The following is a 56,153-nucleotide window of genomic DNA, read 5'->3' as shown; positions in this document are numbered from 1 at the left end:
GACAAGTATTCGCGCGGGGTGCTGGGCGTGCTCACCGGTTCCGACGACTTCCCAGGGGCGGCGGTGCTCGGCGTGGAGGCCGCGCTGCGCACCGGGGTGGGAATGGTGCGTTACCTCGGTCCGGCGCGGGTGACCAGGCTGGTGCTGCAGCGTCGGCCCGAGGTGGTGCCGGGCGGAGGACGCGTGCAGGCCTGGCTGATCGGCTCCGGGATATCGGCGCAGCACCGGGGGCCGGTGACGACGGCGCGGGCCATCGACGCGCTCGCCGAGGGCGTGCCCGCGGTGGTGGATTCTGGCGGTCTTGACCTGATCGACTCCGCCACCGGACCGGTCGTGATCACCCCGCACTATCGGGAGCTGGCACGGATGCTGGCGGTCGATTCCGACGACATCGCCGGCGACCCGGAAGGCTGGGCGGTTCGGGCCGCCGACCGGCTCGGCGTGACGGTGCTGCTCAAGGGTCACAACACCTTCATCGCGGCTCCGGATGGCACCAGGTTGATGGTCGCGGGCGCGTCGGCGTGGTTGGCGACTGCGGGCACCGGCGACGCCTTGGCCGGCATCCTCGGTGCCCTCGTGGCGACCCACTCCGGGCAGATCGGTTCGGACGCCGCGGTGCTGCCGCGGCTGGCCGCCAGCGCCGCCGCGCTGCACGCCGTCGCCGCGCAGGCGGCCGGACGGGGTGGTCCGTTCACGGTCCTGGATCTGGCCGGTGCCGTCTCGCCAGTGATCGCCGGATGGTTGGCCCCGTGAGGACTCGTGACGCGCTGCGTCAGGTGCTGCTGAATCCCTTCGCCGCGTGGTGCGGGTTCATCATCGCGCATCTGTGGTTGGGGCTGCTGAACCTGTATGCGGACGGGTATCCGCTCGGTGACGTGACAATGGTCTACAAGTTCTGGGCCGACCAGGTCATCGTGGGACATTACCTCGTGGGGGTCGACGGCGGCTGGGTGTACCCGATCGTCGCGATCCTGCCGATGCTCGCCGCCTCGGCGTTCGGGCCGGCGCTGTACGCGAGCACCTGGCTGGGGCTGGTGATGCTGCTGGATGCGGCCGCGTTCGCGGTGATCCTCGGCGTCCGAGGCGGCGAGCAGAAACGCCGCCGTGTCGTCATCGGCTGGTGGTGGACAGGCTTTCTGATCCTGCTCGGCCCGATCGCCATGGGCAGGATCGACTCGATCACGATCCCGCTCGCCATCGCCGGTGTGCTCATCGTGGCGGCCCGGCCGCAGACGGCAGCGGTCCTGCTGGCCCTCGCCACCTGGATCAAGGTGTGGCCGGCGGCTCTGCTGGCCGCGTTGGTGGTGGCCTCCCGGCAACGCTGGCGCATCCTCGCCGCCGTGGCGGGAACGAGCGCGGCGGTCATGGCGATCGCGCTGCTGCTCGGCGGCGGAGCCAACGTGTTCAGTTTCGTCGGCGAACAGGCCGCGCGCGGTCTTCAGGTGGAGGCGCCGATCAGCACCTTCTGGTTGTGGCAGGCGTTCGCCGGCGTGACCGGCACGTTCGTCTATTACGACCGGGCCATGCTGACCTGGCAGGTGGCCGGCGCGGGTGTGGATGTCGCCAGCACCATGATGACCGTGCTCATGGTGCTGTGCGTGCTGGTGATCGTGCTGATCGCGATGCTGGTGCTCCAGCGCGGCGCGAGCGCCGCCGAAGTGCTTCCGGTTCTCGCGCTGGCCCTGGTCAGCGGGCTCATCGCCTTCAACAAGGTGGGCTCACCACAGTTCATGACCTGGCTGGCCGTGCCCGTGATCCTGGGACTGGCCACCCACGCGGCAGGCCGTGGGCGCTCGTTTCGCACTCCGGCCACCATCGTGGCTGCCCTGGCGGTGCTCACGCAGGCGTTCTACCCGTACCTGTACGGCTGGTTGATCGGGTTGCACCCGTTGATGCTGCTGGTGATCAGCGCGCGGAACGGGCTCGTCTTCGTGCTGCTCGGTTGGGCCATCGCCGCGCTCTGGCGCCTGGAACCGGGCGCCGGCGGGCCCGCATCCCCCGGCGCCGCCTGGATTCTGGGTACCCGGCGTGACACAGTTGAAGAGGTCGATCCGGATCGGAGTTATCAGAACCGGCGTCAGCCGAACCTACGAGGAGGAAGATCATGCTGGTCGCATTTTCGGTAGCACCCAGCGGGGGAGCAGAAGGCGACTCCGTGCACGACGCCGTCGCCGCGGCCGTGCGGGTCGTGCGCGAATCCGGACTGCCGAACCGCACCGACTCGATGTTCACCACCATCGAGGGCGACTGGGACGAGGTGTTCGACGTCGTCCGCCGCGCGACGGATGCGGCCGGCCATTACGGGTCACGGGTGTCGCTGGTGCTGAAGGCGGACATCCGGCCCGGATACACCGGCGAGATCACCGGGAAGCTGGAGCGTCTGGAACAGGTGCTCGACTCCTAGCCGCTGCGGTCAGAATCCGCCGGGCATGTCCTGCTGCAGCAGGATGCCGTCCTGGATCGCACGCTTGCGCAGGGCTACCTTGGTGCCCACGTCGATGCCGGCCACCCGGTACTTCTCCCGGATCCGCTTGAGATAGCTCTTCGCCGTCTCCTCGGAGATACCCAACTGGTAGGCCACCGCCTTGACCGGTTCGCCTCCGCCGTACAACGCCATCACCCGGCGCTCCTGCGCGCTGAGCTTGGGGGCACCGCCGATGTCGCTGGCGCCGAGAGCGAGGTCGAGTTCCGCCGAGACGAACGATTCACCCTTCGTCGCAGCCCGGATCGCCTCGACGATCATGTAGGCGTCTTCGCTCTTGACCAGATAGCCCAGCGCCCCCGCGGCCAGCGCTTCACGCACCACGTTCGGCTCGGAATAGGTGCTCATCAGCACCGTCTTCACGCCGGTGGTCTTCAGGGTCGAGATTTTCAGTGAGATCGGGATGTTGTCTTTGAGGTCGAGGTCCAGCAGCACCACATCAACCGGAAACTCCGGATGCGTGAGCAACTCTGGCCAGGTGGACACCGCGGCGACCATGTCGATGTCGGATGCGGCGTTCCGAATCCACTCGGTCAGCGCGCCCAGGAGCATCTTGTGGTCGTCGACCAACGCGAGCCGAATGGGGCTATTTACTGTGGACACTGATTGCTTCCCTACTTCTGGACCGTTTGTTCAGGATGATATTGGTCTGACGGGTTGGCCACGACGCAGGCGATCTCGACACGCAGGCTCGAGTTCTCGGTGGAGTCGATGAACCTGCCGACTCGGCCGATGGCACCCCAGGTTGCGGGGTCGACCCGGTTGCGGGCGACTCCGGTCGTGGTGATCACGATCGGGATGGTGATGGTGTGTTCCGGCGTGGGGACGGTCGGCAGTGCCATCGGCCCGAGGGTGAGCTGCAGGGTCGGAGTCGAGGCTGGCTTGTCGCTGACCAGCAGCCAGACCGCGGCGAGCAGGCCGTCCCGCTGCTGTGGGTTGAGCAGGCCGGCGAGGCTTCCCGGATCGGTCAGCGTGACCGATTTGCCGAGCTGTTCTGACTCGGTGATGGCGTGGTACAGCCAGGTTTCGCGTCGGCCCTCGATGAGGTGCAGCCGCAGTTCGGTGGCGAGGGAGGCCGCGATCGACGCTGTCTTCGGCTTCAGCGGCAGGGTGGTGCGTCCGGTGGCCACCGAGTCCAGCAGGTCTTCCGCGGCCAGGTCCAGGCGCGCGAGTTCTTCCGAGGCAAGCATTCCCACCGCGAAGCGCGGCGCCGAGATGGTGCTTTGTACGAGCACCCGGTCCAATTCCAGCTGCACCATTCTGCGGAACCGGTGCACGATGTAGACGCCGGCCAGTGGCGGCAGCACCGCCAACGCCACCATGACGATCTGCGCGGGCAACGTCTGCGTCGTGAGCGGCGTCGTCATGATGATCGACGCGATCAGCGCGGCGGCGGCCAGCCCGGTGCACACGAAGATCTCCAGCGCCCGGCGCAGCGTCACCGCCAGCAGCAGCCCGAAGCCGACCGAGGCCGATGCCGTGGCGTAGGCGCCGACATTGTGCAGTGGCCAGATCGCGACGAGATCGAGGGTAATCACCAGGCCTAGCAGCACCACGAAGGTGGCGAACAGCCAGTTCGGCATCCGCGCGCCCGCGATGGTGATCATCAGCACCACACCGAGTAGACAGACCACATAGATCAGCCAGCCCAGGGCGATGGGAAGCACGTTCGGGTAGACATCGAAGTGCAGGAAGAAGAGCGTGACGCCGCAGGCCGCCTGAATGCCGGCGAGCACCCCGGCGCCCACCCCCAGGTATCCGGTGCCCAGGCTCGCCCCGTGCGCGTTGGCCTGCCGGATCGCGAGCGCGGCGACGGATGCCTCGGGCACACCGCGGCGTTGACGCCTGCCGACGATGATGCCGAGGGTGTTTTCCTCCGGCCTCGAATAGCTGGTCACTTGGGCACCTCAAGCACCACCGTAGTGCCAGCCCCGGCCGATGAGAACAATCTGGCGCGCCCGCCGACCTCGTTGAGCCGGCCCATCACCGACTCCTTCAACCCCATTCTGGCCGCGTCGACATCGCTGAGGTTGAAGCCGACGCCGGCGTCGGTGACCATGGCCCGCACCGTCGTCTCGTCGTCGGTGATCGTCACGTGCGCGTCGGTGACCCCGGAGTGCCTGCGCACGTTTTCCAGGCATTCCGCCAGGGCGAGCAGGAAGGCGTCGAGAACCTCACTGGGCAGCAGCACCTGCCCGGTGCCGTGCCAGCTGACCTCCAGTCCCATCCGACCGAACCGCTGCTTCACCGACTCCAGCGTGGTGCCGAGAGCGATCTCCTCACCCGTCTCCAGCGTGTAACTGCCGGAGGACTGGGGCTTCGGGGTCGCGCCGAGCCTCAATTGCCGCAGCAGCCGGGCGTCGTCCTTGGCCTGCTGCTGCATCGCGGAGGTTGCCACCCCGACTCCGGAGTGTGCGAGCAGGGTGAGCGTGGCCAGCACCGTGTCGTGCAGCAGCCGTGCGGACTGGCGCCGCTGCGCCTCGGTCTCGCTGGCTTGCCGTTCGGCCCGGTGGGCGCGGCCGATGCTGAAGATACGGCGGGCTGCGCGGGGCACGCTCGAGCTGAGCCAGTAGCCCAGCACGGTGCACAGCAGCCACGCGAAGACGACGGCGATGGCCTCGGCGGACACCGAGTTTGCATCCGCCGTGGCCAGTTCGGTCAGCGCCGCCGCCGTGACGACGCTTACGGAGAGGATGGCGATTCGCAGTGGCCCGTTGGTGAGCACGACGGCGAAGGCGGCGAGCGCCAGGCCGGCAACGGGCACGAGGGCCGTGCCCACGGCATCCGTGGGACGCTCGGCCAACGGCAGCTGCGCGACGACGAGAACCCCCACCCCGGCGACGAGGCCGAGCAGCACCCATACCAGGGACCGGCTCCGCCCGACCTGGAACTGGCTGAACGCCATCACCACGAGGAGTGGCAGGACCGTGACCAGCACGTCCACGCCGAGCACTCCTGGGATGCTGAGACTGGCCACAGCGATCGCCGTCCCACCCAGGCCAAGGGCACGTGCCGTGCGCTGGAGGAGGCGATCGCGTGCCTTTGCGATTGGTTCCACGCTAGCAATCGTCACATAAAGTGACCATAAATGGGGGTCCGACACCACCGTGAATCCGAATCGGCCGAAGCGCGGGGGTCGCCATCACTCGTCTTCCAACCATCCTTCGCGCACCGCGTGGCAGCGCAGCAAAAATCTGGTGCCCACGTCGATTCCGGCCCTGCGGTATTTGCTGCGCGCCCGCTTCACATACGACTTCACGGTCTCGGCCGTCGTGTCCATCCGCTGCGCGACCGCCGCGATCGGCAGTCCGGATGCGTACAGCACGATCGCCCGACGCTCCCGTTCACCCAATTGCGGCCCCGGGCGTTCCGAGTCCGAGGGCGGCACGGCACCCCCGTGGCGGCGGCCGTCGGCTGCGGCGTGGATCGCCGCGACCAGCTCCAGCGAACTGGAATTCTTCGACACGAAGCCGAGCGCGCCGGAGAGCATCGCACGGTGCACCGATCCAGGGTCGGAGTGGCGGCTCATGATCACCACTTGGCTGCCCGCCGCCGTGAGCGCGTGCACCTTCGCATCGATGGGAATTCCGTCACCGAGTCTGAGGTCGAGCACGGTGACGTCGGCGGGAAACTCCGCTCCGCCCATCAGCGACGCCCAACTCGACTCGGTCTGCACCACTCGGATGCCGAAGCGCTGGTCGGACAGGCCAGCCGCGAGCGAGTCCACTACCAACTGCAGATCGTCGACGATCGCCACGCGGATGTCCCGGTTCGCCGTTCGCGCCGGGGCCGTCATGGTCTAGCTGTCCAACAACCGGGCAAGATGCGGACCGACCAGTTCACTCTCGATGAGAAACCCATCATGCCCATACTCCGAGTGAATCACGGTCGCATCCCCGCCGTCTATCGTCGTGGGGAGATGATCGGCGATGAAAAGCTGATCCGGCACGGGGAACAGCCGGTCGCTGTCGATTCCGAGAACCAGGCTGCGCGCGGTGACCCGCCCGAGTGCCTCGGCCGCACCGCCCCGGCCGTGGCCGATGTCGTGGGAGCTCATCGCCTGCACCAGGCAGATGTAACTGTTCGCGTCGAAGCGTCTGCTGAACTTGTTGCCGTGGAAGTCCAGGTAGCTTTCCACCGCGAACTTGCCCGTGCCGCCGATCGGGCTGATGCCGCTTTGCCAACTCCGCCGGAAGCGCTCGTTCAGCTCAACGGGGGAGCGGTAGTTCAGCAGCGCCATCCGTCTGGCCAGCGCCAGCCCGCGGTGCGGGCCGCTGCCGTCGGCCGCCTCGTAATAGTCGCCGCCGGAAAAGCCGGGATCCATGTGGATGGCCTCGAGTTGCACCGAGTTCAGCGCGATCTGGTCGGCGCTTCCGGTGGCCGGTGCGGCCAGCACCCCGGCGCGCTCCACCCGGTGCGGATGGCCCACGGCCCATTCCAGTGCGTGCATGCCGCCCATGGAACCGCCGATCACGGCGGCCCAGCGGTCGATGCCGAGCACGTCGGACAGGGTCACTTGGGCGGCAACCTGGTCGCGGATGGTCAGGTAGGGGAATCGGGAGCCCCACTCGCGGCCGTCGGGGGCGAGGGAGGCCGGTCCGGTGCTGCCCTGACAGCCGCCGAGCAGGTTCGGCGCAACGACATACCAGCGGTCGGTGTCGATGTATTTTCCAGGGCCGACGATGCCCGACCACCAGCCGGCGGTCGGATGGCCGCGGGCCGGGCCACCGGCAACGTGGCTGTCGCCGGTGAGCGCGTGCAGCACGAGCACCGCATTGCTTGCGCTGTCGTCCAGTTCGCCCCAGGTCTCGTACGCCATCCGCACCGCGGGCAGGTAGCCGCCGGTTTCGGTGTGGAATTCGCCCAGGGCGGCGAATCGGCGGTGCCCGACCGGGTCACCCTCACGCCATGCGCCGCTGGCCGGCGGCTTTCCCAACACCGACCGCGCGTTGGCTTCGGTGATGAAGCCGGAGGGGACGGAGTCTTCGGAAGTTTGCCAATCCATGGTCTAGTCAGTATCGCGACAAAGACTGGGCGCCGGGCGTTTATGACACGGGTGCGCCGCCGTTCGTTGCGCTACGCCGAGGTCGCCGCCGATGACACCGCCCGCGCCGCCGCGAGCCCCGCCGCGAGGTCTGCCTTGATGTCGTCGATGTTCTCCAACCCGACCGACAGCCGCACCAGCCCCGGGGTCACACCGGCGGACAGCCGCTGCTCCGGGCTCAGCTGCGAGTGCGTCGTGGACGCGGGGTGGATGATCAGGCTGCGCACGTCGCCGATGTTCGCCAGGTGGCTGAACAGCTTCACGTTGTCCACCAGCGCGCGGCCGGCATCCACACCGCCCTTGAGGTCGAAGGAGAGCACGGCGCCGACGCCGCCGGGCGTGTACTTGTTGGCCAACTGGAACCACGGGCTGGACGGAAGGCCGGCGTAGTACACCGTGTCGACATCGTCCAAGCCGTCGAGCCACTCGGCGATCGCCTGCGTGTTGGACACGTGCCGCTCCATCCGCAGGCTCAGCGTCTCGATGCCCTGGATGAGCTGCCAGGCGCTCACCGGCGAGATCGCGGTGCCCAGGTCGCGCAACAGCTGCACGCGGGCCTTGATGATGTAGGCCAGTCCGTCGCCGACCGCGGCCGTGTAGCTGGCGCCGTGGTAGGACTCGTCCGGCTCGGTGAGACCGGGGAACTTCTCCACGTTCTTCGACCATTCGAAGGTGCCGCCGTCGACGATGATGCCGGCGATCACGGTACCGTGCCCGCCGAGGAACTTCGTGGCGGCATGCACCACAATGTCGGCGCCATGCTCGAACGGCCGCAGCAGGTACGGGGTGGCGATGGTGTTGTCGGCGATCAGCGGCACACCGTTCTCGTGCGCGATGTCGGCGACGGCGCGGATGTCGAGCACGTTGATCCTGGGGTTACCGATCGTCTCGGCGAAGAACAGCTTGGTGTTCGGGCGCACCGCGCGGCGCCATTCGCCCTCGTCATCCTGGTTCTCCACGAACGTGGTCTGGATGCCGAGCTTCGCCAGGGTGTACTTGAACAGGTTGTACGTGCCGCCGTAGATCGACGAGGAGGAGACGATGTGATCGCCTGCTCCTGCGATGTTGAGCACCGCGAGAGTCGTCGCCGACATCCCGGAGGCCAGCAGCAACGCGCCGGTGCCGCCTTCGAGGGCGGCGAGCCGCTCCTCGACGACCGCCTGGGTGGGGTTCTGGATGCGGGTGTAGATGTTGCCGAACTCGGCCAGGGAGAACAGCTTCTCGGCGTGCTCTGCGCTGTTGAACACGTAAGAGGTGGTCTGGTAGATCGGTGTGGCGCGGGCGTTCGTGGTGGGATCCGGATGCGCTCCGGAGTGAATCTGCTTCGTCTCGAACTTCCAGTTGGCAGACAGGTCGGGCGTTGCGGTGTCGCTCATGGGGGTCTCCTCGATTCGCGGGCTTCACAGAAGCATAAGAACCGCATGCCATGCGGTCAAAGGCGGCAGGACATACTGGGTAACGTGATCGGCCGTGACGAAAGGGATGCTGTGGCTGCGAGACGAGTAGTGGTGACCGGCGCGAGTTCGGGGATCGGCGATGCGACGGTGCGGTTGTTCCGCCGCCACGGCTGGGACGTCGTCGGCGTCGCCCGCCGCGAGGAGCGCCTGCGGGCGCTCGCCGCGGACACCGGAGCCGACGTCTTCGTCGCCGACCTTACCGATCAGACCCAGGTGGATGCCCTCCGCGACCATGTGGCAGGGCTCGGACCGGTACACGCGCTGGTGAACGTCGCAGGCGGCGCGTTCGGCACCGCGTCGGTGGAGGAGAGCGACCCGGCGGACTGGCAGCGCATGTTCGACCTCAACGTGATCGCCACCAAGCGGATGGTCACCGCGATGCTGCCGCTGCTGCGCGCCGCCGTGTCGGCGGAAACGGTGGGTTCCGGCGACGTCCCGCACGCGGACATCCTGACGGTCACCTCCACAGCCGGCCACGTCGGTTACGAGGGTGGGGGCGGCTACAACGCGGCCAAATTCGCCGAGCACGCCCTGGTGGAGGTGCTGCGGCTCGAACTCGCCGGCGAGCCGATCCGGGTGCTTGAGGTGGCCCCCGGCTTGGTGAAGACCGATGAGTTCTCCGTGGTGCGTTACGGCGGTGACCGCGAGAAGGCGGAGGCCGTGTACGCCGGGGTGGAGCATCCGCTGAGCGCCGCCGATGTCGCGCAGACGATCGTGGCGACCCTGGAACTGCCCGGGCACGTGAACCTCGACCTCGTCACGATGCGGCCGGTCGCCCAAGCGGCCGCGCACAAGCTGGTCCGGCAACCGCTGCGGCCCCGCACGTGACCCCTCATCCGCTGCACGAGTTGGTCGACCCTGGCTGGGCGCAGGCGCTCGCACCGGTTGCCCCGCGGATCTCGGGACTCGGCGACTTCCTGCGCGCCGAAACGGCGGCGGGTCGTGGTTACCTACCCGCCGGGCGGAATGTGCTGCGCGCGTTCACCTACCCGATGGCGGATGTCCGGGTGCTCATCGTCGGCCAAGACCCGTATCCGACACCGGGGCATCCCATCGGTCTGGCCTTCGCGGTCGAGCGGGCGCTGCGTCCGGTTCCGCGCAGCCTGGCCAACATCTACCGGGAACTGCATGACGATTTGGGGTTGCCGGTGCCGCAGCACGGCGACCTGAGCAACTGGGCCGCACAGGGCGTCATGCTGCTCAACCGAGTGCTCACCGTACAGCCGGGCTCGGCCGGCGCCCATCGCGGCAAGGGCTGGGAGGCGGTGACCGAACTGGCGATCCGGGCGCTGGTAGCGCGCGGTGCGCCGCTGGTCGCGATCCTGTGGGGGCGGGATGCCGCTTCCCTGCGCCCACTACTGGGCGCGACCCCGGTCATCCAGTCCGCCCATCCGAGTCCGTTGTCCGCATCCCGCGGATTCTTCGGTTCGAAACCGTTCAGCCGCGCGAACGAATTGTTGGCCGAGCAGGGCGCGCCTCCGGTGGACTGGTCGTTGAGTTCTGATTGACTGACCGCATGCCCCATGGTGTGCCGATCGTCGTCGACGGGCTCTCGAAGTCGTTCGGAGCCGTCGCCGCGGTCGACTCGCTGAGTTTCCGGGTGGAGCCGGGACAGGTCACCGGGTTCCTCGGACCCAACGGCGCCGGCAAGACCACGACGCTGCGCATCCTGCTCGGACTGGTCACGCCGACGTCCGGCACCGCCACCATCGGCGGCGCCGCCTACCGAGATCTCGAGCAGCCGCTCGCCACCGTCGGAGCAGCGCTGGAAGCCGCCAGCTTCCATCCCGGGCGATCGGCTCGCGACCACCTGGCCATCTACGCGCTCGCCGCGGGCATCGACCCGGCCAGGGTGGCCACCGTCTTGACCCAGGTCGGCCTGGCCGACTACGCCGGACGGAGGGTCGGCGGCTACTCCCTGGGGATGCGTCAGCGTCTGGGACTGGCCCTGGCCCTGCTTGGCGATCCCGGCGTTCTCGTGCTCGACGAGCCGGTCAACGGGCTGGACCCGGAGGGCATTCGCTGGATCCGGTCCTTCCTGAGGCAGCTGGCGAGCGAGGGACGCACGGTTCTCGTCTCGTCTCACTTGCTCAGCGAGGTACAGCAGAGTGTGGACACGGTGGTGATCATCTCGCGCGGCAGCCTCGTCTATCAGGGCGGACTGCTCGAACTGGATGGCGGATCGCGCGTGCTCGTGGATGCTCCCGACCGTGCGGCGCTCAGCGCGGCGCTGCGCGCCGAGGGGCTCGACGTGCAGCGCGGTCACGGCGGCCTCGTCGTGGCAGGACGCACCGCTGCCCAGGTGGGCGCGATCGCCCAGCACGCCGGCGTCCCGCTCAGCCTGCTCAGTGTCGAGCAGGGCGCTCTGGAGAACGCGTTTCTCGAACTCGTGTCAGAGCCGGGGACGGCATGAGCTTCGTCACGGCGCTGCGCGCCGAGGTGCGCAAACTCAGCACCACGCGTTTGTGGTGGGTATTGCTTCTGGTTCTGGTGGGCTACGTCGCGTTCGTGTCCGGCGTGCTGGGCGCCGTCTTCGGAGGTCTGGGTGAGAAACTCGCGGCGGCCGGCGGCAACGTGCCGAAAATCCCGGAGTCCAGCCTGCACCTGGTCGTGTACAGCATCGCGTCCTCGATCGGCTATGTCTTTCCCGTGCTGCTCGGCGCGCTGGCGACGACCGCCGAGTTCCGGTACCAGACGCTGACCCCCACGTTCCTGGCAACTCCGCGGCGCGGCATCGTGCTCGGCGCCAAACTCGTCGTGCTCGGCGTGTTCGGCGCGGGGTACGGCATCGCGGCGCTCGTCGCCTCGGTCGGCCTCGGTGGTGGCATCCTTGCCGCGATGGGCAAGAACGCCGACTTCAGTTCGGAAGACACCTGGCTGCTCATCTCCCGCGTCATCCTGGCCATGGCGCTGTGGGCCGTGATCGGCGTGGGCCTTGGCGTGCTGGTGCCCAGCCAGGTTGCCGCGATCGTCATCGTGCTGGCATTCACCCAGTTCATTGAACCGATCCTGCGCCTGGTCTCCTCGTTCTGGGACTGGACCTCGGGGATCGGGCAGTTCCTGCCGGGTGCAGCCAGCGACGCCCTGGTCGGGTCGAGCATCTTCACCGTGATGGGAACCGGTTCGGGTCCGGTCGCCGTGCTCGACTGGTGGCAGGGTGGACTGGTGCTGCTCGGCTTCGCCATCCTCGCCGCGGCCATCGGATACCTCACCAGCTGGCGTCAGGACGTCACCTAGCGCCGCGCTACAGTCGATGCATGCCAGAAGCACCCCGGCTGCGGCCCGCGCAGCACACCGTGCTGGCTACCCTCCACGGGCACGTCATGGCCAGGCCGGCCGCGGTGTTCGAGGCACTCGCTGAGCAACTGCAACCGGCGGCCGCCGACGCCCACTTCACCGCCGATCCGGTAGCCAGCCTCATCATCGTGCAGGGCGACTGGTGGTACCGCGCCGAATTGCGGGTGGTGCCCGACGATACCGGATCGAGGGTGGAGGAGACGATCGTCAATGTCGCCCAGCGCGCCCATTGGGCCGCTCGGATCGCCGGCAGGCGCACGCTGGCCGACGCGGATGCGGCGTTCGAGAAACTGCTTCTGCGCCTGCGGCAGCAGCTGGAGTGACGCCGGCGATGCTGCGGCCCTAGGCTCGGAGCATGTTCGAACTGCATCATTTGAGCGCCCAGGAACAGTGGGAGTGGCTGCAGCGCGGGGAGATCACCGCGCTCGAACTGAGCGAACACTATCTGGGCCGGATCCAGCGGCTGGACCCTGGGCTGGGCGGGTTCGTCACGGTGACGGCGGAGGCGGCGCGCGAGCGCGCCCGCGGCCTGTCCGCGGTACCGAAGACGGCGCCGCTGTGGGGTCTGCCGTTCGCCGACAAGGATCTGGTTCAGCGCGCCGGCGTGCCGGCCAAGTTCGGATCCCGGCTGATGGCCGACTTCGTGCCCGACGAGTCCGACGACATCGTGCGGGTACTGGACGACGCCGGCGGCATCAGCCTCGGCAAAACGAACACCCCGGAATTCGGGCTTCCCGCCTACACCGAGTCGCTCGTGGCACCACCGGCACGGAACCCCTATGACACCGCTTTAGGTGCCGGCGGCTCCAGCGGTGGTGCCGCGGTGGCCGTCGCCGCCGGGCTGTTGCCGTTCGCGCCCGGTTCGGACGGCGGCGGCTCGGTACGCATTCCGGCGGCGGCCTGCGGCCTCGTCGGCCTGAAGCCGTCCCGCGGGCTGATCCCGTGCGGCTCCGGCGTGGACAAGCTGGCCGGACTTTCGGTGCCCGGGCCTCTGGCCCGATCGGTGACCGACGCCGCGATGCTTCTGGACGCGCTGGTCGCCTCCGGCAGTTACCCCTTCACGCTGCGCGCCCCGCGCTGGGACGGCGGAGCGTTCATGAACGCCGCCGTCCGCGGCGAGGGACGGTTCCAACTCGCGGTGATGACGACGTCGCCATGGGACGACACCTACGACATCCGGATCGCGCCGGAGGCATCCGCTGCCCTCACGCTCGCGGTGACCGAACTGGATGCCCTCGGCCACGGTATCGAGCAACTCGCCTTGGAACCCGACGATCGTTACGCGCCCGCCTTCCGCACGGTGTGGCAGGCGGGTGCCGCCGGGATACCGGCGGAGGGTGAGCAACTGGCGCTTCTCGAACCGTTGACCCGGTGGCTGGTGGGGAAGGGGCGTGAACTGACGGCTCGACAGCTGGCGCAGGCCCTGGCGACCCTGTCGGAGTACGAGCGGTCGGTGATTCGCCAGTTCGCGCAGGTGGACGCGGTGCTCACGCCCGCTCTGGCGCTGACGCCCCGGCCGGTCGGCTGGTACGACGCGGAGGACGGCGAACGCAACTTCGCCCAGCAGGTGCAATACACGCCGTTCACGTCGTTCGTGAACGTCAGCGGCTTGCCCGCGATCACACTGCCGGTGCACGTGAGCGACGCCGGGCTGCCGATGGGCGTGCAGCTGATCGGCCGGCCGGGTGGCGAAGCGACACTGCTGTCCCTGGGCGCCCAGCTCGAGCGGCGATTTCGCTGGCAGCGCCGGCATCCGCCGCAATGGTGAACCACCCGCCGCACCGGATCGCCATGGTTGCCATGCACAGTTCGCCGGCGCAGCCCGCCGGGACCGGCGATTCTGGCGGGATGACCACCGTGCTCCTGGCCTTGTCGCAGGAATTGGCGAGGAAGGGGATCGCCGTCGACCTGATCAGCCGGGCCTCCGGCAGCGCATCGGTGACGACGCTCGGGCCCTCGATCACGCTGCGGGAGCTGCCGGCCGGGCCGGCCGAAGTGTGGCCCAAGAACCGGCTCCCGGAGGTGATGGACGACTTCGGTGAGGCCCTCGGAGTCCTCGCCCGACGCGAGGCGTACGACCTGATCCATGCGCACTACTGGCTGAGCGGCGTCGCCGCCCTGCCCGTGGCCCTGGAGCTCGGGCTGCCGCTTGTGCAGAGCTTCCACACGCTCGCCGCAATGAAGGAATCCACGGCAGCCGGCGGCCAGCCCCTCGAGCCGGAACGCCGCCTGGTCTCCGAACGCTACCTGGCCACACAAGCAGACGCCATCATCGCCGGCTCGGCCGCCGAGGCGGCCACCCTCGTCGGCGCCGTGGGGGCTCCAGCGGAACGCACCTGGGTGATCCCGCCCGGGGTGGATGTCGATCTGTTCCGACCGGATCGGATCAGCGCGGATGCCGCCGTGCGGCGCGAACTGCACATTGCCGACGGTCCGCCCATCCTGGCGGTCGTCGGGCGGCTGCAGACGCTGAAGAACCAGGAGCTGGCGGTGCGCGCCCTGGCCGAACTGGACCGGCTCGGCGGTACTCCGGGGGTTCTGGTGATCGCCGGCGAACCCACACCGGGCGACGACGGCTATCTGCGGATGCTGCACGGGCTGGCGGTCGAACTCGGCGTTGAGGATCGAGTGCGGTTCGTCGGCGCGCTGCGGCGCAACGCCCTTGCGGACCTCTTCGCGGTCGCATCGGTGACCCTGGTTCCGTCGCGTTCTGAGACGTTCGGCCTGGTGGCCCTGGAGTCGGCAGCCAGTGGAACACCGGTGGTGGGATTCCGCGGCACCGGACTGGTCGAATCCGTCGCCGACGGCAGGTCAGGGCTGCTGACGGACTCCTGGGACCCGCATCAGTGGGCGCGGGCCATCGCCGAACTTCTCGAGGATGCGCAGCGCGAGCGGTACTCGAAGTCCGCACGGTTGCACGCGCTCGGCTTCACCTGGCCGGCATCCGCGGCGGCGCTGATTGCCGTCTACTCGAGCCTGCTGGCCTGATCCGTCTCGATCACCCGGGGTCGTCCGTACTGCTCCAGCAGCCGCAGCCAGATCTCGCTCATGGTGGGGTAGGCGGGTACCGCGTGCCAGAGCCGGTCGATCGGCACCTCACCGACGATCGCCACGGTCGCCGCGTGGATCAGTTCCGAAACATCCTGCCCCACGAACGTCACGCCGAGGATGACGTGCCTGGCCTCATCCACGACCATCCGCGCCTTGCCGCGGTAATGGTCGGCCTGCAGCGACGCCCCAGCCACATCGCCCAGTTCGTAGTCGACCACCCGGATGTCGTAGCCGGCGTCCTCGGCCGCCTGTGCGGTGAGCCCGGCCGAGGCGACTTCGGGGTCGCTGAAGATCACCTGCGGTACCGCTTGGTGATCGGCGGTCGCTACGTGGGCGCCCCAGGCGGCATCCTGGGTGACCGAACCGGACGCCACGGCGGCGATGCGGTCGCCGGCCGCTCTGGCCTGATACTTGCCCTGATGGGTGAGCAGCACACGGTGGTTCACGTCACCCGTGGCGTAGAGCCAGTCCAGCCCGTTCACCCGCAGCGTGTCGTCGACGGTCAACCAGTCTCCGCCGTTCAGACCCAGGCTGCCCAGGCCCAGGTCGCCGGTGCGCGGCACGCGGCCGGTCGCGACCAGCAACTCCTGGGCCCGCAGCGTGCTGCCGTCGTCCAGCTCGAGGACGACGCCCCGGTCGTCCCGGTGGACCGCCCTGGCCGAGACGTCGCGGCGCACCTCGGCACCCAACTCCTGCAACGATGCCGTGACCGCCTCGCCGGCAAACGGTTCGCTGTGGGACAGGAGGCCGTTCCGGGACAGCACAGTGACGTGGGTGCCGAAGCCGGCGTAGGCGGTGGCCATTTCGACGGCGACCACTCCGCCGCCGATGATCGCGAGGCTTTCCGGCACCTCCTGGGCGCTCGTGGCGTCGCGGCTGGTCCACGGCCGCGCCTCTTTCAGGCCGGGAATGTCCGGCAGCAGCGGGGCCGATCCGGTGCTGATCACCACGGCGTGCCGGGCGGTGAGCGAGGTGACGGAGCCGTCCGGGGCGGTCACCTGCACCGCCTTGGGGCCGGTGATCTGCGCGTGGCCGCGAATGAGCTCAATGCCGGCGCCCTGGAGCCATTCCACCTGACTGGAGTCGTTCCAGTGGTGGGTGAAACTGTTACGCCTGGCCAGGACCGCCGGCACATTCAAGGCTCCGGTCACCGCTTCCCTGGCACCACGGACGTTCTGCGCCGCGCGCAGGGCGATGCCGCTGCGCAGCAGCGCCTTCGACGGCATACACGCCCAGTACGAGCAGGTGCCGCCCACCAATTCCGCTTCCACAATCACGGTACGCAATCCGCCCTGCGCGGTGCGGTCTGCGACGTTCTCGCCGACCGCTCCTGCCCCGATGACGATGACGTCGTATTCGCTCATGGGTCGAGAGTACGCGCGCACCCCGCCAAAACGCGTTACCGACCGATGAAGGTGGCCTCGCTGCGCGTGAGGAACGATTGTATGCCGATCGCGGCATCCTCGGTCTGGCTGAGCCTCACCAATTCCGGTTGGAGCATGCGCTCGGCTGCGGGGTCGCCGTCACGGACGGCGAGCCTGGCATTGGCCAGGGTGGCCTGCACGGCGAGCGGTGCCTGTGCCGCCACGCGCCGGGCCAGAGCCAGGGCGCGATCGAACTGTTCGCCATCCGGAACCACCTCTTGCACCAGGCCGATGTGGTGGGCTTCCGCGGCGTCGAAGGTGTCGCCGGTGAGGATCCAGCGCATGGCGTTGCCCCAGCCCGCGGCCCGCGGGAACCGGATGGTGGCGCCGCCGAACGGAAGGATGCCGCGGCCCACCTCGATCTGCCCGAACCGGGTCGATTCAGCGGCCACCGCCATGTCGCTGGCGAGGATCAGCTCGATCCCCAGCGTGAGGCAGGTGCCCTGCACTGCCATGACGACAGGCTTGCTCAGTTGGCGGCCGTCCACCTGCCAGGGGTTGATCCCGCCGTCGGGGACCATGTCGATGCCGTCCGGTCCGATGTGGCCGGCGACGTCGGCGAGGTCCAGTCCCGCAGTGAAATGCTCGCCGTGTGCGAAGACCAGCCCGACGCGCAGCTGCGGGTCCCGCTCCAACTCGCCATAGGCCAGGCACAACTCCTGCAGCAGGCCCCAGTCCGCTGCGTTGCGCTTGTGTGGCCGGTTGAGCCCGATCAGCAGCACATGCCCGTCGCGTTCGACCGTGACCCTCACGTCACCAGCATCCATGGCTCGATGCTACTTCCTGCCCCGTTTCAAGGAGAATCTGTCCTGGCACAGCCGGGCTATTGGGATCCGAGGGGGTGCCGGACCAAATCTCCGTGAGACGGGTTCAGGCGGCGGGTGACACAGCGGGGCGAACGGCGGGGATGCCGCAGCGCAGGTTAGGAGTTGAGGGCCCCGAGGATGCGCAGAATCGTCGGCAGGTCGTCGGCGGCCTGCTCGGGCGAGGCCGGCGCAAACTCGGTGACGGCCGCTCCGGCCAGCGGGAAGCGTTCCTTGACCGCGCGGATCAACTCCAGCAACCCGGCCACGGACACCCCGAACGGCTCGGGATAGCTGATCCCGGCGAACTCGCCCGGATCGAGCACGTCGAGGTCGATGTGCACGTAGACGCTCCGTGCGCCGGTGGCGGTCAGAGCGTCGAGCAGGGACTCCACGGTGAGTGCGTCTGGGGCGAGCACCCGGATGCCGGCGGACTCCACAAACGCCGCCTCCGGTTCGTCCAGCGCCCGAGTGCCCGCGAGCACCAGGTCCTTCGTCTGAAGCGGGCGGTCCGGCAGCAACGCCAGCAGGCCCTCGCCGAGCAAGGTACGCAACACCATGCCGTGGAACGCTCCGGAGGGGGAGGACTGCACCGTATTGAGATCGGGATGGGCATCCAGCCACAGCACCGCCATGCTGCCCTGTGTCTTCCGCAGCGCATGCGGAATCGCCGCCAATTCGACCCCGCAGTCACCACCGATCACGAGGGCGTTCTCGCCGAGGGACTCCAAGGCCGCCGTGGTCTGCTTGGCGATTAGCTGCAGCGCGGTGAGGCCGTGCACGCCGCTGCCCTGTCTGTCTCCAACGCCGAGCGGAACATCCACCAGCAGTGTCTTGGCCGCCGGCAGATCGCCGCGGATGATGTCGGCCCCGTCACGAAGCCGCATCGCCCGTGCGGAGCCCGATCCTTGCCACTGCGGCACCACGACGAAGTAAGTCATGGCGACAGCTTCTCACGCCGCGCTCGCGAGGCGGTAGGAAACGCGTGCCCGCCCATGCAGCGGCACGGGGCGAAAGCGCGCGGCACCTCACGGAACCGACGCGGTGTTCCTCTTCCGCCGTTGCTATTCCGCGGCGGTGACCGAGCGCTGCGTCGGACTACCTGCCTTGAGTGCCGCCAAGCGCGCATCGAGCTCGACCTGCTCGTCGGAGGCCTCGAGCTGCTCGAACTGGGCGTCCAGGCTGGATGCCGCGAGCTCCTGCGATCCGCGCACCCGCGCCTCCTCGCGGCGGATCTTCTGCTCGAACCGGTTCACTTCGCTGGTCGGATCGAGCAGGTCGATGCTCTTGATCGCATCCTGCACCTGCGACTGCGCCTGCACTGTCTTGGCGCGCGCGTTCAACTCGTCACGCTTGGCCGACAGCTCGCTGAGCTTGCCGCGCATGGCATTCAACCCGTTCTTCAGCTGCTCGACCACCTTGGTCTGCGTCTGGATGGTCGGCTCCGCGGTGCGCGCCTCCTTCTCGGCCGACAGTTGCCGGCCGAGCGCCACCTTGGCCAGCGCATCGAACTTGTCCGCGTCGGCGGTGTTGCCCCCGGCACGCAATTCGTCGCCCTTGCGGCTGGCCGCGAGCGCCTTGCGGCCCCAGTCCTCCGCGTTGGTGATGTCCTCGGCATGGTCTTGCTCGAGCAGCCGCAGATTTCCGATCGTCTGGGCGATGGCGCTCTCCGCTTCCGCGATGCTGTTGGTGTAATCGCGCACCATTTGATCGAGCATGACTCCCGGGTCCTCCGCCGAGTCGATCAGTGCGTTGATATTGGCTTTGGCCAGTTGGGCGATCCGCCCGAAGATCGATTGCTTGCTCATGAGAGGGTCCTTTCGACGCTTGTGGCTTCGGATGCTCGTTTCGTGCTGTGCTGGATTCTAGCCGCACCACATTGCCGCGCGGTGTGGCATTCTGCCTCAGCGCAGGTCGATCGGGACCGACGGGCCACCGACCAGACCCGCCGCACCGCCACGACTGACTCCGAGCAGCGCACCGACCTGGTACCGGCCGGCGGCCAGCGGCGGCAGGTTGTCGGGGAAACCCTCCGGCTTGTCATCGCCCGCCTCGCAGCGCAGCGGACTGAAGAAGGCCGGCAAGTCCATCGACTGGCCAGGCGCCAGGTCGATCAGCCTCGCCAGCATGATCGTCGGCCCGTTGCTGTGCCACAGCACGATCCCGCCGTCAGACACCGTGATCACGGCACTGGCCGCGGTGCTGCCCGTGACGGTCGTGGTCCCGGTGTTGGTCAACGTCACCGTTCCGTCGACCGGCTCGCCGTTCGCTGGAACGCTCGACGGGAAGTGTGGGGTGAGCACCAGGCCGGAACGGTCCGGCGGAACGGATGCCACCGGGCTGCCACACAGGTTCAACCCCTGTGCCGGCATTGGGGCCTGTGCTGGAGTTCCCGTCCCGAGGTCTCGCGCGGGGGCCAGCTCCGATCCACCCCTGTCGAGGCTCTGCGAGGCGCCGGAGGTGGTCGCCGTGCCCTGAAGGACCGGCTTCAGGCCCGTGAAGCCGCCGACGGCGATGCCGGCGACGGCCAGTGTCGTCGCCCCTCCCACACCGATCTGCCGGGGCAGGCGGCGGCGTTTGCTGCGACGGATGATGCGCCCGGCATCCAGCTCGCGGTGCGCGGGAAGTGTGGCTCCCTGGTCGTGCAACCACTGGCGCAGTTCCGATTCAGTAGGCATGGGGTGCTCCCTGTGCGTTCGTGATGGCGCCGGTGACGGCGTTCGTGGATGCGCCGGCCGGCTGGTCGTCCGCGGCCAGCGCGACGGCCATCTTCCCCAGCGCGTCGCTGAGGTAGCGTTTGACCGCCCCGGAGCTGATTCCGAGCCACTGGGCGATGTCGTCCACCTTGAGGTCTTCGTAATACCTCAGCACCACACAGGATCGTTCGCGCGGCGCGAGTTTGAGCAGTTGCTCCCGCAGGTCCAGCCGGGCGCCCGAGGCACCAGCCGGCGACTCCTCGGCCTCCGGGGTGGCCGCCAGGTGCACGATCTTGCGGAACCGGGTGCGTCTGCGTCCACCGTCGAGGTACCCGTTCAGGATCGCGCGGCGCACGTAGGCTTCCGCGCTGGAGACCGAGAACCCGTTGCGGAGCCGGCCGAACGTCTTCACCAGGGCGTCCTGCACCAGGTCGGCGGCGTCATCCGCGCTGCCGCAGAGCAGGAACGCGTAGCGGGTCAGCGCCTCGCCGCGCTGCGCGACGAGGTTCGTGACGACGCCTTCCCAGCCGTCAGCGGCGCTCGGCGGCACATCCGCCGTTGTCGTGCCCCGAGCGCCCACGTCCCCTCCCTCGCTCCATCATGGCGTACGTACTCTAAGACGCACGAGGGGGTTGGAACGTTGTGCCGATTCTCCTAGTCGGCTCCGACATCCGTGGTGGTCAGTCGCGATCGGATGCTCGCCAGTTGCCTGGTGAGCTGCACCGGCAGCCGGTCGCCGAACAACCCGAAGAACTCCTCCGTGGAGTCGAGCTCCGACAACCACAGATCGCGGTCGATGGCGAACATCTCCTCCCAGGCGCCGTCTGCCAGTTCGAGGCCGTCGAGCTGGATGCCCTCCGGACGCGGAGTCAGTCCGATCGGAGTGTCGACCGCGCCGACCTCGCCGTCGACCCGCTCCAGAATCCACTTCAGCACCCGCATGTTCTCGGCGAAGCCGGGCCAGAGGTAGCTGCCATCGGCGCCCTTGCGGAACCAGTTCACCTGGAAGATCCGCGGCACGATCGCCGTCTCACGCAGACGCTTGCCCACCTCGAGCCAGTGCGACCAGTGGTCCGCCATGTTGTATCCGCAGAACGGCATCATGGCGAACGGATCGCGGCGCAGTTCGCCGACGGTGCCCTCCGCTGCGGCGGTGCGTTCGGACGACACCGTGGCGCCGAGGAACACGCCGTGCTCCCACTCGCGGGCTTCCACGACGAGGGGCACATTGGTGGCGCGCCGACCGCCGAAGATGATCGCGTCGATGACGACCCCCTTGGGGTCATCCCAGGTGTCGGCGATCGTCGGGCACTGGCTGGCGGCGACGGTGAACCGGGAGTTCGGATGCGCCGCGGGGGTCCCGGACAGGGGGGTCCAGTCGTTGCCCTGCCAGTCGATCAGGTGCTCCGGCGCCTTCGGGGTGAGTCCTTCCCACCACACATCCCCGTCGTCGCGCAGCGCGACGTTGGTGAAGATGGTGTTGCCCCACAGGGTGTCGATGGCGGTCGCGTTGGTGGTCGGGCTCGTGCCGGGGGCGACGCCGAAGAATCCGGCCTCCGGGTTGATTGCGCGCAGGCGGCCGTCGGCGCCGGGCCGCAGCCAGGCGATGTCGTCGCCGATGGTCTCGACCTTCCAACCGGGGATGGTCGGCCGCAGCATGGCGAGGTTGGTCTTCCCGCAGGCCGACGGGAACGCGGCGGCCAGGTGGAACACGCGGCCGCGCGGGGAGGTCACCTTGAGGATGAGCATGTGCTCCGCGAGCCAGCCCTCGTCGCGGGCGAGCACGGAGGCGATGCGCAGCGCGAACGCCTTCTTGGCCAGCAGCGCGTTGCCGCCGTATTGGGAGCCGAACGACCAGATTTCGCGAGTCTGCGGGAAGTGCGTGATGTACTTCGTGTCATTGCACGGCCAGGGCACGTCGGTGTCGCCCTCCAGCAGCGGCGCACCGACGCTGTGTACGGCGGGCACCCAATCCGTCTTGTCGTTGATCAGCTTGAGCGCCGGGGCGCCCATCCGCGTCATGAGGTTCATGCTCACCACGACGTACGGGGAGTCGGTGAGTTGCACGCCGAGCTTGCCGAGCGGGCTGCCGAGCGGCCCAAGGGCGAACGGCACCACGTACATGGTGCGACCGCGCATGCATCCGTCGAAGAGCTCGGTGAGGGTCGCCTTCATCTCGACCGGGTCGCGCCAGTTGTTCGTCGGCCCGGCATCCTCCGGGTCGAGCGAGCAGATGAACGTGCGCGCCTCGACGCGCGCCACATCTTTCGGGTCGCTGCGAGCCAGGAAGCTGTACGGCCGGTGCTCAGGGTTCAGGCGGATCAGGGTGCCACTGGTGACCATTTGCCTGGTGAGGGTGTCGTATTCGCGCGGAGAGCCATCACACCAGACGATGTCGTCGGGGCGGGTGAGACGGGCGATGCGTTCGACCCACTCGACCAGGCTCTTGTCGGCGTCGACCGGAGGGCGGTGGGCGAGGCCACTGGGGGCAGTGTCCGGTTCCGTGCGTCTCGCGGAGGTCATGGTCATGGGGTCCGTCCTCACTCGTCATCAACTGTCGCTGAAAATATCGCGTCCTGTAGCCCGGTCTCGTTGGGGTGAGCCCGCGCAAAAAACGCTGGTGATCCCAGTGTGCGACCTTTTCAGCCAGTTTTCATCGAAACCGAGTGGTAAGAATGGCTGAATTTTCGCTATTGTAAAAATCATGACCGATCTTGCCACCTTGGGCCAACGCATCCGCTACTTCCGTACGGAGCGCGGGTTGACGCTGGATCAGCTTGGCTCCGCGACCGGGATCGCCGGCAGCCAGCTGTCACTGATGGAAAACGGGCGACGCGAACCCCGGCTGTCCTTGCTGCAGTCCATCGCGACGACCCTGAGCGTGCAGGTGGCGGACCTGCTGGACTCGGCTCCGCCCAGCCCCCGGGCGGCGCTGGAAATCGAACTGGACAGGATGCAGCGCAGCGCCGTCTACACCGGGCTCGGCTTGCCGGCCATCCGTCCGTCCCGCACGATGTCCGATGAGATGCTGCGTGCACTGGTCGGGCTGCATCACGAACTGGCCCGGCGATCCCGGGAGGCGATCGCGACGCCGGAGGAGGCCCGCCGCGCCAACACCGAACTGCGCCAGTACATGCGCACCCAAGACAATTACATGCCCGAGATAGAGAAGCTGGCCGAGGATGCGCTCAAGGGCGTCGGGCACGCCACCGGCGCGCTCACCCACCGGTCGGTGAACCTGCTGGCCAAGCGTCTGGGCTTCGACCTGATCTACGTCAACGACCTGCCGCATTCGACCCGCTCGGTGACCGACCTGGAGAACGGCCGCATCTACCTGCCTCCGGCGTCGATCCCCGGCGGCCACGGACTGCGGTCGATGGCGCTGCAGGCTCTGGCGCACCGCATCCTCGACCACCACGAACCGGCCAGTTACGCCGAATTCCTGCGGCAACGCCTGGAGATCAACTACTTCGCCGCAGCGTGTCTGATGCCGCAGAAGCAGTCGGTGGACTTCCTCAGCGCGGCGAAGGCGAACCGCAACCTCGCGATCGAGGACTTCCGCGACGCCTTCGGCGTCACCCACGAGGCGGCGGCGCTGCGGTTCTCCAATCTCGGCACCGTGCACCTGGGCATGACGGTGCACTTCCTGCGGGTGAACAAGGATGGCTCGCTGCAGAAGGGCTACGAGAACGACGGCCTGTTGCTGCCCACGGATGTGACCGGCGCGACCGAAGGCCAGATCGTCTGTCGGCACTGGGGCGCTCGCGGCGCCTTCGACCACACCAACCGCACCACGGAGTTCTACCAGTACACCGACACCCCCACCGGCACCTACTGGTGCTCCACCCAGATCGGAACCGCATCCTCCGAAGAGTTCTCGATCACGTTCGGGGTGCCGTTCGCGGACGCGAAGTGGTTCAGGGGTCGGGAGGCCACCAACCGCGCGACCTCCCGCTGCCCGGACGGAACCTGTTGCCGGTTGCCGGACGCCGAAGTGTCGCAGCGGTGGTCCCACAAGGCCTGGCCGAGCGCGAGGCTGCACGCGCACATCCTGTCTCCGCTTCCGTCCGGAACCTTTCCGGGGGTCGACGACACCGAGCTGTACGCCTTCCTGGACGCACACTCGGGCAAGTAGGTGGGGCCCGGTCAGCTGAAGTGACGGGCCGCGGCGGCCCCGGCCTCGCGCAACAGCGGCTCTGGATGCGCGATGGCGTTCTCGACCGAGTCGGCGAGGTCGACCAGGGCTGCCGTCCAGACGCCTGCGGGAGCGGCCGAGACCTGCCCGGCGATGATCCCGGCATCGACGTCGTGGCGGCCGGCCAGTCGCAGCAACTCGCCGACGACCTTGCCGGTGCCTGAGGTCGCGTCGAAGCGGCCCTCCCCGGTGAGCACGACATCCGAGCCGGCGATCGCCTCCGCGAGCCCGCTGAGCCGGGCGATGTACGCGGCACCGGGTTCCACCTCCGCGCCCCAGGCGGCGGCGAAGCCGTAACCGCAACCGCCTGCCGCTCCCATCCCCGGAACATTCGGGTCTCCGCCGAGCAGCGTCGCGAAGTGCGCGAGAGCCGCATCCAGCGCCGCGACCTGCGCCTCGGTGGCGCCCTTCTGCGGACCGAACACCGCGGCGGCGCCCTCCGGACCGGTGAGCGGGGCACCGACGTCGGTGAGCAGGGTGACTCCACCCGTCGGCGGCGCCAGCAGACCGCGCCGATCGAGTTCGGCCACCCGGCCGAGGCCGCCGCCGCCCGCTGGGACCGGCGCTCCGTCGGCGCCCCGCAGCACCAGTCCGAGGGCACGCAGCGCACCGGAACCGCCGTCGGTGGAGGCCGAGCCGCCCAGGCCGATCACGAGAGAGCGTGCGCCGCCGGCGAGGGCGTCACGGATCACCTCGCCGAGGCCGTCCGTGGTCGCGCCGAGCGGATCGGGCGCGGACATCAGCGGCAGTCCGCTCATCTGGGCCAGTTCCACCACCGCGATCTTGCCGGGCAGCTCCAGCCACTGTCCCGGGTTCGGCCGCCCGTCCGGGCCGGTGACGGGCCCGGTGTGGTGCCGCCGCGCACCGGAGACGGCCGCCTCGATCGCATCCAGGGTGCCTTCGCCGCCGTCGGCTTGCGGGAGCACCCGCACCGTGTCCTCGAGCCGCACCTGACGCCATCCGGCCGCGATCGCATCGGCAACTGCTCGGGCGTCGAGTGACCCTTTGAAGGAGTCTGGGGCAATCACAACGTTGAGGCTCACGCCTCTCACGCTAACCGACCCGGCCCGGTCCTGCCCCGACCCGTTTCACGGAGTTTCTGTCTTCGAGGTGCCTTACTTCCGGCCTGTGGGCACCCTGTCGACAGAAACTCCGTGAAACGGGTTCTGGCCGGTGGGGGTGGGGGTGGGAGCGGGGGTGTACTCGAGAGCGGCGGTGGCGGCTGCCAGAGCGGCCGGAGAGGCATCGACGGCTTCCAGGGTGAGCAGTGCCGCGCCGAGGATCGGCCGGGACCTCACCAGCTGGGCGGATGCCTCGGGCGCGCGAGACGCGAGCCCCGCCTCGATGCCGCGCAGCAGTCGCGGATTGCCGCTGGCCAGCACCCCGCCGCCGAGCACAACCGGCACCGGCTGTTCCAGCAGGTCCAGACGCTTCAGCGCCGCCACCGCCAGGGCGACGATCTCGTCGGCTTGTCGGTCCAGGATGCCGCCGGCCACCTCGTCACCGGCGTCGGCGGCCGCCATGACCAGTGGGGCCATCGTGGCGAACCGGTCGGTGGACAACCGCCCGAAGTGGAATGCTTCGATGACGGCCTGCACGTCGGGCAGGCCGAGGTGCGCGGGAACACTTTTGGTGAGCAGAGTCGGGTCACCGCGGCCGTCCATTGCCCTGGCGGCGTGCCACAGTGCTTGCTCGCCCAGGAACCAGCCGCCGCCCCAGTCGCCGGAGATGTTGCCCCAGGCGGTGAACCTGGCATGCTCACCGTCGGCGCGGATGCCGATGCAATTGATCCCGGTTCCACAGACCACCGCGACGGCGTTGCGCTCCTCAGTGCCCGAGCGCAGTAGCGCGAACAGGTCGTTGTCGACCACCACGGGCCGGCCGCCCACGCCGGTGGCCCACGGCTTCTCCTCCAGCGCCGCGGCGAACGCCGCTATCTCTACCGGAAGGTCGAGTCCCGCGAGGTAGATGTTCGTCTGCAGCACCGGGCGGCCACCCGACTGCGTCCGCAGCTGGGTGACCAGATCGTCGACCACGCGCACCGAGTGCTGAAGGTCGTCAGGCTGAAAACTCGAGCCGCGTTTGCGGTCCCTGGCGATAATGTGTCCGTCGAGGTCGAGGGCGACGCCGTCGGTCTTCGAGCCGCCGCCGTCGATCGCGATGACAATCGGATCGAGCTGGTTCGTCACGCCCACGCCAGGTGCTTCCTGTTCTCGGCCAGCAGCAGGTCGGTGAGCTTCTCGGCGCGGTCGTACTGGCCGACCAGCGGATGCGCCAGCATTGCGCGCAGCACGCGCTCACGCCCGCCGTTCACCGCGGCATCCAGCGCCAGCCGCTCGTAGGCGGCGACGTGGCCGATAAGACCGGCGAGGTCGTCGGGCAGCGGATCGATCGGCAGCGCGTGCACTCCGTCCGCGGAGATGGTAGCCGACACCTCGATGGTGTGGTCGTCCGGCAGGAACGGCATGGCGCCATTATTGCGCAGGTTGACCACCTGCACGTCACCCCGGTCGCCCCGCAGTGAAGCGATCAGGTCCACCGCCGCCTCGGAGTAGAACGCGCCGCCGCGCTTCTTGAGCGCCTCCGGCTTGGTGTTGACCGTCGGGTCCGCGTACAGGTCCAGGAGGGTGTGTTCCACCTCCATGACCGCTTCCGCGCGGGTGCGCGAGCCGAGTTGTTCGGTGAGCACGCTGTCGTGCGCGTAGAAGTAGCGCAGGTAGTACGACGGCACCATGCCCAGCATGGCCACCAGCGAGGTGGGCAGCTCGACTTCCTCGGCCAGTTCACCGAGGTGTGCCTCGAGCATCTCGGGCAGCACCTGCCGACCGTCGACGGTGACGCCGCGTTCCCAGGTGAGGTGGTTGAGCCCGACGTGCTGCAGCTGCACGTGGCTGTGGTCGACGCCCAGCATGGTCGCGAACTTGCGCTGGAAGCCGATGGCCACGTTGCACAGCCCGATCGCGTGGTGGCCGGCCTGCAGCAGCGCCCGCGTGACGATGCCGACGGGATTGGTGAAGTCGATGATCCAGGCATCCGGCTTCGCATGCTTGCGGATGGCCTCGGCCACCTGCAACACCACGGGCACGGTGCGCAGCGCCTTGGCGAACCCGCCGGGGCCGGTGGTCTCCTGCCCGATGCAGCCGCACGCGTGCGGCCAGGTCTCGTCGGTCTTGCGAGCCGCCTGCCCGCCGATGCGTAGCTGGATCAGCACCACGTCGGCGTCCGCGACCCCGGCCACCAGGTCGGAGGTCGTGACGATCTTGCCAGGATGCCCCTCGCGCGCGAACATGCGCCGCGAGATCGCCGAGACCAGCTCCAGACGATGCGCATCCGGGTCGACCAGCCACACCTCGTCCACCGGCAGCACATCGCGGAGGCGGGCGAACCCGTCGATGAGCTCCGGCGTATAGGTGGACCCTCCGCCGACAACGGTTAATTTCATTGCTATCCCTTCACTCCGGTCAGTGTGATGCCCTCAACGAAAGACTTCTGGGCAAAGAAGAAGATGATCACGACCGGAATGGTCACCAACATTGTCACCGCCATGGTGGTTCCCCAGTCCGTGCCGTGGGCCCCGCGGAAGGTCGCCAGCCCGTAGGCCACCGGCCAGTTCTGTGGATTTTCCGAGGTATACAGCAGCGGGCCGAAGAAGTCGTTCCAGGAGTGGAAGAACAGGAAGATGCCTGCGGCGGCGATGCCGGGCTTGGCCATCGGCACGACCACCCGTAGCAGCACGCCCAACTCGCCGTTCCCGTCGATCCTAGCCGCGTCAGAATACTCTCCCGGGATGGTGAGAAAGAACTGGCGCAGCAGGAAGATCGAGAACGCATCGCCCAGCAGATTGGGCAGGATCAGCGGCCACAGCGTGCCGGTGAGCCCGAGCTGGGCCCACATCACGTAGATCGGCACGACCGTCACCTGCGGCGGCAGCAGCATTGCCACGATGATGGCGAGGAAGATCGCATTCGCCCCGCGGAATCGGATCTTGGCCAGCACATAGGCGGCCGGCACCGAGGAGGCGAGCATGAACGCGGTGGCGAGCACCGCGTACATCGCCGAGTTGCCGAACCACAGCGCGAGTGGCACCTGGGTGAACGCCTTGCCGTAGTTGGCCCAGTCGAACGGGTTCGGCCATAGCGTTGCCGTGAGGGTCTGCGAGCTCGACATGAGCGAGGTGAGCAGAACGAACAGCACCGGTGCGGCGAACAGGATGCCCAGGGCGACCAGCACGGTGTGCTCGGCGACCCAGGCGAACACTCCCGCAGTGTGCCGCGTCTTCGCGGCCGGCTGCTTGGTGAGAACGGTCGCGCTCATGCTTTGCCCTCCGGGGTGAATGCGTTGAACTGGCGCAGCAGCAGGCCGACGAACAGGCCGGCGACCACGAACAGCAGCACCGCCAGCGCGGCGGCGTAGCCAAGTTGGAAGTTGCTGAATCCGCGGACGTACAGCCACTCGGTGTAGGTGAGCAGCGAGTTCGCCGGGTAGCCGAGGAGGTTGCCGATGCCGTTCTTGGTGCTGGAGTCGCCACTGGCGACGCTGGAGGCGACGGCGGCCTCAGTGAAGTACTGCAGCGCCGCGATCACACCGGTGATCACCGCGAAGATGATGACCGGGGTGATGCTCGGGATGGTGACGTAGCGCACCTTCTGCGCACCGTTGGCACCGTCCAGCGCTGCCGCTTCGTATTGCTCCTGCGGAACATCCAGCAGCGAGGCCAGGAAGATGATCATGATGTCGCCCAGCACCCAGATGCCCAGCAGCACGAGCGATGGTTTCGACCAGGCTGGATCGCTGAACCAGAGCGGTCCCTTGATGCCGAAGAAGCGGAGAATCTGGTTGACCGGGCCGGTGCCGGGGTTGAACAGGAAGACGAAGGCCACCGTTGAGGCGACCGGCGGCACCAGAGCGGGAAGGTAGAACAGCGTGCGCCAGAATCCGGCGCCGCTCTTGGCACGCACGAGCAGCCCGGCGACCGCCATGGCCGTGATCACGCGCACCGGCACCAGGATGACGACGAACCACAGCGTGTTGAACGCAGCGGTGACGACATTGGGATCCTGGGTGAACAGGTAGATGTAGTTCCGGAACCCGACCCACTGTGGTTCGGAGAGCAGATCGTAGCGGGTCATCGAGAAGTACACGTTCGCGATGAGCGGGTACACGAAGAACACGGCCAGGCCTAGAAGGGCCGGGCTCAGCATCGCCCAGACGACGAGCCCGCGTTTTCTCTTCGGGGTGAAGAACCGGGTGGGGCGGGCGACCGAGGTCGCCCGCCCATCCGGTGTCACCTCCGTCTGGATGACAGAGGTGGTCATGTTATGGCGCCTTGCTCAGCGCCAGCGCGTTGTCGATGTCCTTGTCCACCGCCGTGAGGCCGGCGTCCAAGTCTCCACCGTCACCGGACTGGTACTTCGTCCAGTAGTTGGCGAAGGTCGTCTGGTTCGCCGCGCCGATCGCCGTCGCCGGGTTGGTGGACAGGTGCGGGCTGGCGGCGACGTCCAGGAACGTCTTGAACTGCTCCGGGAAGTCCAGGTTGGGCGAGGCCAGTGCATCCTTCGTGGTGGGGACGTTCTTGATGCCGTTGGCCAGCTTCACGACCGCGTCGGTGTTGAGCGTCAGGTACTTCAGCAGCGCCCAGGCCAGTTCCGGCTGGTGCGAGCCCTTGGCCACGCCGGCAATGGTGCCGCTGGTGTAGCCACCGCCGTACAGGTCGGGGTTGCTGTCCGCAACCGGGAACGGCGCGGTAGCGTACTTCAGGTCCGGCTTCTGGTCGGCCAGGAACGCCACGCGCCATTCGCCGTCCATCGCCATGGCGACCTGACCGGACTGGAACGCGTTGTCCGCCGACCATTCGTCACCCAAGCCTGCGGTGAACGCCTGCAGCTTGTCGTAGCCGATTCTGTCGACGAAGTCCTTCTGCCAGGTCATCAGCTCCTTCCACTGGGGCGAGTTGATGGCGCTCTTGTCGCCGTCTATCCACTTTGCACCGGCGGCGGGACCGTAGTGCACCGGGGTGTTCTCGTACGAGCCGATGATCGGGTTGAAGCCGAGCGTCTTGATCGAGCCGTCGGCGTTGTAGGTGGTCAGCTTGATCGCCATGTCGGTGAGTTCCGACAGCGTCTTCGGCGGCGTGGTGATGCCGGCCGCAGCCAGCAGGTCGGTGTTGTAGTACAGCCCGTACACGTCGGCGAGCATGGGCATCGCGCACTGCTTGCCGTTGAAGGAGGTGTAGCTCTTGGCCACATCGGTCAGCTGCGACATGTCGATGCCATCCCGTTTGATCACCGGCGACAGGTCGCGGAACGATCCGGACGAGCAGAACAGACCGACGCTGTCGGTGGATGCCGAGATCGCCACGTCGATGTCGCCGCCGGAGGCGATGACCTTCGCGAGCTTCTCGTCGTCCTGGCCGGAGTGGATCTTCACCTTCACGTCCGGGTTCTTCTTCTCAAAGTCCGCGACCACTCCCGCGATCGCCTTGGCCTCGCGGTCGTTGAAGAAGTGCCACAGGGACACCGTCCCGGAGAGCTTCTGCGGGGCATCCGACCCGAAGTCCGAGCCTGATGTGCCACCGGAGCACCCGGAAAGGGCGAGCGCCGCCGCGGTGGCGAGCGCTGTCAGTGCACCGATCTGGCGCACTACGGAGTGTTTGTTCAACGTAATACCTCGCTGTTCTTACGGTTCTTCATGGATGGGCCTTCTCGTCACTTGTCCAATTCGTCGAACAAGTGCTGTCGTACCTGGTGTACGAGGACCTCGCGTGCCCCGCGCAAGACGGGGTACACGGGGACGAGTGATTGCGTGGCACGGGGATGCCACAGGGTGGTGCGCTCGATTTCCGCGCGCACCAATTCGGCCAGCAGCGGCCCGCCGGAGGTGCCGATCGGTCCGCCGAGCACGATCAGCTCCGGGTCGAGGATCGCCAGCACCGGAACGACGCCGAGCGCGATGCGCCGTGCGACTTCGGTGAAAACGGACTCGCGCGCGGGATGCTGGCCGAGCGCGTCGATCACGTCGCCGTCCGTGTCGCCGGCGACTCCGTGGCTGCGGGCGATGGCGACGGCCGCCGGACCGCCGATGAGTTGCTGCAGGTCATGCGCCTGCGGGTCGATGTCCACGGCGTTCCACGGCACCGGCAGGTAGCCGATCTCACCGGCGCCGCCGGCCGCGCCGCGGTGCACGGCGCCGGCGAGGTCGACGGCCAGGCCGAGCCCTGGGCCCAGCCACAGCAATGCAAAGCTGCCGGTGCCGGCACCGGCGCCCTCGGAACGTTCGGCGATCGCGGCGAGGTTTGCGTCGTTGTCGATGTGCACATCGAGTCCGAGCAGAGTCTCCAGATGGGTGCGGATGCCCTGCCGTGGCCAGCCGGGCAGGGTGTCGATGAACGACAGTTTGTCGGTGCGCGGGTCGATCGAGCCTTGCACGCCGATGGCGACCACCCGCACCGCGGTGCTGTCGACCGCGGCGCTGTCGCTCGCGGCGGTGATGGCATCCTGCACATCCGATGCCGCGGAGTGGCCGTTGTCGCCGTTGGTGATCACCGTCTCGACGACGGGGTATTCGGTGCCCGTCGCATCCACCACGGTGGACCGGATCACCTTCTCGTCGATGTCGATCGCGACGCCGAGCACCCGGTCGGCGCGCACGCCGTAACTCAGAGCGTTCGGGCCGCGGCCGGCGGAGACCTCGCCGACGACCTCGATGAGTCCTGCGCCTTCCAGGCGGGCAACGATCTGGGACGCGGTGGGCTTGGACAGGCCGGACAGCTCGCCGATGCGGTTGCGGGTGAGGACGCCGTGGTCGAACAGAAGCGACAGCGCGGTGCGTTCGTTGCGTTCCCGCAGCCAGGAGGGAGTCCCCGGTACTGTCTTCGTCGACATTCGGCCCTCTCTTCGCTCATCCGAATGTATCAGTAAAGTTTCCTAATAGAAAGCGGATTCCTGGAAGAGCCGATCATCGGACCGCACACGGGCCCCATCCGGCACCACGGCCTAAGCTTGCTCAGCGAGATGGAGAGCGTTGAAAACAGTGCCAGGGTGACTCTCGTGGTCATCCGTGTTTCGATGGCCGCGATTATCCTCACCGCACTGGTGGCGCAGCTCGTGTTCACCTGGCGGATCTACGCCGGGGTGCCGCGATACCTCATCAAATACTTCAGTTTTTTCACCGTGCAGTCCAATCTGATGGCCTCGGGATCGCTGCTGCTCGGCGTCTGGTACGCACTCCGGCGCAGTCAGGGTCCGTTCCAGTTCGCGGTGTTCCGGTGCGGCGTCGCGGTGTACATGATCGTGACATCGGTGGTGTACCACATGCCGTTCAACGTCATCACACTGGACCAGCCGGTGACGGTGACCTGGGCCAATACGGTGCTGCACCTGGTGGCGCCGGCCTACCTTCTGGTGGACTTCCTTCTGGCGCCCGGCAGAACGCACGTGAGGTGGAACCGGTTCTGGATCATCATGACCTACCCGGTGGGCTGGCTGATCTACACCATGGTGCGGGCGCCGCTGGTGGACTGGTACCCGTATCCGTTCCTCAATCCCAGGTTCTCCCAGGAGGGCAACCTGTCGGTGGCCGGTTATCTCGTGGTCATCGCCCTGTTCATCGCCGCGGTCACCCTGATCATGATCGGGCTGAGCCGGTTGCCGCTGCCCTGGCGCACCGAGTCGAGGGCTCCTGCGGTCGGCCGGCCCGACGTCCGGTTCGGAAGCTGAGGAGCGCTACTGCGGTTGGCCGAACAACCGGTGCGGGTCGTACTGCCGCCGGATGCCGGCCAGCCGTGCCGCGTTGCCGGCGAAGTAGGCGTCCCCCCAGTCGGTGATGCTCGCATCCGCGTAGTTCACGTAGGCGCCATAGCCCCAGGACGGCACCATGGCGCTGCGGAATCCGCGAACGTAGGAATCCATCGGACCTGTGCCCGTGCCGCCAGGGAATGCCGCGGTGTACTGCACGGTCATCAGCGCGCGGCGGTGTCCGAACGCCGTGGCGGCATCGGGCAGGTCGGCCACCGCGCCGCCGAGCGCATCCAGGGACACACCGCCTTCGGTGAGGCCGGGCACCGCCGTCGCCGACTCCACCTTCGCCAGCAGGGTGGCGATGCCGGCGTCATCCAACGGTGCATACGCGATGTGCGAGGTGGCCGCCGCAGACTCGCGGGTGAGCGCCCCGCCTGGGGCTGTCGTGCACCGCTGCACCGGGATGCCCCGGCATCCGGCGTAGCCCATCATCGCGTCCAGATAACTGCGGGCGGTCGAAGTCTGCTGTGACGGCGGCCGGCCGGCGGCCCGCAGTAGCGGAGCCAGCACGGTGCTCAGCGCGTCGGGCTCGCCGATCCAGGTGCCGGAGAGGAAGAGGCCGGGGCCGGCCGTGTACTTCGTGCCGTTCAGGAGCTTGAGGGTCGACCATATTCTCGGATCGGCATGCGGCGCCCAGTCCTGCCAGGCGGCGATCACCGCCGCCGCGTCCTGGAACGGCCAGCGCAGGTTCCAGGTGGTCACCGGCGGGGCCGGATGCGTGGCAAAGGTGAGTGAGGTGACCACGCCGAGGTGCCCGCCGCCGCCGCCGCGACAGGCCCAGAACAAGTCGGCGTCGACGGCAGTGCTGACCGTGCGCATCCGGCCGTCCGCCGTCACGATCTGCAGCTCGGTGAGCGCGTCACAGGTGAGGCCGTAGGCGCGCACCAGCACGCCAACCCCGCCGCCGAGCGTGAGGCCTGCGACGCCGACCGTGGCGCAGGAGCCGGCGGCCAGCGCGCGGCCGGCGCCTCCGACGACGGAGTAGAGCTGCGCCAACGAGGCGCCGGCACCCACCTGCACCGCACCGTCGCTGGCCATGGTGACCGCGGTCAGCCCGCGCACGTCGATGACAAGAGACGGCGGCACGCCGCTCCCCTGCGCACCGCCGCCGGACCAACCGGGATAGTTGTGGCCGCCGGAGCGCACGGCCAATGGAACCTTGCGATCGGCGGCGAACCGGAGTCCGGCCGCGATGTCGGCCCCGGAGGCCGCGGCGAGGATGGCGAGCGGCATCGCGCCGTCGTAGCGCGGGTTTTCCAGCCGGCGCGCTTGGTCGAATCCGCCGTCGCCCGGAACCAGCAGCGTGCCCTGCAATCGACTCGAAAGCGCCGACCAGTCCACACGTCCAGTGGGAGACGAGGAGGCGGATGCCCGCGGCGTGGCCGACGGCGGTGGTCCTGCCGATGGCGATGTGGGCTGTGCCGTGCATCCACCAAGCAGCAGAGTCGCCCCGCCCAGCCCCAGTAGTTGGCGGCGCGAAAGTTCGGGCATTGTTCATGGTACAAAGCCGGTGCCGGAAACCGGAAGCATCCGTATTCTGGAACCAGGAGTTCTGGAATGGACGCAGCGCACAAGGCGAACGAAACGGATGCACACGGCGCGCCCGGTTTGACGGCGCAGCCGAGCAGCGACGCGCACACCGATGGCTACGAGGTTCCGGTGGATCCGCACGACGGGGTGGACTGCGAGGACTGCCAGTAGTTACGTTCGTGGTATGTCCACGCCATGGCAGTTGGTCGCCGCCTATGACCGGGCGATGGGAACTCGTTCGTCGCCCGGGTGGATCGAGCTGGACGAGCCGAACGGCTACCTGGCCGCATCCTTGCCGGTGGCGGCGCTCGCGCAGGGCTCCGTGGCGGCGCTCGCCGCGTCAGTCAACCGCTTTCTGACCCGGTCCGGTGGCACCGGCCGCACCTGGCGGATGTCGATGGAACGCGTCGCGGCCTCGTTCGCGGGGGACCGGATGATGCGCGTCGACGGTCAGCCGGTCACCGGGTTCGCCGAACTGTCGGGGTTCTTCCAGGCCGCCGACGGATGGGTGCGCACCCACGCCAACTATCCGCACCACCGGCTCAGGCTGCTGAAGGCGCTCGGTCTGGCCGAAGACAGCGACCGTGCCGTCGTGGCCGAACGGATCGCCGGCCTGTCCGCTCGCGACGTGGAGAACCGGTCGGCGACCGCGGATGCCATCGCGGTGCGAGTGCGGGACGAGACGGAGTGGTCGGGCGGTGCTCCGGGCCGGGCGTTGGCACGCCAGCCGCTGGTGGCCCGGCACTTCGCCGCCACCGCGGCGGCGACGCCGCGGAACCGCGTCCTAGACCCGGAGTTGCCGTTGGCCGGCATCCGGGTGTTGGATTTCACGCGGGTGATCGCCGGGCCGGTGGCCACTCGCGTGCTCGGCCTGCTCGGGGCCGACGTCTTGCGACTGGACCCGCCGCAGTTGCCGGAGCTTGTGGTGCAACACATGGAGACCGGCCAGGGAAAGCGCAGCGCGCTGCTTGACCTGAGCACCGCCGCGGGCCGCTCGCTCGCCAACGACCTGCTGAGCACCGCGGACATTCTCGTCACCGGTTATCGGCCGGGGGCGCTCGAACGGTACGGCCTTGAGCATCCGGCTGGCCTGGTCCACGCCCTCGTCAGTGCCTGGGGGACCGGCGGGCCGTGGGCGCACCGGCGAGGCTTCGACAGCATCGTGCAGGCGGCATCCGGCATCGCGATCATCCAGGGCGGCCGTGAGCGTCCGGGCGCCCTCCCGGCGCAGGCACTGGATCATGCCAGTGGGTACCTGCTCGCGGCCGCGGCGGTGGACGCGCTGACCGAGACGGACTCGGACGGGCGTGCCCGGGATGTGAGCGTCAGCCTGGCCGGCACCGCCCGCTGGTTGCTGCAGGCGGCGCGGGATCTGCCGACGGTACCGCTTCGTCAGCCGAGCGAGAATACGACGGTGGTGCACGGCGCGTACCGGACGGCCCGGCCGCCATTGCAGGAATACGACGACTACCGGTGGCCCGCACGGGAATGGGGGTCAGACAAAGCACAGTGGCATGGGTAGTGTGCCCGCAACGAAAGGGCACCGTCATGGGCATCATTTCGCGCGGATTCACCGGCCGCCGCCGGGAACACGTCGCCGACCTTCCGCCGGGCCAGTACCTCACCGAAGACTTTCCGGTGCTGTCCGCCGGTCCCACCCCGCGAATCGACACAGCCGACTGGGAATTCAGCATCACCACCGAGACCGGCGCCGTGCAGCGCTGGGACTGGCAACAGCTCCGTGCCCTGCCGGCGGACGACATCCACACCGACATCCACTGCGTGACGCGCTGGTCGAAACTGGGCACCGACTGGCGCGGGGTATCCCTCGACACCCTGTTCGCGGCGGTGGACACGGATCGCGACTACGTCATGGTGCACTCCTACGGCGGATACACGACCAATCTGCCGTTGGATGACCTCCTCAACGGCAAGGCGTGGATCGCGTTCGACTTCGAGGGGGACAACCTAGAACCGGAGCACGGCGGCCCGGCCCGGCTGCTGGTGCCACATCTGTATTTCTGGAAGAGCGCTAAATGGGTCAGCGGCATGGTGATGCAGGCGGACGACGAGCCGGGATTCTGGGAGCAGAACGGCTACCACCTCTACGGCGACCCGTGGCGGGAACAACGGTACTGGTGATCGGCTGGAAGGTCGCCGTCGTGGCCGAGACTAGAACGCAAACGCCGACCGGGCGCAGCATCGTGCTTGACGTGCCCGGATGGGGCGGCAATGCGGCCGGCCAACATCTCGACGTCCGGGTCACCGCACCGGACGGCTATCAGGCGGTGCGGGCGTATTCGGTCGCCTCCGCCGTGGCAGGGGACCGTCTGGAACTGGCGGTGGACCGGTTCGACGGCGGCGAGGTGTCGCCTTATCTCGTGGACGATCTGCGGTCGGGCGACCAACTCGAGGTGCGTGGACCGCTGGGCGGCTGGTTCGTCTGGCGCCCGCAGCAGAGCGGACCGGTGCAGCTGATCGGCGGCGGGTCGGGGATCGTGCCGCTGGTGGCAATGATCCGCGCGCACCGGGCCTCGGAAAGCGCCGCGCCGTTCCGGCTGCTCTACTCGGTGCGCAGCGACCAGGATGCCTTCTTCCGCGGCGAACTCGACCAGCCCGATCCGGGGCTGGAGGTCACCTGGTTGTACACCAGAAAGCCCCCGCAGGGCTGGCCGCGACCGGCTGGCCGGATGACCAGGGCTGACCTCGCCGCGTTTTCGTTTCCCCTGTCGGACTCGCCGGCGACCTTCGTCTGCGGCCCGACCGGGTTCGTCGAAGCGGTCGCGTCGGGGCTCGTCGCGTTCGGTCACGACCCGAGTTCCATCAAGACCGAACGGTTCGGAGGAAGCTGATGATCGGCCACGTTGATGGCAATGCGATTGCCGGTGAGCTCACCGAACTGTTCCGGTTCGAGGTGACAACGGCACGAGTGCGCTGCGCTTCCTGCGGAGACGTGGCGGTGCTTGCCCGGTCGATGGTCTACGGCGGTGAGCAGGGCTTGGTGGTGCGCTGCACCGAGTGCGGCGATGCCCTGATGGTCATCGTGCGGATGCCGGAACACACCCGCGTACAGATGCGTGGGATGGCGTGGTTGGACGCCTAGCGCGGCGGTTCGCGCACTCCGGATCAAGGCGCTACATTGCTACATAACCGAGACAAAGGAAAGGCCATGGCTATGCTCGTCGTCGATCCTCGGTCCAGCGTTCCGCCGTTTGAACAACTGCGCGTCCAGATCCTGGACCAGGTGACCCGCGGCGAATTGGCTCCGGAGACTCGCCTGCCCACGGTGCGGCAGCTGGCCGGGGACCTCGGTGTGGCGGCCAACACCGTGGCACGCACGTATCGGGAGCTGGAGCGGGCAGGCATCATCGAGACGCGCGGCCGCCACGGCACCTTCGTGTCAACCCACGGCGACCCGGCGCACCGACAGGCGCAAAAGGCGGCAGCAGCCTTCGCCGAGCAGATCCGAAATCTCAAGCTCAGCACCGACGAAGCGATCACCCTGGTGGTCTCCGCCTTGGCCGAGCACTGATCTGCTCGGGCCTGGTGTCAACCGGTCCCGACGGCATATTCCTACCCCCTCACTCAGCATCAGTTTGTCGGCACGCCAACATCGAACGATTGTGACTCGGACGACGTGGTTAGTTGAGGACGAAACATCAGCTCAAACGTAGACTCGACCCGATTCGTGCAGTTAGGCCAAATTCGGTGCAATCGGGTCTGAAAAGCCGGAAGGAAAACTCCATGTGGATTCGCATCGTAGTTGCGGTCGCAGTGTTCGTCGCGGCCGTCATCCATCTCGAACAATGGTTTCTCGTGTTTCGCGATAACGCGATCATGGGTCCCGCGATGCTCCTCAATTTCGTCGGTGGCATAGTCATCGGCGTGCTGGTGCTGATCTGGCACCACTGGCTGCCGCTGCTGGGCGCCGCATTGTTCGGTGCCGCCACCCTCGGCGCATTCCTCATCTCCACCACCCCGATGGGACTGTTCGGCGTGCACGAGCACTGGACGATCTGGGAAGTCTTCGTAGCGGCGGCGGCGGAGGTCGTCGCCATCGTCGGTGGCCTCGTCGGCCTCCGGGCGAGCCGGCCGCTTCCCTCGCGGACCTAACCGCTGTACGCGGTGAGGAACCGGTCACGGAACTGACTCATCGGCCAGACCGGCGCCGCCGGGCTCGGCAGCACGCCGTCCTGCCAGTTCCAGGTCGAGATCTGGCTGAGAACCGACGGGTCGTGGGCGATGATCGAGACCGGCACGTCGTGGCCCGGGTGTTGGCCGCTGACATATGAATGCGCTTGGTGATCGCCGACCATGATCACCACGAGATTGGGGTCGGGGAACGTCGTGATGAACGAGAACAACGTGTTCAGCGTGTACTGGATGGATTGCCCGTAAAGGGTGCGCACCTTTTCTGGGTCTTGGAAAGCCTCCTCGGGCGAGGCTCCCTTGTCCGGCATGCCGTTGAAGATCGTCCCGTCGCCCACGTCGTTCCACGCCACCGGGTGCGGGAGCGGCGTCCAGGGATGGTGGCTGGAGACGAGGTCGATCTCCGCCATCACCGGGCTGCGGTCGGCCTTGACAAGCTCCTGCCGGTGGAAGGCGGACAGCACGTACTGGTCGGGCATCGGCGCGTAGCTGAACTTCGGACCTTGGTAGCCCACGTTCCTGGAGTCGTAGAGGGTGTCGAAGCCGTAGAACTTTGCCCCCTCTGGCCAGTCGATGGTGTTGGCCGGGACGTCGAACACCGTTCGCCAGCCGGCACGCGAGAAGGCACCGGTCAGGGTCAACCGCTCGTGGGTGAGTAGTTGGTTGTAACGCTGCTGGCTGTTGACCCAGAGCCCGGATTGCATTGTGGAATGGGCGAGCCAACTGGCCGCGCCGAAGGTGGGGGAGGTGAGGAAGGCGCTGCGGGAGGAGAATCCCGCCGCCTGCAGCCGCCTGGTGCCGGCCGTCAGCACGGCGTCGATGCCCGGCGAGAACGACGAGCCCTGCACCGCGCTCCGGCCGTAGCTTTCCACGAACGCGAGGATGACGTCCTTGCCGCGCAGGCCGCCCAATAAGTCGCCGTCGGCGGCATCGTGCAGCGGGTCGTTGGCGATCTGGTCGGTGAACGCACTGCGATCGGCCAGATCGTTGCCCAGGGTGTGCAGTTGACCGTAGACGAGCCCGACGGCGCTGGTGGACGCCGCGCGCACCCCGGGAACCGGCTGCACTCCGGTGATCGCGACGAGGGCCCAGATGACGCCGAGCGCAGCCAGCGCCCGAAGCGATACGCGCCGGTTTTTGGTGATCGCGCGAGTGACGCGGACCATCGCCCATGGCATCACGATCACCGCGGCGATGGCGACCGCGAGGGCGGCCACGGCGACGGCGATCGATCCGACCCGTCCGATGGAGTCGCTGAGCACGTCGACGCCCGGCCCGAAGTAGTACCAGTCGTTGAGCAGGTCGAACGGGCGGTCGAAGACGGCGGCGAAGCCGATGTCCAGGGCCTTCACGATGGTCAGCAGGCCTACAACCACACCGAAGACCACGGCCGTCGCCATTCGGAGCGCGGATGGCGCGATGAGAACCACGGCCACGATGATGAGCGCGGCCAGGGGAATGGAGAGAAAGGCAACGGGGGTGATCTGGCTGGGCTTGGTCGGCACCGCCAGCGCCAGCCACACGATCAGACCCGCCAGCGCGGTGACGGCGGCGGCCCGCGACACGGTGCCGCTGCGGTCGCGGCGGCGGTTGCTCCACAGCCACCACACCTCGCGGCCGAACGATTCGCCGAGCAGGCCCAGCGCGACCAGAAGGATGATGCTGATCCCGAACCGGGGGAGGACCCCGGTGGCGGCGACGGTCAGCGAGATGCCCTGGATCGCCGCCACCACCTTGGACCAGCGCCGGGGCGGCGCGGATGCACGCAGCCAGGGTAGAAACCAGCCGGCGACGACAAACGCATACCGGGCCAGGCCGATGGCGAGCACCCACGCGCCGACCGTGGGGGCGACGTACACGCTCAGCACGAGGATGAGGAACGCGTCGACCTCCATGTCGAAGCGCGCACCGAGGGTCGATACGGTCTGGGTGCGCCGAGCCACCCGACCATCCACCGCATCCAGAATCAGCGCCACGGCGGCCAGCGACACCAGCACGGTCACCGGAACCGCCCGGCTGACCGAGTCCGCGATCAGCGCGGTGATGGCGCCGACCAGAGCGGCTCTCACCAGGGTCACCCAGTCCGCGGGCCGGAACCCGCCATCGGCGCGCCGCGCGATCGCACGAGCCAGCAGTGCGTTCCCAGCGACCGTGTAGACGACGCCGACGCCCCAGCCCGGGCCGCCGAGCCCCACCGTCGCGGCGAGCCCAGCGAGCAGCGCAAACTGGGAAACCAGCCCGACTATCGGACCCGTTTGAACCGACCGCACGGCGCCTCCGTGTTCTTGAGGGGACAACAGTATTACGATAAAGCGGCCCTCCCAGTTCACCTCGGAGGCTGAGAAGGGGAAGATTCCGTGGGCACTGAGGCCCTGGCATTCTGGCTGCGCGAACCCGGGATGGGCGAGATCCGGGCGGAAACGCTGCGGACGCCCGGTCCCGACGACGTGCTCGTGCGCACCCTGTATTCGGCGGTGAGCCGGGCCAGCGAGGCACTGGTCTTCCGCGGCGGCGTTCTGCCCAGCCAGTACAGCGTGATGCGGGCGCCGTTCCAGGACGGCGACTTCCCCGCCCCGGTCAAATACGGCTATCTCAATGTCGGCGTCGTTGAACAGGGGCCGAGCATGCTGCTCGGCAAGCGGGTCTTCTGCCTGTACCCGCATCAAAGTGCCTATGTGGTTCCGGCGGATGCCGTGTTCGTCGTCCCCGACGGCGTGCCGTCGGCACGGGCGACGCTCGCCGGCACCGTGGAGACCGCGGTCAACGCGTTATGGGATGCCGCGCCGCTCGTCGGGGATCGGATCGCCGTCATCGGAGCCGGAATGGTGGGACTGTGCGTCGCGCGGCTGCTCAGCCAGATCGTCGGCGTGCGGGTCACCGCGGTGGATGTCGACGGCAGCCGGGCCGAGATCGTCCGCTCCCTCGGCGCCCGCTTCGCGCTGCCCGCCGCAGCCCCCACCGGCTGCGACCTCGTTTTCCATACCAGCGGAACCTCCGCCGGCCTGCAGCTGTCCCTTGACCTGCTCGGACCGGAGGGGACCGTGGTCGACCTCAGCTGGTATGGCGACACCGAGGTTCGACTGTCCCTCGGCGGCGCGTTCCACTCGTCCCGGCTGAACATCCACTCCAGCCAGGTCGGCGCCGTGGCTCCCGCCCGACGCCGGCGGCGCACCACCAGGCAGCGGCTGGAATTCGCGTTGACTCTGCTGCGCGACCCCGCCTACGACGCACTGATCACCGGCGAGTCCCCGTTCGAGGACCTGCCGGATGTCATGGCGCGGCTGGCCGACGGACGCCTGGGCGCCCTCTGCCACACCATCTCCTACGAAGGCAGGTAGCCATGTTCAGCGTCACCGTGCGCGACCACATGATGATCGCCCACAGCTTCCGCGGCGCGGTGTTCGGTCCCGCGCAACAGCTGCACGGCGCGACGTTCGTCGTCGACGCAACCTTCAAGCGAAACGCCCTCGACGCCGACAACATCGTCGTGGATATCGGTCGGGCCACCGAAGAACTGCACAGCATTGTTGGCGCGTTGAGCTACCGCAACCTGGACGACGACCCGTCCTTCGCCGGCATCAACACCACGACCGAAGCCCTGGCCCAGGTGATCGCCGACCGGCTGGTCGAGCGCGTGCAGGCTGGCGCGCTCGGTGCGAGCGCGCATGAACTGACCGGCATTGTGGTGACACTGCACGAGTCGCACGTCGCGTGGGCGAGCTACGAGCGGTCGTTGTGAACGTCGTGTCTGTACCAGGCGCCGTGCACGTGATCGTGCCCGACAGCATCGACGATCCGGCGCGCCCCAGCGGAGGCAACGTATACGACCGCCGGATCTGCGACGAACTGGCCGCGATCGGATGGCGGGTTCACGAGTACGCCGCACCCGGCGATTGGCCGAAGCCCGACGCCGTGTCACGTCGTGCTCTCACCGCAGAGCTGACCCGGCTCGCCGACGGCGCGCTGGTGCTGATCGACGGGCTGATCGCCTCGGCAGCCGCCGACCTGCCGGAGTTCGCCAGGCGGTTGCGTCTGGTGGTGCTCGTTCACATGCCGCTGGCCCAGAAAAGCGACGATGGCGCTGGCATCCGTACCACGGAAGCCGCCGCTCTTTCCGCCGCCACGGCCGTTGTCGCCACCAGCACCTGGACGCAGCAGTGGCTCACCGAACACTACGCGCTGGAGCCCGGGCGGATCCACACTGTCGAACCGGGGACGGATGCCGCCGAACCGACACCGCGCACCGCCGAAGGCCGCGAGTTGCTCTGCGTGGCCGCCGTCACGCCGGCCAAGGGCCACGACGTGCTGGTCGCCGCACTCACCGAGGTGAGCACCCTTTCGTGGGCGTGCGTCTGCGTCGGCCGCGTCGACATCGATACGAGATTTGTCGCACGGCTCCAGGCCGAGGCCGAGGCGGGCGGGATAGCCGATCGGATCCGATTCGTGGGCGTGCGCACCGGCGCGGAGCTGGATGCGACCTACGCGGCCGCCGACCTCGTCGTGGTGGGTTCCCGCGCCGAGACGTACGGCATGGTGGTGACCGAGGCGCTGGCGCGGGGAATCCCGGTGGTTGCCACCGCCGTCGGCGGAGTGCCCGAGGCACTCGGCCACGGTGCCGACCAGGTTCGGCCCGGCATCCTGGTGCCGCCCGACGACCCGCACGCCCTCGCCGCGGCGCTGCGCCGCTGGCTGTCCGATCGGCAGCTGAGGCTTCGGTTGCGGCAGGCGGCCATGCAGCGCCGGGACACGTTGCCCAGCTGGGCGGTCACCGCCGGGCGGCTTTCCGAAGTCCTCACCACGGCGGCGGCGTGACATGGCACTCAACCGCACGCTCTGGCGATGGCTGATGCTGCTGGGCGGTGCCGTGGTGATCGGAGCGGTGGCGTGGCGGTTGGGCGTCGGACCGTTCGTCGACGGCATCACCAGGGTGAACGGCCCGGCGCTGCTGGCCGCGGCCGTCATCACCGGACTCACAACAGTCTGCTGCGCGTGGCGCTGGCGGCTGGTGTCGCGCGGACTCGGTACTGACCTGCCGCTGGGGGTGGCGATCGCTGCATACTATCGGTCGCAGTTTCTGAACTCCGTGCTTCCCGGTGGGGTGATCGGTGACGTGGATCGCGGCGTCGGTCATGGCCTGGAGGCGGGAAACCTCGGACTCGGCTTGCGCGCGGTCGCCTACGAAAGGGTCGGCGGACAGATCGTGCAAACCGGGCTCGTGGTGACGGTGCTGGCGTTGGTTCCGTCGCCGCTGCAGTCGGCCGCGCCGACCATTGCGGCGGTCGCCGTGGGGATCGTGGTGGGCGCGGCGATCGCCTTCCACGCATTCTCGGCCCGCGGAACGTCGGTCTGGGCCCGCGGCATCCGCGCCTCGGCAAACGAGCTTCGCCATGGTTTGCTCGCCAGGGCCGCCTGGCCCGGCGTGGTTCTGGCATCATGCGCGGTCACGGCCGGGCACACCGCGATCTTCCTCATCGCCGCGCAGTCCGCCGGAATCACGGTGCCGCCGATACGGATGCTGCCGCTGGCGGTGCTGATACTGCTGGCGATGTCGGTGCCGACGAACATCGCCGGCTGGGGTCCGCGAGAGGGAGTCGCCGCGTGGGCGTTCGGCGCCGCCGGACTGGGCGCCGGCCAAGGCGTCACGGTCGCCGTGGTTTACGGAGTGCTCGCGTTTGTGGCATGCCTACCCGGAGTTGCCGTTCTGGTCCTATGTTGGCTTCGTCGCCGTCGTGGCGGTGTCCGTCCGACGGGCTGGGTGCGCGACGCGCAGCCGACCGTCGCCGACGAAGGGAGCGAAGCGCGTGTCTGAACGTCCGTACACCCTCCTCAGTTGCAGTATGTCGATCGACGGATACATCGACGATGCATCCGAGCACAGGTTGCTGCTTTCGAACGCTGATGACTTCGATCGCGTCGATGCCGTGCGGGCATCCTGCGACGCGATCCTGATCGGTGCCGCCACCATTCGCGGCGACGACCCGCACCTGCTGGTGCGCACCGACGCGAGAAAGGCCGAGCGAGTGGCCAAAGGTCTGTCGCCGTCCCCGGTCAAGGTGACGGTGACCGACTGTGCAGAACTGGATCCGGCGGCGAAGTTCTTCACGGCGGGGGACGCCGAGAAGCTGGTCTACTGCGCAAGCGCTCACGTCGACGACGCCCGTGGACGGTTCGGTTCCATCGCCACGGTGATCGACGGCGGCCACCCGGTGGCCATGCACGCCTTGAGCGAGGATCTCTACTCTCGAGGCATCCGCCGGCTGATGGTGGAGGGCGGCGAAAAGATCCATACCCAGTTCCTCAGCAGTGGACTCGTCGACGAGTTGCAACTCGTGGTGGCACCGTTCTTCGTCGGCGACTCCCGGGCGCCCCGGCTCGTGGCCGATGGCGGGTTCCCGTGGAATCCCGACCGGCAGGCGCACCTGGTGGAGGCCCGACCGATCGGCGACGTGGTGCTGTTGCGGTATGCGATGTCACCACGGTTCCAGGACGGGTAGGCCGGTCACTCAGGCAGGGGCAGACCGCGCGTTTCTTTGAGGAACGGAACCACGATCAGGCCGAGCACATAGACCGAGCCCATCCAGATTGCCGCCGGGGCGATGCCGCCGAAGACCAGAACCAGGCTGCCGGTGAGAATCGGTCCGACCCACGCGATGAGCCGGGTGCCGTTGAACACCGTGGACATGGCCGTGGACCGCACCGCTGTGCCGAACAGTTCCGGCAGGTACAGCGGCATCCAGACGAAACCACCGAGGGTGAACATGCCGTTGATCGCCGCGACGATGAGGAACGACTGCACATTGCCGGGCCAGAGATAGGTGATCGGCGTGAGGGCGGCCGAGCCGACCAGGAACAGCACGATCAAGAACCGACGACCGAAGCGGTCGGCGACGAACGCGGCCGCCACGTAGCCGATGATCGACCCGATCGTGTAGGTGACCACCGAAAGCTGGGCCCAGGATGCGGGATTGGCGATGCCGTCCTTGGTGGCCAGCACAACGGCGAACCGGGGGAGGAACGACGAGATCGCGTACCAGCCGGCGATCGTCACCAGGGACAGCGCGAAGGTGAGCAAGACCAGTTTGCGAGTGTGCGGTTCCGCGAAGATCTGGGTGAAGGTGAGACCCCGGCTCGTCTTCGCCTTGGCCTTCTTCGCGTCGGTGCGGCCGACGGCCCGTTGCCAACGCTCGGATTCGGGAACGCGGGTGCGCAGGAACAGCACCAGCAGTGCCGGCAGCACGCCCAGGATGAACATGGCCCGCCAGGCGGTCGGGTCGATGCTGGCGATGATCAGCCAAGCGACAGCGGCGAGCAGCGAGCCGATTCCGAACCCGGACTGCACGATCGCTGCGCCCTTGGTGCGGGAGCGTTCCGGCCAGGTTTCTTGGATCAGGGACGCCCCGGTGGCCCATTCGCTGCCGAGGGCAAGCCCGGTGAGGAAGCGCAACGCGATGAGCATCCCGATCGAACTGCTGAACGCGGTCAGCCCGGTGAGGATGGAGTAGGCCGCGATGGACCACAGCATCACTGGCTTACGGCCGAGGTAGTCCGCGATGGTGCCGCCGATCAGTCCGCCGACTCCCGAGCCCAGAAGCGTGATGCCGATGGCAAGGCCGGCGTACAGAGCAATGTTCTTCTGCTGGTCCGCCGTGAGCAGGTCCGCGAGTGCCGGGCCGATGATGATGACCAGCGCGTACGTCTCGAACCCGTCGAGTGCCCACCCCAGCAGGGCGGCGACCAGCACCCGCCGGTGCGTGCGGTTCAGGCCACGCCACCATGGCCCTGACGGGTTTCCTCCCAGTTCCGGTGCTGTGAGCGAGGGACTTCCGTGCGAATCAGCCACAATTTTCTCCGATCAACCACTCTGTCGCGAATGTTTTGCATACAATGCATGCAGGACTGAGTGATCGTATACCTCAGGAATATCGTGCAGCAACTGCAGGTTTCCACTTCGAGCAAAGGTGTCGGAATGTTACGCATAGACGATGATGCGGGTGGTGGCGGCACCAATGCCCACGCCGGCGTGGTCGAAGAGTTGCGGGACGCCATTGTGTCAGGCTCGATTCAACCGGGCCAACGCATCCGTGAGGTCGAGATCGCAGCACGACTTGGCGTGAGCCGAACCCCGGTGCGTGAGGCGTTTCTGGTTCTCGCCGTGGAGGGCCTCATCACACTGCAACCGGGCAAGGGTGCGCGGGTGCGGGTCTACAGCGCAGAAGACATCCATCTTGTGCACGAAGTACGCAGCTTGGTGGAGGGGCGTGTCGCCCGATTCGCCACCGATCGGGTGTCCAACCGGCAACTGAGCCTGCTCGAGCAAAGTTGTGACAGGCTCGAGGCCCTTCCCGTAGGAGCTGTCGACCAGTGCAACGCGGAGAACGTGTACTTCCATAACCTGATCTTTTCGATCGTCGACAATTCACAACTGACGCACGTCGGGCGGCACTTGCTGGAGGTTCCACTGCCGTACAAGCGCGACTACTGGAACGACGCCGGACAGAGGCACAGTTCAGAAGTCGCGCACCGCACAGTGCTGGAGGCGCTCACGAGGCGCGACCCGGATGCCTCGGAAGCCGCCATGCGCGATCACGTGCTTGAATCAGGCCGGCACATCACCGAGTGGATGAGCGTCTAGCCGGCCGCTCCCGGGCGCTGCCATGCCACGCCGGGGAATCGTCCGAAGTCATTGTCGAACGTGACCACCGCAGCCTGGTACTGCAGCGCCATCGCGGCAAGGTGCGCATCGTTGACCAGGTTTCCGCCGCGTCCCGTCGCGTGCAGCAGCTCGTGCAGGCGCTGAACGTGACGGTCGTCGGGTTGTGGGATGACCACGGCCGGAGCGGCCAGCCACCCCGCGACCACATCGAGCGCAAGATCGACCGGGAGAGGACGCTCGAAGATCGACGGGTGGGTCACCAGGCGCACGAAGGCCAGCAGGCTGACCCAGGGCAGCAGCACGGTTTCGCGGTCGGTGATGGCCGAGTCCAGCCACTGTCTCGCTTCGGCGTGATGATCGGCGGAGCGGTCGACCGCGTACAGGAGCACATTGGCATCCACGAGCTTCACCGGTCGTCACCGCATCCTGGTCGGGATTTCACTTTCCGCTCTCGCGTTTGCGGAGCAACTGCTCGTCTTCGAGTTCCGCTGCTATTACCACGGCCCGATCGAGCGGCATCTGCGCGCGCCCCAGGTCGAAGGTGGGCGTCATCATGAGAAGGGGACGGTCCGCATCCGTGGAGCGGTGCAGGGCGTCGCTAGGCTGCTGCAATGAAAAGGCTGCTGGTCCTGTGTGCACTCGCCGTCGGCCTGGTGCTCGGCGGGGCCGCTCCCGCCACCGCCGATGTCAACGATTTCGAATTCACCAGCTTCGACGGCCACTACCAACTGTCGACGGATGCCCAGGGCCACTCCGAACTGACCACGGTCGAAACGCTGGTCGCGGTGTTCCCCGAGTCTGATCAGAACCACGGCATTCGGCGCAACCTGGTGGACCACTACAACGGCCACCCCACCGACCTGCACATCGTGTCGGTCACCGACGAGGACGGCACCCCACGCGCCTACGAGACCGACAGCGAGGACGACTTCCTCTCGGTGACGATCGCCGCCGACGACTTCGTGCACGGCGCCCAGACCTATGTGATTACCTACACGCAGTCCAATGTCACCCGGTACTTCGCCGATACCGATGCCGACGAGTTCTATTGGGATACCAACGGCACCGACTGGGGCCAGCCGTTCGGGAGGGTCACCGCCACCGTGCAGCTGGCCGATGACCTGGTGCCCCGATTGTCCGGCAAGGTCGATGCCGCCTCGGGCATGGAAGGTGCGGACGGCCCGGCCGAGGCCGCCAGAACGGCTGACGACACCTTCACCTTCTCCGCCCAGAACCTTGGGCCGGGCGAAAACCTCACCTTCGCCATCGGCTTTGAGCCGGGTACCTTCACGCCCAGGGACAGCGGCTTCTTTGCGGCACCGTGGCCGCTGCTCACGCTGCTCTTTGCCGCAGGCACCCTGGCGGCGGGCATCGCAGACCTCGTCATCCGGAACACCCGGCTGCGCGATGCGCCCGGCCGGGGCATCCTCATTGCCGAGTACCTACCGCCCAAGGGTGTGAACCTGTTGCTGTCGGCGCTCATCCTGCATCGCACCTCCAAGTCAACGGCGGCGCAGATTATCGGGCTTGCCGTCTCGGGCAATCTGCGCATCGTGGAGGTCACCGGCCGCAAGCCGAGCTACCGACTGGAGTTCGTCAGCGACAGGGGCACGGATGCCGACGAGCGCGAATTCCTGCACGCGCTGTTCGGCACCGTGTTGACGCCAGGCGAGCACGGCAACCTCAAGAAGACCGACCAGAGCGCGGTCACGAAGATCGCCGCGCTGACGAAACGGGTGCGCTCGGACGCGACCACGAACGGATACCGGCGCAGACCGCCGGTGGGCGTGATTGCGCTGGTGGTGATGGCCGCCGCCCTCGCCGTCACCGGTGCCATTGTGTTCGGCGCCATATCACTTGACCAGGCCTATGGTGGTCCGTGGCCAGCGGTGTTGATGCTGGTCGCGGTCCTCGCCGCGGTGACGGTGGGCCTCCTGGTTTTCCGGGTGCCGTTGCAGCCCAAAGGTGTCGAGCTGCGTGAACACCTCGACGGGCTTGCCGAGTACATCAAACTGGCGGAGGCGGACCGGCTTCGCTATCTCCAGTCACCGCAGGGGGCCCTGCGTGAACCGGTGGCCACCGACAACCTGGCCCAGGTGGTGAAGCTGAACGAACGCCTGCTGCCGTACGCGATGCTCTTCGGCGAGGAGAAGCGGTGGGCGGCGGAACTCGGCCGCTACTACGAGCAACTCGGGACTCAGCCCGGCTGGTACACCGGCCAAGGCACGTTCAACGCCGCGATTTTCGCGAGCAGTATCGGCGCGGTGTCCACCAACGTCTCGGCCGCGTACAGCTCGAGCGGTGGCTCCGGCGGCGGTGCGAGCTCCGGCGGCGGTGGCGGCGGTGGCGGCGGAGGCGGCGTCTAGCCGATGGCTTCTCGGCGGGCACGCATCCGATTCACAGCAGCTGCCAACCTGGTGCCCCTGTGCGGTTCTCGGTCGCATCCGTATGTTCGCGTCTGACTGCTAAATCGGCAGCCAGATCCGACAAGGAAGGAGTCGATTCGACATGATCGACACCAAGGAAATCTCGCGCGTCATTGGCGCTCCCGTCGTCGACCCCAGGGACAACAAGGTCGGCACAGTGGGCCAAATTTACGTTGACCCTAAGGGGCGCCCGCTCTGGGCCACCGTCAAGACTGGCCTCTTCGGCACGTCGCAATCATTTGTGCCGCTCGAGAACGCTTCCGCTGACAGAGACGTGCTCCGCGTCGGCTTCGAGAAGGAATTCGTCAAGGATGCCCCTCGCATTGACGATGACGGAGCTCTCAGCGAGGCAGACGAGCAAGCGCTGTACGAGTATTACCACCTCGACTACTCCGCTGCGAACGAGGCGACCGGCGCTGACTACTCGACCGACACCGATTACACGACCGACGCTGATTACATGACCGGGCACGACACGACGGGGCCCAACACCGATTCGGCGATGACCCGCTCCGAGGAGCAGTTGCGCGTCGACAAGGAGCAGACCCAACGGGGCACCGCCCGGCTGCACAAGTACGTCGTCACCGAGGAACAGAACATCACGGTTCCGGTCAGCCATGAAGAGGTCCGCGTCGAACGCGAGCCGATCACCGACGCGAATCGGGATGAGGCGCTCTCCGGCCCCGACATCAGCGAGGAGGACCACGAAGTGACCTTGAACGAAGAGCGCGTCGTTGTCTCCAAGGAAGCGACGCCGGTCGAGCGCGTGCGCCTCGACAAAGAAACCGTCACCGAGGACCAGCAGGTGAGTGAGCAGGTCCGGAAGGAGCAAATCGATTTCGACGAGGACGGCACCACTCGGAGGAATCAGCACCCGAACCGGCGCTGAATAGCTCCTCGTGGATTGAGCCGGCTCCCGCGGCTTGACCCGGGATGGAGGCTCCTCCCTCGTCTGGGAGGAGCCTCCACTCATGATCTGCGGTCAGCCTTCCTTGCGGTTCCCGTCGTTCTTCACGGTGAGGGCGTAGTCCGCATCGAGGAACGTCAGGTCACCGGTGGGCAGGTTCGACACCAGAGTCGCGAAGTCCCGGTTCGGACCGTTGGCACACTTCGTGTTGAATCCGGACTGCGAAATCGCATCGCCCTCGAGCCGGTAGACGAAATTACCTGCGCCATCCGAGATCTCGTATGGTGAGTCGACGCCCGGGGTAAGGTCACAACCGGCCACGACTTGTAGAGTCCAGTTGTTGTCCTGGAGCCCGGTCGTTTCGAACCACTCGCCCTCGGCGGAGGTCACAGCGGCGGCCGCTCCGTTGACCAGCACGTCGTCGACGAACCAGCCGGTGTCGAGGTACGCGGCGTCGGTAGAGTAGCGGAACCGCACATCCGTCGCTCCGTTCGGTAGCTGTGCCGTGTAGTGCACGTAGGCCGGGTCGTCCACGAAGTATGCCCCGCCCGAGGTGCCGGTGAGTCCGTTGCCTTCGGTGTTGTTGCCGTGCGGGTCGTCGTTGCTGGTGACGACGGTCCCCGCGTCATCGACCAGCGGAACGGTGACCCACTTGTCGCCGACGAGTGCCTCAACGAATCCGTAGTCCCAGCCCTCCTCGATGAAGTGCCAGGTCCAGAAATCGAGCGAGGTGGCCTCGCCGGTCACATCCACGTCGAGGATGTTGTCGGACTGGCTTTCATAGCCGGCGTACCAGTGCGTGTCGCCGCTGTGCGGTGCTACCTGCGTGGTGTCCTCGCCGTCCAGGGACACCGTCACGTTCGGGCCCGGGTTCTGGAACCGCTCAACCTGCAGTCCGTACGGCAGTGCCGTCGGAGACTGGGCATTGGCACGCTTGGTCCACTTCGGTGCGGGCTGCGCACCCTGGCTACTGCCGCGGTCGCCCCAGAATTGGTCGTCCGCGATGTCGATCGTCCAGTCGGTGAACGCCGGGTCGCCGAAGTCGACAGCCTTGATATCGAAACGTGGCGACTCCTCGTCGTCGAGGTAGACCGCGACCGCCCAATCCTGGAACAGCGCGTCGGCGCTGCGTAGATCGGCTCCGGTCTCGGCGTTGAAGCTGTCGATCGCCGCCTGCACTCCCTCCATCCCGTCGGCCTGGTTCTCGAAGATCCGCTGAATCAACAGGTCGCCGCCGGCGCCGTCATTCTGCAGGTCAGGAGTGAATGTGCCGTCGCCATTGCCACCGGCCTGCTCCCAGAGGTACTGGAAGAAGGTATACGCGGCACCATAGTTCTCGAGTCCGCCAGCCCAGCGCGTCAGCGACGTTTCGGCGTAGAACACCTGATGATAGGTCAAATGCGATCCGCCGACGTCATACCCGTTGAGGAACACGGCGAAGTCCGCCAATCCCTCATCGACCCAGGACAGCTCCCCAGGATCGCTGTAGTTCTGGAGCAAGTGCTCCAGCTCGTGGGCGATGACCCCCTCATACAGCGTCGCCCGATCGTTGGACGGGTCGCCGTCACGCCACCCGGAATCGTTCGGCCCCACTCGGTTCGCCCAGTCGAACGCATCCACAACGATGACATTCATGCCTGCCGAGTCGATGAAGTCTGGGGCGAAGTAGCCGGCGGTGTACGTCGTCTCCGCGCAGTCGTAATAATTAGCGTCCTGCACGTTGTACACCACCATGACAAGCGAATCGCTCGCCGGTTCGGCCGGATCAGCGGCGTCCATCGGTCCGTAGTGTTCCTCGTCGACGGCGACGATCTGGTGCGAAAGTGCGTCACCCATGTAGTTGATCTGCGCCTGCGTGAGCACGAAGTCGGATGCCGCACGATCGCCGCACGGCACGAATTCGTCAGCCGGATTGTGGTCGAAGGCCGGATCAAGACTCGCGACGCCGACTGGCGCTGAACCGTCGAGCGGGGTGCCCTCGGGAATATAGATGTAGACCGGGGTGCCATCGGGGGTGGTGCCCGAATAGGCGCGGGTGAAGTTTTGGTCATAAGTACCGCCGGCCTCACTGTCATTGATCGGCAGTGTGATGGCGGGTTCGCCGGGCAGGTTCTCGTGGTCGTCGGCGACCGCGGGAACCGTCGCGGTGGCGACGAGAGTGAATGCCAAGGCGCAGCCCAGTGAAACACCGAGTGCGCGCTTATGGGGTTTGAGCACGGTTGTACCTCCAGATGAAGGGTCCCAACCGTCGTTGACTCGTGATCTCCGCTGGCGGGACGGCGAGGGGCAGACCGGACGGTCTGCCGATGGTGCCTGTCAGTACACCACGGAGTGGTTGCCGTGGGAATGGAAATGTGACAAGAAATTCACAACTGTTGTGGTCGCCTGCTGGAAGCCGGCAGGTCAACTCAAACCGGTTCGCGCGGCAGGGGTTCTACTGCGACCAAATCGCCGTCACCATCGGCGGCCGCAACGCCCACGGCGGCTCTGCGTCTGGGGAGCTCCACAAGCACCATGGCGGAGATCATGAAGGCACCACCGACGACGGTCTTCAGCGACAAGACTTCTTGGCCTACACCCACCGAGATGAGCGCGGTAAAGACCACTTCGAGCGTGAGGATGATGGCGACTCGGGATGCCTCCATCTGGGCCTGCGCCCAGGTTTGCACGAAGAAGGCGAAAACGGTGGCGAACACCGCCGTGAAGAGCACCGCCATCCAGACATCGGTGGTGGGAGGACCCTGATAACCGTCGGGCACAGCCCCGATCCAGCACACTATCGCCACGGCACACAACTGAACGAACGTGAGGGTATAGGAGTCGAAGTTCGAGCTGAAGCGGCCCAGGCCCACGATGTGGAGGGCGAAGAGGACGGCACATGCTACGCCCCAGATCTGGCCCACCTCGATGCTCACGCCGGTGATGGAGATGAGGCCCAACCCGACCAGGGCAAGAACGGCGCCGACGGCCACCCTCCTCCGTATTCGGCGACGAAAGAGGAGCCAGCCGATGATCGGCGTGAGCACGACGTAGGTTCCAGTGAGAAAGCCGGTGATGGCTGCGGTCGTCATATCCAAGGCGATGGTCTGGGTGACGTAGCCGAGCCCGAGCACGACACCGAGCGAAGCGCCGACGCCCAACACGCGGCCCTTGAGAGCCATCACCACTTTTGGCCGTACCGCCAGCATGATGAGAGCAGCCAACGTGAAGCGGATGGCCAGGAAGTCGAAGAAGGGCTGTTGTTCGATGGCGGGCTTCATGATCACGAAAGCGCCACCCCACGTCGCGGTGACGGCGACCAGCGACCACACCGCAACCCGGGACCTCGTCACTTCTCAACGATAGCCGGGACGGGTCGACAGAATCCCTTGACGCGTTGCGAGGACAGGCCAATCCGCCAGGCCGGACTCGGCGAGACTTCCCCTGTGAACACGTTTAGTTCGGGGGCACACTGAGCGAATGACTGATCGCGATGACTTCCTGGTCTGGGTCAAGACCGCCCTGTACGAGGCAGAGCTCGCCCTGCACAACGGCGACGCGGCTCCGCGCCGGGTGCTGTGGTCTCGCAACGAGCCCGTCAGCGTCCTGGGTGCCTGGCGCAACGCCAATGGGCAGCAGGAAATAGAGGAGCTCTTCACCGCACTGGCGAAGAGCTTCTCCGACTGCACGTCGTACAGGTTCGAGTTGAGCGCGTTCGACGTGGTCGGTGACATGGCCTATACCGTCGGCTTAGAACACAGTGCGGCCTCCGTCGACGGCCAGCCGCGCAGCTACGTTCTACGGGCCACCCAGGTCTATCGCCGAGAGAGCGGCGAGTGGAAGGTAGCCCATCGCCATGCCGACACCGTCATCGAGTGACCAGGAGACAGTGGAGGCTGCTGGCGACGGATCATCTCGCCAACGGTGCTGATTCCAGCACCGAGGCGACGACGTCGCGGAGCGCTTGAGCGGTCATGGCCTCCTACTGTTCTTCTGCGACCAGCGCAGCCACTCTCTAGTCGACTGGTTCCTCGCGCGCGCCTGGGCGAGAGTGTAAGTCGATTCATCCGGCTGGATCGGCTCGGTGCGCTCGACGATCAGGCCTCGCCCGTTCGGTGCGTAGAAGTCCGATCGAACGGGTGCAGCCCAAGGCGGGTCGTCATTTCGGCTAGGTGTTCGTGGGTGAACCGGTCCGGGATCCGTCGCGCGGTCGGGTCCCAGACATTACCGACCGGGAATTGACATTACCGACCGGGAATTGGCCGCTTGGTTCCACGACTTCCCATTGTTTTGTGTTCACGGTCCGGACGCCCAACGAATGGCCAATTGCCTCTGCCCCCGGGACGAGACCGTAACGGGTAGCCGTAGTACTCCAGCACGTGCTGCAGGCCGTTCCGGACGCTCGGACGCTCGCAGGGTGTCGCGACTACGGTAGCGGTGTGTCCATAAACGATCCGCTGCCCGACTATCCTGCTCCCGACAACCCGTCGGGGAAGCTGGTTCTCCTGCGACACGGAGAGACGGAGTGGTCACAGAAAGGCCGACACACAGGACTTACTGATGTTCCGCTCACTGCCCGAGGGGAGGATCTTGCCCGCGGTGCAGGTCGGTTGGTTGCCGGCTACAACTTTTCGCTCGTCCTGACCTCACCACTACAGCGCGCGCAGCGAACTGCTGAACTGGCAGGCCTGCATGCCGAGATCGATCCGCTTCTCGTCGAGTGGGATTACGGCGGATACGAGGGGCGTACGACGCGCGACATTCGAAGCGAGCTCGGCTACAACTGGAGCGCGTTTTCTCACGGCGTGATTCGTGGGCGGACACCAGGTGAGACGGTGGAAGAGGTTGCCGCACGCGCGTCTCGCGTGCTCACGCGAGTGCTTCCTGCGATGGCTGAGGGAGATGTCGCTCTGGTTGCGCATGGCCATTTTCTGCGCATCCTGACAGCCGTATTCCTGCGAATGGCACCACGTTTCGGGGCCCAGATCACCTTGGATGCTGGATCAGTGTCGGTGCTCAGCTTCTACCGCGAGCAGCCGGCGATTCTGTCTTGGAACTACGGACTCGAACTGCCCTTGGTGCCCTCAGAATCCTGATCCCTTCGTGAGGGATAGGGGATGTTGGCGATGAGCGTCCGTCTATCGGGTACTTCGAGCAAAGAGGCCCGGATAGGTGACCACCAGCCCATGTTCATCAACCGTGATTACCCGCTCGAAGTTGGAGTCCCGCGACTCATAACGGTACTCATGGTCTGCGAGACGGGTG

At 67.3% G+C, this 56,153-nt stretch carries 57 protein-coding genes (2 of these 57 cut by a window edge); 29 read left to right on the top strand and 28 right to left on the bottom strand.

Translation table 11 applies throughout. From position 1 onward, the window contains the following. The 3 genes in view from ABFX56_RS12495 to ABFX56_RS12485 are tightly spaced (each overlapping or abutting the next) and all read left to right on the top strand, a layout consistent with a single transcriptional unit that may run on beyond the window. Positions 1–753, top strand: the 3' portion of a protein-coding gene (locus ABFX56_RS12495) for an ADP-dependent NAD(P)H-hydrate dehydratase (RefSeq protein WP_346233668.1). 69 nt of this gene lie to the left of the window's left edge; the window shows 753 of its 822 coding nt (coding positions 70–822); the start codon falls outside the window, past its left edge; the stop codon is at positions 751–753. Next, the gene (locus tag ABFX56_RS12490; protein WP_346233667.1) at positions 750–2,126 is read left to right on the top strand and encodes a glycosyltransferase 87 family protein; all 1,377 of its coding nucleotides are present in this window, start codon (positions 750–752) and stop codon (positions 2,124–2,126) included. Before ABFX56_RS12495 ends, ABFX56_RS12490 begins: the two co-directional genes overlap by 4 nt. Next, complete coding sequence (locus ABFX56_RS12485; protein WP_346233666.1) at positions 2,105–2,404, top strand: thiamine-binding protein; 300 nt, start codon at positions 2,105–2,107, stop codon at positions 2,402–2,404. Before ABFX56_RS12490 ends, ABFX56_RS12485 begins: the two co-directional genes overlap by 22 nt. A gap of 9 nt (positions 2,405–2,413) precedes the next feature. Here ABFX56_RS12485 and ABFX56_RS12480 read toward each other — a convergent pair whose 3' ends face one another. The 6 genes from ABFX56_RS12480 to ABFX56_RS12455 all read right to left on the bottom strand — a co-directional run bounded on the left by ABFX56_RS12480 (position 2,414) and on the right by ABFX56_RS12455 (position 8,902). Further along, positions 2,414–3,085 carry a response regulator gene (locus tag ABFX56_RS12480; protein WP_346233665.1) on the bottom strand — a complete coding sequence of 224 codons (672 nt, stop codon included), beginning with the start codon at positions 3,083–3,085 and terminating at the stop codon, positions 2,414–2,416. 11 nt (positions 3,086–3,096) lie between these two features. Then, entirely contained in the window at positions 3,097–4,380 is a 1,284-nt protein-coding gene (locus tag ABFX56_RS12475; protein ID WP_346233664.1) for a hypothetical protein, read from the bottom strand. Beyond that, on the bottom strand, positions 4,377–5,540 hold the full coding sequence (locus ABFX56_RS12470; protein WP_346233663.1) for a sensor histidine kinase: 1,164 nt from the start codon (positions 5,538–5,540) through the stop codon (positions 4,377–4,379). Before ABFX56_RS12470 ends, ABFX56_RS12475 begins: the two co-directional genes overlap by 4 nt. Positions 5,541–5,624: 84 nt before the next feature. Further along, the gene (locus tag ABFX56_RS12465) at positions 5,625–6,278 is read right to left on the bottom strand and encodes a response regulator transcription factor (RefSeq protein WP_346233662.1); all 654 of its coding nucleotides are present in this window, start codon (positions 6,276–6,278) and stop codon (positions 5,625–5,627) included. A 3-nt stretch (positions 6,279–6,281) separates the two neighbouring features. Next, positions 6,282–7,487 carry a homoserine O-acetyltransferase MetX gene (metX, locus tag ABFX56_RS12460; RefSeq protein ID WP_346233661.1) on the bottom strand — a complete coding sequence of 402 codons (1,206 nt, stop codon included), beginning with the start codon at positions 7,485–7,487 and terminating at the stop codon, positions 6,282–6,284. Between the two features lie 71 nt (positions 7,488–7,558). Next, positions 7,559–8,902 (bottom strand): bifunctional o-acetylhomoserine/o-acetylserine sulfhydrylase, encoded by a 1,344-nt coding sequence (locus tag ABFX56_RS12455; protein ID WP_346233660.1) that lies wholly within the window; start codon positions 8,900–8,902, stop codon positions 7,559–7,561. 129 nt (positions 8,903–9,031) lie between these two features. Between ABFX56_RS12455 and ABFX56_RS12450 the strand changes: the two genes are divergently transcribed. The 7 genes from ABFX56_RS12450 to ABFX56_RS12420 all read left to right on the top strand — a co-directional run bounded on the left by ABFX56_RS12450 (position 9,032) and on the right by ABFX56_RS12420 (position 15,268). After that, positions 9,032–9,811, top strand: coding sequence for an SDR family oxidoreductase (locus ABFX56_RS12450; RefSeq protein ID WP_346233793.1), 780 nt, complete (start codon positions 9,032–9,034; stop codon positions 9,809–9,811). Next, entirely contained in the window at positions 9,808–10,491 is a 684-nt protein-coding gene (locus tag ABFX56_RS12445) for a uracil-DNA glycosylase (RefSeq protein ID WP_346233659.1), read from the top strand. The genes ABFX56_RS12450 and ABFX56_RS12445 overlap by 4 nt, the downstream gene beginning before the upstream one ends. 8 nt (positions 10,492–10,499) lie before the next feature. Next, positions 10,500–11,396: an ABC transporter ATP-binding protein gene (locus tag ABFX56_RS12440; RefSeq protein ID WP_346233658.1), complete on the top strand. Its 897-nt coding sequence runs from the start codon at positions 10,500–10,502 to the stop codon at positions 11,394–11,396. Then, complete coding sequence (locus tag ABFX56_RS12435; RefSeq protein WP_346233657.1) at positions 11,393–12,220, top strand: ABC transporter permease; 828 nt, start codon at positions 11,393–11,395, stop codon at positions 12,218–12,220. The genes ABFX56_RS12440 and ABFX56_RS12435 overlap by 4 nt, the downstream gene beginning before the upstream one ends. A 20-nt stretch (positions 12,221–12,240) precedes the next feature. Continuing rightward, positions 12,241–12,603, top strand: a complete 363-nt coding sequence (locus ABFX56_RS12430; protein ID WP_346233656.1) for a hypothetical protein — start codon at positions 12,241–12,243, stop codon at positions 12,601–12,603. Positions 12,604–12,635: 32 nt separating this feature from the next. Continuing rightward, the gene (locus tag ABFX56_RS12425; RefSeq protein ID WP_346233655.1) at positions 12,636–14,048 is read left to right on the top strand and encodes an amidase; all 1,413 of its coding nucleotides are present in this window, start codon (positions 12,636–12,638) and stop codon (positions 14,046–14,048) included. An 80-nt stretch (positions 14,049–14,128) separates the two neighbouring features. Beyond that, positions 14,129–15,268 (top strand): glycosyltransferase, encoded by a 1,140-nt coding sequence (locus ABFX56_RS12420; protein ID WP_346233654.1) that lies wholly within the window; start codon positions 14,129–14,131, stop codon positions 15,266–15,268. On the opposite strand, the gene ABFX56_RS12415 is transcribed toward ABFX56_RS12420, so the two are convergent. The 7 genes from ABFX56_RS12415 to ABFX56_RS12385 all read right to left on the bottom strand — a co-directional run bounded on the left by ABFX56_RS12415 (position 15,247) and on the right by ABFX56_RS12385 (position 22,777). Continuing rightward, complete coding sequence (locus ABFX56_RS12415; protein ID WP_346233653.1) at positions 15,247–16,695, bottom strand: dihydrolipoyl dehydrogenase family protein; 1,449 nt, start codon at positions 16,693–16,695, stop codon at positions 15,247–15,249. The two genes, ABFX56_RS12420 and ABFX56_RS12415, sit on opposite strands and share 22 nt — an antisense overlap. Positions 16,696–16,730: 35 nt before the next feature. Continuing rightward, entirely contained in the window at positions 16,731–17,522 is a 792-nt protein-coding gene (locus tag ABFX56_RS12410) for a crotonase/enoyl-CoA hydratase family protein (RefSeq protein ID WP_346233652.1), read from the bottom strand. 155 nt (positions 17,523–17,677) lie between these two features. Next, the gene (locus tag ABFX56_RS12405; protein WP_346233651.1) at positions 17,678–18,499 is read right to left on the bottom strand and encodes an arginase family protein; all 822 of its coding nucleotides are present in this window, start codon (positions 18,497–18,499) and stop codon (positions 17,678–17,680) included. Positions 18,500–18,622: 123 nt separating this feature from the next. Next, positions 18,623–19,366, bottom strand: a complete 744-nt coding sequence (locus ABFX56_RS12400; RefSeq protein WP_346233650.1) for a PspA/IM30 family protein — start codon at positions 19,364–19,366, stop codon at positions 18,623–18,625. 96 nt (positions 19,367–19,462) lie between these two features. Beyond that, positions 19,463–20,236 carry a hypothetical protein gene (locus tag ABFX56_RS12395; protein ID WP_346233649.1) on the bottom strand — a complete coding sequence of 258 codons (774 nt, stop codon included), beginning with the start codon at positions 20,234–20,236 and terminating at the stop codon, positions 19,463–19,465. Next, on the bottom strand, positions 20,226–20,834 hold the full coding sequence (locus tag ABFX56_RS12390) for an RNA polymerase sigma factor (protein WP_346233648.1): 609 nt from the start codon (positions 20,832–20,834) through the stop codon (positions 20,226–20,228). Before ABFX56_RS12390 ends, ABFX56_RS12395 begins: the two co-directional genes overlap by 11 nt. 74 nt (positions 20,835–20,908) lie before the next feature. After that, a complete protein-coding gene (locus tag ABFX56_RS12385; protein WP_346233792.1) occupies positions 20,909–22,777 on the bottom strand; it encodes a phosphoenolpyruvate carboxykinase (GTP) in 1,869 nt (622 codons plus the stop codon). Positions 22,778–22,958: 181 nt separating this feature from the next. Between ABFX56_RS12385 and ABFX56_RS12380 the strand changes: the two genes are divergently transcribed. Beyond that, a complete protein-coding gene (locus ABFX56_RS12380; protein ID WP_346233647.1) occupies positions 22,959–24,389 on the top strand; it encodes a helix-turn-helix domain-containing protein in 1,431 nt (476 codons plus the stop codon). Positions 24,390–24,400: 11 nt separating this feature from the next. Here the strand turns inward: ABFX56_RS12380 and ABFX56_RS12375 are convergent, their stop codons facing one another. The 7 genes from ABFX56_RS12375 to ABFX56_RS12345 all read right to left on the bottom strand — a co-directional run bounded on the left by ABFX56_RS12375 (position 24,401) and on the right by ABFX56_RS12345 (position 32,329). Then, positions 24,401–25,492 carry a glycerate kinase gene (locus ABFX56_RS12375; protein WP_346233646.1) on the bottom strand — a complete coding sequence of 364 codons (1,092 nt, stop codon included), beginning with the start codon at positions 25,490–25,492 and terminating at the stop codon, positions 24,401–24,403. A gap of 72 nt (positions 25,493–25,564) precedes the next feature. Further along, entirely contained in the window at positions 25,565–26,638 is a 1,074-nt protein-coding gene (locus tag ABFX56_RS12370; RefSeq protein ID WP_346233645.1) for an N-acetylglucosamine kinase, read from the bottom strand. Beyond that, on the bottom strand, positions 26,635–27,891 hold the full coding sequence (locus ABFX56_RS12365) for a 6-phospho-beta-glucosidase (RefSeq protein ID WP_346233644.1): 1,257 nt from the start codon (positions 27,889–27,891) through the stop codon (positions 26,635–26,637). The genes ABFX56_RS12370 and ABFX56_RS12365 overlap by 4 nt, the downstream gene beginning before the upstream one ends. Positions 27,892–27,893: 2 nt before the next feature. Further along, entirely contained in the window at positions 27,894–28,763 is an 870-nt protein-coding gene (locus tag ABFX56_RS12360) for a carbohydrate ABC transporter permease (RefSeq protein WP_346233643.1), read from the bottom strand. Beyond that, the gene (locus tag ABFX56_RS12355) at positions 28,760–29,764 is read right to left on the bottom strand and encodes a carbohydrate ABC transporter permease (RefSeq protein WP_346233642.1); all 1,005 of its coding nucleotides are present in this window, start codon (positions 29,762–29,764) and stop codon (positions 28,760–28,762) included. Before ABFX56_RS12355 ends, ABFX56_RS12360 begins: the two co-directional genes overlap by 4 nt. 1 nt (position 29,765) lies before the next feature. Then, positions 29,766–31,106 (bottom strand): extracellular solute-binding protein, encoded by a 1,341-nt coding sequence (locus tag ABFX56_RS12350; protein WP_346233641.1) that lies wholly within the window; start codon positions 31,104–31,106, stop codon positions 29,766–29,768. A gap of 47 nt (positions 31,107–31,153) precedes the next feature. Then, positions 31,154–32,329 carry an ROK family transcriptional regulator gene (locus ABFX56_RS12345; protein WP_346233640.1) on the bottom strand — a complete coding sequence of 392 codons (1,176 nt, stop codon included), beginning with the start codon at positions 32,327–32,329 and terminating at the stop codon, positions 31,154–31,156. Positions 32,330–32,458: 129 nt separating this feature from the next. Here ABFX56_RS12345 and ABFX56_RS12340 point away from each other — a divergent pair, with 129 nt between their 5' ends. Beyond that, positions 32,459–33,163: a Pr6Pr family membrane protein gene (locus tag ABFX56_RS12340; RefSeq protein ID WP_346233639.1), complete on the top strand. Its 705-nt coding sequence runs from the start codon at positions 32,459–32,461 to the stop codon at positions 33,161–33,163. 6 nt (positions 33,164–33,169) lie between these two features. Here ABFX56_RS12340 and ABFX56_RS12335 read toward each other — a convergent pair whose 3' ends face one another. Further along, on the bottom strand, positions 33,170–34,735 hold the full coding sequence (locus ABFX56_RS12335; protein ID WP_346233638.1) for an FAD-binding oxidoreductase: 1,566 nt from the start codon (positions 34,733–34,735) through the stop codon (positions 33,170–33,172). Between the two features lie 66 nt (positions 34,736–34,801). Between ABFX56_RS12335 and ABFX56_RS12330 the strand changes: the two genes are divergently transcribed. The 7 genes from ABFX56_RS12330 to ABFX56_RS12300 all read left to right on the top strand — a co-directional run bounded on the left by ABFX56_RS12330 (position 34,802) and on the right by ABFX56_RS12300 (position 38,887). Then, complete coding sequence (locus ABFX56_RS12330) at positions 34,802–34,945, top strand: hypothetical protein (protein WP_346233637.1); 144 nt, start codon at positions 34,802–34,804, stop codon at positions 34,943–34,945. Between the two features lie 13 nt (positions 34,946–34,958). Further along, complete coding sequence (locus tag ABFX56_RS12325; RefSeq protein WP_346233636.1) at positions 34,959–36,296, top strand: CoA transferase; 1,338 nt, start codon at positions 34,959–34,961, stop codon at positions 36,294–36,296. A gap of 26 nt (positions 36,297–36,322) precedes the next feature. Then, positions 36,323–36,916, top strand: coding sequence for a sulfite oxidase-like oxidoreductase (locus tag ABFX56_RS12320; RefSeq protein WP_346233635.1), 594 nt, complete (start codon positions 36,323–36,325; stop codon positions 36,914–36,916). Continuing rightward, positions 36,892–37,626, top strand: coding sequence for a ferredoxin reductase (locus tag ABFX56_RS12315; RefSeq protein WP_346233634.1), 735 nt, complete (start codon positions 36,892–36,894; stop codon positions 37,624–37,626). Before ABFX56_RS12320 ends, ABFX56_RS12315 begins: the two co-directional genes overlap by 25 nt. Beyond that, positions 37,626–37,877, top strand: coding sequence for a DUF6510 family protein (locus tag ABFX56_RS12310; protein WP_346233633.1), 252 nt, complete (start codon positions 37,626–37,628; stop codon positions 37,875–37,877). The genes ABFX56_RS12315 and ABFX56_RS12310 overlap by 1 nt, the downstream gene beginning before the upstream one ends. A 66-nt stretch (positions 37,878–37,943) precedes the next feature. Beyond that, a complete protein-coding gene (locus ABFX56_RS12305) occupies positions 37,944–38,306 on the top strand; it encodes a GntR family transcriptional regulator (protein ID WP_346233632.1) in 363 nt (120 codons plus the stop codon). A gap of 212 nt (positions 38,307–38,518) precedes the next feature. Further along, positions 38,519–38,887, top strand: coding sequence for a hypothetical protein (locus tag ABFX56_RS12300; RefSeq protein WP_346233631.1), 369 nt, complete (start codon positions 38,519–38,521; stop codon positions 38,885–38,887). Here the strand turns inward: ABFX56_RS12300 and ABFX56_RS12295 are convergent. After that, a complete protein-coding gene (locus ABFX56_RS12295; protein WP_346233630.1) occupies positions 38,884–41,193 on the bottom strand; it encodes a CDP-alcohol phosphatidyltransferase family protein in 2,310 nt (769 codons plus the stop codon). The genes ABFX56_RS12300 and ABFX56_RS12295 overlap by 4 nt on opposite strands. 87 nt (positions 41,194–41,280) lie before the next feature. Between ABFX56_RS12295 and ABFX56_RS12290 the strand changes: the two genes are divergently transcribed. Genes ABFX56_RS12290 through ABFX56_RS12270 form a run of 5 tightly spaced genes read left to right on the top strand, consistent with a single transcriptional unit; the run spans position 41,281 to position 45,417 of the window. Continuing rightward, the gene (locus tag ABFX56_RS12290; protein ID WP_346233629.1) at positions 41,281–42,261 is read left to right on the top strand and encodes a zinc-dependent alcohol dehydrogenase; all 981 of its coding nucleotides are present in this window, start codon (positions 41,281–41,283) and stop codon (positions 42,259–42,261) included. Between the two features lie 2 nt (positions 42,262–42,263). After that, on the top strand, positions 42,264–42,662 hold the full coding sequence (locus ABFX56_RS12285; protein ID WP_346233628.1) for a 6-pyruvoyl trahydropterin synthase family protein: 399 nt from the start codon (positions 42,264–42,266) through the stop codon (positions 42,660–42,662). Positions 42,663–42,667: 5 nt separating this feature from the next. Then, positions 42,668–43,735, top strand: a complete 1,068-nt coding sequence (locus tag ABFX56_RS12280; RefSeq protein ID WP_346233627.1) for a glycosyltransferase family 4 protein — start codon at positions 42,668–42,670, stop codon at positions 43,733–43,735. A gap of 1 nt (position 43,736) precedes the next feature. Further along, positions 43,737–44,732, top strand: a complete 996-nt coding sequence (locus ABFX56_RS12275) for a lysylphosphatidylglycerol synthase transmembrane domain-containing protein (protein ID WP_346233626.1) — start codon at positions 43,737–43,739, stop codon at positions 44,730–44,732. Further along, a complete protein-coding gene (locus ABFX56_RS12270) occupies positions 44,725–45,417 on the top strand; it encodes a RibD family protein (protein WP_346233625.1) in 693 nt (230 codons plus the stop codon). The genes ABFX56_RS12275 and ABFX56_RS12270 overlap by 8 nt, the downstream gene beginning before the upstream one ends. Positions 45,418–45,422: 5 nt before the next feature. On the opposite strand, the gene ABFX56_RS12265 is transcribed toward ABFX56_RS12270, so the two are convergent. Then, positions 45,423–46,763: an MFS transporter gene (locus ABFX56_RS12265; RefSeq protein WP_346233624.1), complete on the bottom strand. Its 1,341-nt coding sequence runs from the start codon at positions 46,761–46,763 to the stop codon at positions 45,423–45,425. A gap of 126 nt (positions 46,764–46,889) precedes the next feature. Here ABFX56_RS12265 and ABFX56_RS12260 point away from each other — a divergent pair, with 126 nt between their 5' ends. Continuing rightward, on the top strand, positions 46,890–47,555 hold the full coding sequence (locus ABFX56_RS12260) for a GntR family transcriptional regulator (protein WP_346233623.1): 666 nt from the start codon (positions 46,890–46,892) through the stop codon (positions 47,553–47,555). On the opposite strand, the gene ABFX56_RS12255 is transcribed toward ABFX56_RS12260, so the two are convergent. After that, the gene (locus tag ABFX56_RS12255) at positions 47,552–47,986 is read right to left on the bottom strand and encodes a TA system VapC family ribonuclease toxin (protein WP_346233622.1); all 435 of its coding nucleotides are present in this window, start codon (positions 47,984–47,986) and stop codon (positions 47,552–47,554) included. The genes ABFX56_RS12260 and ABFX56_RS12255 overlap by 4 nt on opposite strands. A 28-nt stretch (positions 47,987–48,014) precedes the next feature. Continuing rightward, positions 48,015–48,188, bottom strand: coding sequence for a hypothetical protein (locus ABFX56_RS12250; RefSeq protein WP_346233621.1), 174 nt, complete (start codon positions 48,186–48,188; stop codon positions 48,015–48,017). Here ABFX56_RS12250 and ABFX56_RS12245 point away from each other — a divergent pair. Further along, on the top strand, positions 48,188–49,942 hold the full coding sequence (locus ABFX56_RS12245; RefSeq protein WP_346233620.1) for a DUF2207 domain-containing protein: 1,755 nt from the start codon (positions 48,188–48,190) through the stop codon (positions 49,940–49,942). The genes ABFX56_RS12250 and ABFX56_RS12245 overlap by 1 nt on opposite strands. Before the next feature lie 142 nt (positions 49,943–50,084). After that, on the top strand, positions 50,085–50,891 hold the full coding sequence (locus ABFX56_RS12240; protein WP_346233619.1) for a DUF2382 domain-containing protein: 807 nt from the start codon (positions 50,085–50,087) through the stop codon (positions 50,889–50,891). A gap of 93 nt (positions 50,892–50,984) precedes the next feature. Here the strand turns inward: ABFX56_RS12240 and ABFX56_RS12235 are convergent, their stop codons facing one another. Then, positions 50,985–53,126 (bottom strand): hypothetical protein, encoded by a 2,142-nt coding sequence (locus ABFX56_RS12235; RefSeq protein WP_346233618.1) that lies wholly within the window; start codon positions 53,124–53,126, stop codon positions 50,985–50,987. Positions 53,127–53,317: 191 nt separating this feature from the next. Beyond that, positions 53,318–54,241, bottom strand: a complete 924-nt coding sequence (locus ABFX56_RS12230; protein WP_346233617.1) for a DMT family transporter — start codon at positions 54,239–54,241, stop codon at positions 53,318–53,320. A gap of 127 nt (positions 54,242–54,368) precedes the next feature. Between ABFX56_RS12230 and ABFX56_RS12225 the strand changes: the two genes are divergently transcribed. Together ABFX56_RS12225 and ABFX56_RS12220 are read left to right on the top strand one after the other, a co-directional pair. Continuing rightward, positions 54,369–54,767, top strand: a complete 399-nt coding sequence (locus ABFX56_RS12225; protein ID WP_346233616.1) for a nuclear transport factor 2 family protein — start codon at positions 54,369–54,371, stop codon at positions 54,765–54,767. Between the two features lie 560 nt (positions 54,768–55,327). Next, positions 55,328–55,984 carry a histidine phosphatase family protein gene (locus ABFX56_RS12220; RefSeq protein ID WP_428834448.1) on the top strand — a complete coding sequence of 219 codons (657 nt, stop codon included), beginning with the start codon at positions 55,328–55,330 and terminating at the stop codon, positions 55,982–55,984. A gap of 42 nt (positions 55,985–56,026) precedes the next feature. Here the strand turns inward: ABFX56_RS12220 and ABFX56_RS12215 are convergent, their stop codons facing one another. Further along, positions 56,027–56,153, bottom strand: partial view of a putative glycolipid-binding domain-containing protein gene (locus ABFX56_RS12215; protein ID WP_346233614.1) — the final stretch only. The gene runs 398 nt beyond the window's last position; 127 of the gene's 525 nt are visible here — the last part of the coding sequence; its start codon lies beyond the right edge, outside the window — the gene reads right to left on this strand; the stop codon is at positions 56,027–56,029.

Source organism: Parafrigoribacterium mesophilum, from assembly GCF_039652555.1.
In the GTDB taxonomy this organism is placed as follows: Bacteria; Actinomycetota; Actinomycetes; order Actinomycetales; family Microbacteriaceae; genus Parafrigoribacterium; species Parafrigoribacterium mesophilum.
Note: the sequence above shows the minus strand (reverse complement) of the source record. Positions and strands in the feature narration are given on the sequence as shown.

What these genes read in the sequence shown, in the direction of transcription:
- ABFX56_RS12325 (WP_346233636.1), top strand. Translation starts at nt 34,959, where the DNA reads ATGTCCACGCCATGGCAGTTGGTCGCCGCCTATGACCGGGCGATGGGA.
- ABFX56_RS12405 (WP_346233651.1), bottom strand. Translation starts at nt 18,499, where the DNA reads ATGACTTACTTCGTCGTGGTGCCGCAGTGGCAAGGATCGGGCTCCGCA.
- ABFX56_RS12365 (WP_346233644.1), bottom strand. Translation starts at nt 27,891, where the DNA reads ATGAAATTAACCGTTGTCGGCGGAGGGTCCACCTATACGCCGGAGCTC.
- ABFX56_RS12285 (WP_346233628.1), top strand. Translation starts at nt 42,264, where the DNA reads ATGTTCAGCGTCACCGTGCGCGACCACATGATGATCGCCCACAGCTTC.
- ABFX56_RS12420 (WP_346233654.1), top strand. Translation starts at nt 14,129, where the DNA reads ATGACCACCGTGCTCCTGGCCTTGTCGCAGGAATTGGCGAGGAAGGGG.
- ABFX56_RS12320 (WP_346233635.1), top strand. Translation starts at nt 36,323, where the DNA reads ATGGGCATCATTTCGCGCGGATTCACCGGCCGCCGCCGGGAACACGTC.
- ABFX56_RS12455 (WP_346233660.1), bottom strand. Translation starts at nt 8,902, where the DNA reads ATGAGCGACACCGCAACGCCCGACCTGTCTGCCAACTGGAAGTTCGAG.
- ABFX56_RS12485 (WP_346233666.1), top strand. Translation starts at nt 2,105, where the DNA reads ATGCTGGTCGCATTTTCGGTAGCACCCAGCGGGGGAGCAGAAGGCGAC.
- ABFX56_RS12465 (WP_346233662.1), bottom strand. Translation starts at nt 6,278, where the DNA reads ATGACGGCCCCGGCGCGAACGGCGAACCGGGACATCCGCGTGGCGATC.
- ABFX56_RS12385 (WP_346233792.1), bottom strand. Translation starts at nt 22,777, where the DNA reads ATGACCTCCGCGAGACGCACGGAACCGGACACTGCCCCCAGTGGCCTC.
- ABFX56_RS12335 (WP_346233638.1), bottom strand. Translation starts at nt 34,735, where the DNA reads ATGCCCGAACTTTCGCGCCGCCAACTACTGGGGCTGGGCGGGGCGACT.
- ABFX56_RS12345 (WP_346233640.1), bottom strand. Translation starts at nt 32,329, where the DNA reads ATGTCGACGAAGACAGTACCGGGGACTCCCTCCTGGCTGCGGGAACGC.
- ABFX56_RS12395 (WP_346233649.1), bottom strand. Translation starts at nt 20,236, where the DNA reads ATGCCTACTGAATCGGAACTGCGCCAGTGGTTGCACGACCAGGGAGCC.
- ABFX56_RS12240 (WP_346233619.1), top strand. Translation starts at nt 50,085, where the DNA reads ATGATCGACACCAAGGAAATCTCGCGCGTCATTGGCGCTCCCGTCGTC.
- ABFX56_RS12380 (WP_346233647.1), top strand. Translation starts at nt 22,959, where the DNA reads ATGACCGATCTTGCCACCTTGGGCCAACGCATCCGCTACTTCCGTACG.
- ABFX56_RS12330 (WP_346233637.1), top strand. Translation starts at nt 34,802, where the DNA reads ATGGACGCAGCGCACAAGGCGAACGAAACGGATGCACACGGCGCGCCC.
- ABFX56_RS12430 (WP_346233656.1), top strand. Translation starts at nt 12,241, where the DNA reads ATGCCAGAAGCACCCCGGCTGCGGCCCGCGCAGCACACCGTGCTGGCT.
- ABFX56_RS12260 (WP_346233623.1), top strand. Translation starts at nt 46,890, where the DNA reads ATGTTACGCATAGACGATGATGCGGGTGGTGGCGGCACCAATGCCCAC.
- ABFX56_RS12305 (WP_346233632.1), top strand. Translation starts at nt 37,944, where the DNA reads ATGGCTATGCTCGTCGTCGATCCTCGGTCCAGCGTTCCGCCGTTTGAA.
- ABFX56_RS12410 (WP_346233652.1), bottom strand. Translation starts at nt 17,522, where the DNA reads ATGGATGCTGGTGACGTGAGGGTCACGGTCGAACGCGACGGGCATGTG.
- ABFX56_RS12435 (WP_346233657.1), top strand. Translation starts at nt 11,393, where the DNA reads ATGAGCTTCGTCACGGCGCTGCGCGCCGAGGTGCGCAAACTCAGCACC.
- ABFX56_RS12310 (WP_346233633.1), top strand. Translation starts at nt 37,626, where the DNA reads ATGATCGGCCACGTTGATGGCAATGCGATTGCCGGTGAGCTCACCGAA.
- ABFX56_RS12340 (WP_346233639.1), top strand. Translation starts at nt 32,459, where the DNA reads ATGGAGAGCGTTGAAAACAGTGCCAGGGTGACTCTCGTGGTCATCCGT.
- ABFX56_RS12245 (WP_346233620.1), top strand. Translation starts at nt 48,188, where the DNA reads ATGAAAAGGCTGCTGGTCCTGTGTGCACTCGCCGTCGGCCTGGTGCTC.
- metX (WP_346233661.1), bottom strand. Translation starts at nt 7,487, where the DNA reads ATGGATTGGCAAACTTCCGAAGACTCCGTCCCCTCCGGCTTCATCACC.
- ABFX56_RS12300 (WP_346233631.1), top strand. Translation starts at nt 38,519, where the DNA reads ATGTGGATTCGCATCGTAGTTGCGGTCGCAGTGTTCGTCGCGGCCGTC.
- ABFX56_RS12440 (WP_346233658.1), top strand. Translation starts at nt 10,500, where the DNA reads ATGCCCCATGGTGTGCCGATCGTCGTCGACGGGCTCTCGAAGTCGTTC.
- ABFX56_RS12425 (WP_346233655.1), top strand. Translation starts at nt 12,636, where the DNA reads ATGTTCGAACTGCATCATTTGAGCGCCCAGGAACAGTGGGAGTGGCTG.
- ABFX56_RS12400 (WP_346233650.1), bottom strand. Translation starts at nt 19,366, where the DNA reads ATGAGCAAGCAATCGATCTTCGGGCGGATCGCCCAACTGGCCAAAGCC.
- ABFX56_RS12415 (WP_346233653.1), bottom strand. Translation starts at nt 16,695, where the DNA reads ATGAGCGAATACGACGTCATCGTCATCGGGGCAGGAGCGGTCGGCGAG.
- ABFX56_RS12275 (WP_346233626.1), top strand. Translation starts at nt 43,737, where the DNA reads ATGGCACTCAACCGCACGCTCTGGCGATGGCTGATGCTGCTGGGCGGT.
- ABFX56_RS12360 (WP_346233643.1), bottom strand. Translation starts at nt 28,763, where the DNA reads ATGAGCGCGACCGTTCTCACCAAGCAGCCGGCCGCGAAGACGCGGCAC.
- ABFX56_RS12355 (WP_346233642.1), bottom strand. Translation starts at nt 29,764, where the DNA reads ATGACCACCTCTGTCATCCAGACGGAGGTGACACCGGATGGGCGGGCG.
- ABFX56_RS12225 (WP_346233616.1), top strand. Translation starts at nt 54,369, where the DNA reads ATGACTGATCGCGATGACTTCCTGGTCTGGGTCAAGACCGCCCTGTAC.